Here is a 57,671-nt window from a genome sequence, read left to right as displayed (position 1 = left end):
CTTCAACATAGAGTAAGGTCTTTTGCAGTAGCACCAATTGTGGTTGCACCTCCATATTAAAGCGACGTGCGGTGTTAAACAGGTTAAGCAGCACGTGACCAAAGGAAATCTCACACAAAGGCTTAGCAAAGATCGGCTCACACACGATCCTAATCGCGACCTCGAACTCATCCACATTCGTTTCACGTGGAACCCAGCCCGACTCAACATGCAACTCAGCAACACGACGATAATCGCGATTAAAGAACGCCAAGAAGTTCTCAGCCAGATAGCGCTTATCATCACTATTGAGTGTACCAACAATGCCACAATCGAGCCCAATCCACTTCGGGTTCTCTGGATGCTGTTTGACGACAAACACATTACCTGGATGCATGTCGGCGTGAAAAAAACTGTCGCGGAAGACCTGGGTAAAGAAGACCGTCACCCCTCGCTCCGCCAGCAGCTTCATATTGGTGCCGTTAGCGCGCAGTCCCTCTATATCTGAGACCTGGTAGCCATATATTCGCTCAGAAACCATGACGGTTTGATTACTGAATTCGGTGATCACCTCGGGAACATACAGCTCTTCACTGCCCTCAAAGTTGCGACGCAGTTGGATAGCGTTCGCCGCTTCACGGCGCAGATCAAGCTCATCGAGCAAGGTCTTTTCGTACTCGCGTACGACCTCGACAGGCTTGAGCCTTCTTGCCTCCGGTAGCATCTTCGCCACCAGACGCGCCATACGGTACATCAGCTTGAGATCGGCCTCGATCACTGAGCGAATGTCAGGGCGGATCACCTTAAGCACTACCTCACGTCCGGTGTCCTTTAACTTAGCGGTATGCACTTGAGCAATTGAGGCAGAGGCAAGAGGCACCTCATCAAAGTCACTAAACCACTGCTCAAGCTCACCACCCAACACCGCCTCAATCTGCTTACGCGCCAGTTTGCCATCAAAGGCCGGCACGTTATCTTGCAGTTCAGCAAGCGGATCGGCAATGTGTGGTGGGAGAAGATCTCTTCGAGTAGAGAGCATCTGACCGAACTTGATCCAAACAGGACCGAGCTCCTGAAGCGCAAGACGCAAGCGCTCACCGAGTGATTTATCCGGGTGGCGATTTTTGATCCAAAACAGCGCTTTGCGGGCGTACAGCGAGCCTTCAAGGCTTGGGGTCAGTGTATCGGTGATGGTACTAGGCGGGCTCGCGAGCAACTCATCAAGTCCAAACTCGAGCTGGACCTGGATAATACGATACAGACGCTTTAACTCAGATGGCGTCATAGTGTCTCCTGAAGCGCTTTAAGGCGCGCCTCAAGACGTCGTGCTTGGCTTTGCACGTCGTCCACTTGATCGCAAAAATGCGCCACTTCTAGCGGCGCGGGGGCAATTCGCCACTCTTCCGTCAACACCTGTGCTAAATGGCTTTGGTGCCGTTTAAGCTGCGAGTTAACCAGCTGTCCGGCTTGCTTGATACCATAGACGGCGCTGTGAGCCACGGCGTCACCGGTGAGTTTCGCTAGCCACTCTTCTAGGTCGGGCTTGGCCTCATCGAGCAGCTTCGCCAGCGACTGAGCCAATTGAATATCCCCTTCGAGCTCCAGCTTGCCCTGCTTGATCAGGCGAGTGATGTTCGAGCGATCTTTCAGCTCAGGTAGCACCATGAGAGAGAGCTTTAAGTCACAATCTGGGATGCCTTCATACTCAGAAAGCACATCGATCTGTTGGGTGAAAATGAATGTCAGGGCATGATTGAGCTCTTGAAGCTTAACACGAATCACCTGCCCACGTAGGCGGCTGAGACGAGCCTTGGCCTCATCGCTTTCCCTAATACATAGGTTGAGCGCAGTCTCTATGCCTGCAGTCACCAACGGCATAAATGGCATAGTGCCTCCCTAAAACTTGTATCCTCGGTGCAGAGCAACAATGCCACCGGTCAGGTTGTAATAGCTGGTCTGCTCAAAACCCGCTTCATCCATCATGGCTTTGAGTGTGTTTTGATCGGGGTGCATGCGAATCGATTCCGCCAGGTAGCGATAACTTTCGGCATCGTTGGCCACTAGCTCACCCATTTTAGGCAGCAGATGGAATGAATAGGCATCGTAGACTTTAGACAGAGGTTCAACAATCGGCTTTGAGAACTCGAGTACCAACAGTCGACCACCGGGCTTGAGCACACGAAACATTGAGCGCAGAGCTTTGTCTTTGTCGGTCACATTGCGCAGACAGAAGCTAATGGTGATCACATCAAAGTAATCATCGGGGAACGGCAACTCCTCAGCGTTGGCCTGCACATAGTGGACATTACCAACCACCCCACTATCTCGCAGCTTGTCACGTCCCACATTAAGCATCGAGTTATTGATGTCCGCCAATACGACATGGCCCTTATCGCCAACGATGCGTGAGAATTTGGCGGTCAGATCGCCGGTGCCACCACCGAGATCGAGAATACGTTGCCCAGGTCTTGCGCCACTGCAATCAATAGTGAAACGCTTCCATAGGCGATGAACGCCACCCGACATTAAATCATTCATTAAGTCGTATTTTGCCGCAACAGAGTGAAAGACTTGTGCAACCTTCTGCACCTTCTCTTCTTTTGCTACCGTGGTGAAGCCAAAGTGCGTAGTGTCCTGATTTTCTTTTATTTGTTGCGTATCTACACTGGTGTCCATTTTCTCTCTTCCTCTTGATACAGCCCACTTCAGGGGGAGTAGTACGTCGTTCCCCCTTGCTGCTGCGAAAACCTAGTTTACTTTATCCTCTATCGCTTGTCTTTGCGCTTGTGTTAATTGTGCGTCTTGCTCATCAACCGCTTTATCACCGACACTCGGTGAGATGGGACGCTTGATCTCAACCCCAAGCTGCTTAAAGCTCTCAGCCTGTCGAATAGCATTGCCTCGGCCAGTGGCTAGCTTGTTCATTGCGCCTTGATATTGCTGATTGGCCTTGTCCAGTGCACCACCAAGACCTTCCATATCATCGACAAACAGACGCAGCTTGTCGTAAAGGCGAGCCGCTCGCTCAGCAATCTGTTTGGCGTTTTGATTCTGGCGATCGTTGCGCCATAGATTGTCGATGGTGCGTAGCGCCACCAGCAAGGTGGTTGGACTGACCAAGAGGATATTGTTATCAAACGCATCGCTAACCAAGCTAGGGTCTGCCTCAATCGCAACCTGGAAAGCCGGCTCAACCGGAATAAACATCAATACGTAATCTAAGCTCTCAACGCCTTGTAGCTGATGATAATCCTTCTGCCCTAACCCTTTAATGTGCCCTCGCACCGATAATAAGTGCTCACTCAGGGCTTGCTGGCGCTCGCTGTCATCACTGGCATTAAAGTAGCGCTCATAAGCCACTAGCGTCATCTTGGCATCGATAATCACCTGCTTACCTTGCGGCAGATTGACTATCACATCCGGCTGATAACGCTTACCTAATTCGTTTTTCAGGCTAGTTTGGGTGGTGTATTCGTGCCCCTCACGCAAGCCTGACTCAGCCAATACGCGCGCCAGAACCACCTCACCCCAGTTGCCTTGCTGCTTGTTATCGCCTTTAAGCGCATTGGTCAGATTGACCGCCTCAGTGGTCATACGCTCATTGAGTTGCTGTAATTTATGCAGCTCATGGACAAGAGTGTGACGCTCTTTAGCTTCAAGGTTAAAGCTGTCATTGACCTGCTTCTTAAAGCCTTCCAACTGCTCTTTTAATGGAGAAAGCAGCCCCTCAAGACTGATGCGGTTTTGCTGATCAACCTTGGCGGTTTTACTGTCAAACAGCTGATTCGCGAGCTGTTCAAACTGCTGCTTCAGCCGCTCTTCGGCTTGTTCGAGCAACTTGAGCTTGTCTGTATTGGCCTTGCTTTCTTGCTCATGACGCGCCTCTTGCTCTCGCAGGCTGGCGCTCAGCTCAGATTTCTCTTCACGCAGTTTATCCACCTCGTGAGCATAGCGCTCCCGCTCTTGGCGCAAGGTTTCGAAATGGCGCAGTTTCTCCATCATCGCCATCATCTTGCCATGGGTTTGCTTAAGCTCATGAGCGGCTTTGTCGCGCTCAAGGTCGAGCTGGTCGAGCTCGCGCTGGTTATCACTCACACGCTGTTGCAACTGGGCGCGCTCAAGCTCAAACCGCTGACTCGACAACTCAAGCTCTTGCTCAAGCTGCTGGTATTGGCGCTGCATGGCGCTTTTTACCCACCAGCCAACAATGCCAGCGCTGGCTACGCCGCCACCGATCAGGGCCAATAAGGTGGTGTGATGCTCGGTGAGCCACTGCATATCTGCGATCCTTCCTAACGCGTGTAATTAATTGATAATGGTATTTTTATACTGGATAAATGTCCAGTTTTTGCCCTTGATTGTCCCCGATACACTTAGCGGCAAACTGTTTTTCTAATCAATGGACTCGATCATGAATGAGCGCCGCGCGCTATTATTTGGCCTTAGTGCCGTTTTGCTTTGGTCAACGGTGGCTACCGCATTTAAACTGACCTTAGCGGAGTTTTCCCCAATTCAAATGCTTACCTTTGCCAGCATGGTCTCTGCGCTTGCGCTGCTGCTTATCTGCGCCGTAAAAGGCACGCTCAAGCTGATTGTGCCTACCTTTGTTGCCAACCCCGGTTACTACTTACTACTCGGCCTGATCAATCCACTGGCCTACTACTTAATCTTATTCAAGGCGTATGATTTGCTGCCCGCTTCGCAAGCGCAGGCGATCAACTACAGCTGGGCAATCACCTTGACCCTAATGGCCGCCCTATTTCTTGGCCAACAGATCCGCAAGCAGGATTGGGTCGCCTGTAGCCTGAGTTACCTTGGGGTTATTGTGATTGCTACGCAAGGTAACGTTTTGAGCCTTAGCTTTGAGAGCCCACTCGGGGTGGGCCTTGCCCTGCTCTCTACTTTGCTTTGGGCAGGCTACTGGATCCTCAATACCAAAAACCAAGCCGACCCGATCGTTGGCGTGCTGCTCGGCTTTTTGGTCGCGATCCCATTTGCGGTAGGGTTGATGCTCTATGAAGGCGGTAATTTAAGTGTGATCAGCCGCAGCGGTTGGCTAGCGGTAAGCTATGTGGGGCTGTTTGAAATGGGGGTTACCTTTGTTTTGTGGTTGTCGGCGTTAAAACTCACCAACAATACCGCCCGGATCAGCAACCTTATCTTTGCCTCCCCCTTCATATCATTGTTCTTACTCGCCACCATCATCGGCGAGCAAATCCACCCAAGCACACTAATGGGATTAGTACTGATCATCTCAGGCTTAGTCATCCAACAGCTTAAACTAGGGAAGAAGGCCAAAGCCTCAGCAGAACAAGGATAACCAACGCGATTTATCGAAGACCAAACCAAAAACAGCAGGCCAAGCCTGCTGTTTTCTCATGTACTGTCGGTCCTAAGGTATATATTGCAAAGCACCCTATATAAGGGCACGAGTGACTAAACTCACGCACAAAACCCCTCGCTCCCCGAAGGGCAACGCCCGTCCCCGCGCCTCGAACCTTTCTTTTAGGCCCATTGCCCAGCAACAAACCCCGAACTCCAACACCACTGAAAGTTGTAGCCCCCCAGCCAACCGGTCACATCTAGAACCTCACCGATAAAGTACAAGCCCTTGACCGATTTACACTCCATCGTTTTTGACGAGAACTGATCGGTATCGACCCCACCAAGGGTCACTTCTGCGGTGCGATAACCCTCGGTGCCATTGGGCAGTATTTGCCAATTTTCCAGTTGCTCTACGACCTGGTCAAACTGCTTGGCATTGAACTGCTTCAGTGGACGGTCATCAAGCTCACGGCGCGCGATCAGCACCTCAACCAAGCGCTTCGGTAGCACTTTGGCGAGCGTGGTTTTCAAAGTCTGGTTGGGGTGTTTCTCTCTGGAAACTTCCAGCAGTTGAGCAACATCTTCGTTTGGCACCAGGTTAATACTCACTGACTGTCCCGCTTTCCAGAATGAGGAAATCTGCAACACAGAGGGCCCTGAAAGTCCACGATGAGTAAACAACAAAGCCTCTTTAAACATAGTGCCATCTTGAGCCGTCACCTCACAAGGGACAGCAATCCCCGACAAATCATCGAGGGTTTGCTTGTCCTCTTTATGCAGAGTAAACGGCACCAAGCCCGCGCAGGTCGGCACAACCGATAGGCCAAATTGCTCCGCCAGCTTATAACCAAATGGGGTTGCACCAAGTTTTGGCATCGACAAGCCACCTGTGGCCACAACCAAGGAGTCACATGTTACTGTCTCAGTGTTGATAGACAGGCGAAAACCCTGCTCTTGCTGCTCAACTGAGTGGACATCAGCTTGGTATTGGAAAGCAACATTGGGCAGTTCACACTCCGCGAGAAGCATTGAGACAATCTGCTTGGCTGAATCGAGGCAAAACAGCTGACCATGATCGCGCTCTTCAAACTCGATGCCATACTTACTCACTAAAGAGATAAAATCCCAGTTGGTGTACTGTGACAAGGCCGATTTAACAAAGTGAGGGTTGTTACACAAATAGTTTTGCGCGCTCACATCATAGTTAGTGAAATTGCATCGGCCTCCACCAGAGATCAGGATTTTGCGTCCCGGTTTCTTTGCATGATCCACCACCAGCACGCTTCGACCTCGTTTCCCCGCCTCAGCGGCACACATTAGTCCGGCTGCACCTGCGCCAATAACAACCACGTCAACGTGCTTACTCATGCCCATCTACTCTCTTACTCGCGGAAATAAAAAAAGGATGCGCAAAGCACATCCTCCATGATTGGTGGGTATTTTAGCCGCAAAGTCAGCGCGGGGCAAACTAGCGCAAGGTATCCTTAACGCCCAGCCAACCTTACACTTGGCTCACAGCATAAATGCAGCGAAAACGGTCACGGCGAGTAGCCCCATACTGAGCACGAACAACTCCCTAACGTGCTGACACTTGTTAATAAACGCAGTGTCATGATGATGAAGATACTCTTTGCTCTTCAGGTAGTGAAAAAGCCGCACCTGTTTCGTCATATTCCCATGGGTGGTAAAGAACCCCCCGCCATCGACTTGCTGATACAACAACGGATGCGCCTCGCGCATGATGTATATCAGTGAACGCAACGCGGTTAAGTAGCGCGCCAGATTGACGGCACACACCACCATTAAACAAAACAGTATTGTATCGCTGCTGATCATCTCTCCTCCCTACACCTTGGCTTGGGCTGCGGAGAAATGAACTACACGACCTAGACTAGTGAACTAGCTTTAGGGGTCGATCTTATTCCGCAGGCATGTCCATAACCGAAGATGAACCTTCTTTTGCCATCGCTGCTAAATCCTTATCGATAAAGAACAGCGCCTTGCCGTCTTCACCGACCAGATCCAACTTGTCTAAAATCCCCTTAAATAGCTTCTCTTCCTCGTGTTGCTCTGCCACGTACCACTGCAAGAAGTTAAAGGTTGAGTAGTCTTGAGTAGAGAAAGCAACGTGAGCCAATTTGTTGATTTTCTGAGTAATCATCTGCTCATGCTCATACGTTTCTCTAAAAACGTCGCCAAGACTGTCAAACTGGTGTTTAGGGGCATCTATCGCGCCTAAGATAGGCATTGAGCCTGTCTCACTTACATAAGTAAATAGACGCTGCATGTGCTCCATCTCTTCTACGGCGTGGGCGCGTAAAAATTCAGCTGCGCCTTCAAACCCTTTGTCTTCACACCAAGCACTCATTTGTAAGTATAGATTGGATGAGAAAAATTCCAGATTAATTTGCTCGTTGAGCTGTTCGACCATTTGTTGGGCTAACATGGGGACTCCTAGTGCCGAATGAATTTATTCCTTTTAATCAGTGTGTTGATTGGGGCAAAACGCCCTCGCTTACACACCGATTTGCCACAAGTTGTGGCCACATGAGATTAAGATAACATTTTGCTTTCAAGAAGTGGATATGCGATCACGGCGACAGTCACTCATAGGCACAGGTGCTAATATTTAATTAGGATCTAGCCGTTTCGGAGGTGTTTGTATGAGTTATCAACATATTCTGGTTGCTGTCGACCTGACCCCCGACAGCCAACTACTCATCGACAAGGCCGTGTCACTTGCTAAGCCGCTTGGCGCTAAGGTGTCACTTGCCCACGTTGATGTTAATTACGCCGAGCTCTACACCGGGCTGGTCGATATCAGTATGGCGCAATCGCAAGATCAATCGATGGCCGCCTCACAGAGACAGTTGGGTGAGTTGTGCGAGCAGGCCGAATACCCGATCAGTAATACCCTTGTGGGCGCGGGCGATCTCGGCAGCGAGCTGTGTGATACCGTCGATAAGTTGGATATCGACTTGGTGGTGTGTGGTCATCACCAGGACTTTTGGAGCAAACTGCTCTCCTCGACCCGACAGCTTATTAACTGTACCCCTGTCGACGTCTTAGTCATCCCGATTAAAGAGTGACGTTTTAGTGCAGCGCCCCTGAAGGGGCATCAGCTTGAATCGTCTGAGTGATCGCAGCTCGAGCCAATTTGTGCTCGAGCTTTTGGTGTTTTCTTGCCAGTTTGCGCTGCTTTTTCAGCAGCTTTTTCATTGCTTTGAGGGACTTGCGCTGTTTCTTAAGCGCTTTCTTCGCCGCTTTAATCACCTTCTTGTCTTGCGCCGAATCAGGCTTGTTTGCATCAGTTGAACAAGACTGCGTATTTACCTGAGAATCTAGTCGAGTTGTGGGCAAGTCACCACTTGTTAGCAACTCTGCAGCACAATGACGGCTGGGCAGCGCCACCGGTTTGCACAGATGCACTTTATCCGCAGCTGAGCGGGCACAAGAGCGGCAGACGTATTTGGGCTCTGCCACTAACTGATAGATATCACCGATCTGCTCGACAATGGCGTGCCGATTGAGTTTACACAGTCGCTTAGTCATACCGCTCACCTAACTAATAACAAGAATGATTATCAGTCAGGTATAACCTGATTCCATTGATTGTGCAAGGATATTGATCACACGCCGAGTCAGCGTCTATCGACGTCTTAGTCGTTCATTGAGGCTTTAACATAAACATCGAAACGATTTTTCTTGGTTTCAATCTTCATGCTTGGGGTTTGCCCCGCTAGATAAGGCGCATAATCTGGACGCTTGACCACAACGCGTTTACTCGCCAGTCCCATAGCAGGTTGCCAAAGTGCATCGGCATCGGTATCCGCCCCTACAAGAGATTGGAACACTCGCATCTCTTTTTTGACTAAGGCAGACTTTTTCTTATTCTCTGGATGCGGATACATAGGGTCGAGATAAACCACATCAGGCTGAGCAAAGTCTTCACTTTGCGCAAGCGTAGTCAGCGCTTGATGGCTAGAGTCATGCAACAACGACATGCGCTCAGAGACCCACGCGCCAATTTCACTATCCTGTTTCGCGCGGCTAAGGCCATCATCAAGCAGCGCAGCCACAACCGGGTGACGCTCAACCATCTGCACCTTACAACCCAGTGAAGCAAACACAAAAGAATCACGCCCAAGACCAGCAGTGGCATCTAAGATGGTTGGCGTGACCCCTTTATTTAGCCCAACCGCCTTAGCGATAGATTGGCCTTTGCCGCCACCGAACTTTCGTCGATGGGCAACCGCCCCAGAGATAAAATCGACAAAAATTGCGCCAAGCTTTGGCTCATCAAGCTTGCGCAGCTCTAGACGCTGCTCTGAGAGCACTAAGGCAAATGGGCTTTGCTCATCGTGCTCTAAGTTCCAGCGTGAAACCAGCTGTTGAAAATGTTGAATTTGGGATGAATCTTCGCAGATCAGCTGTAGACGCAAGGTGGGCTCCATATAACAATAACTCGTCTCACACAGTGTACCCAATTATCCTGATATCCTCTAAGATATCTTCAACTTTCAGGTCATATGGCAAGGAGCCCAAGACGATGCATACCAATAAGCTCGATGAACTCGACCGCGCAATCCTCAAAACCCTAATGGAGGATGCACGTACTCCCTATGCAGAAATGGCCAAAGAGTTCGATGTTAGTCCGGCAACGATCCACGTGCGGATTGAGAAGATGAAATCTGCCGAAATCATTCAAGGTACCGAGGTGATCGTCAATACCAAGAAGCTTGGCTATGATGTGTGTTGTTTTATTGGCATCAACCTAAATGCTGCCCGCGATTATCACTCGGCGTTAGAGAAGTTGAATGCACTGGATGAAGTGGTCGAAGCCTATTACACCACTGGGGCATACAATATCTTCGTTAAGTTGATGTGTCGCTCGATTGAGGAGTTGCAGTTTGTCTTGATTGACAAGCTACAAGCAATTGATGAAGTTCAGTCAACAGAGACCTTAATCTCGCTGCAGAACCCCATCAATCGCAACGTAAATCCCTAGCATTAAGGACTACTTCTTGGTTAAGAATTCACGCAATTCATCTGGGCTGATACCCTGCTCTGCCAGTTGCTTAGCCAAGATATCAACCTGCTCCGATTTACGTGATTCAATCACTTCTTGAAAATGGAACACCATATCACGCAGCATCTCGATCGGAACCTGTTTCGCCGCACTGCGGATACGCTCAGCGCTTTGATTACCAAGCTCGTTGAGTAGCTTACCAAACATTACTTTCTCTGGGCTGGTGTCTAGCTGCTCGAGAACTTTTGCCATTTCATAAGTCGTTAGCGACATAGTGAGGATTCCACTGTTTAAGCCCGTTTCCCTTCGCGTAGTCAGAGACCTGACCTCAAGCCTAGATTGGCTGTGGAAACAGGGGAAATAAATAAAGACGTGTTCAAGCGTATAAATATACCCACAAAGTGAGCAAAAACAAAGCATTCACCACTAAAGTTTATTTCTCTACTACCAAAGTGGGATACCAGGCCCGAGCCCGTTGAGTGATGAGAATGATCAGGCCAGGTGCGCACAGCGACATCAATAACACCATGTGCATGACCGACGATTCAAACCAACCCTGTGTTAGGGTGACAAGCATGCCCGCCCCCGTCATCTGAAACAAGCCTAATACTGCTGATGCAGTCCCAGCTTTGTCGCCAAAAGACGCTAGTGCTTGGCCCGCAGCAGCGCCCAAGATAAGCGCAAAACCCACTGATGCAATAAAGATTGGCAGCATAAACGACAGCGCTGATGGACCAAAGACGACACTCACCATCACCAAAGCCGCAAAACAAAGTAGAGCGATCCCAACAATCAACGTCAAGTACGGCCCTTTTGCTTGCAGCAATTTGGGACCAATAAAACACGCCAGAATATTAATCGCAGCGTTAATCGAAAACCACACGGTGAACTGCGACATACTCAGCCCGAGTTCTCCGATCAAATAGTTTGGCGCGGCAGTAACATAACCAAGAATAACCCCCATCGCTAACATGCACATCAGGGCATGAAACATAAAGCTTGGGTTGCTCAATACATCCCGATAGTGTCGCAAGTCGATAGCTTGTTGGTTTTTTGGGCTGGTCTGTGATGGCATGCTCACCACTACGATGACGCCTACAACAAAGGCAAAGACTGCCATTACTGTAAAATTCGCTCGCCAACCAAACCATTGGGTAAGCCATGCACCGAGGATCGGAGCCAAGGCCGGGATGAAGCAGATAATGCCGTTGAGATAGCTGATCATCTTGCCGCTATTTTTGGCTCCATAGAGATCGCGCACACTGGCAAAAGCCGCTACAGACGTTGCACAAGCACCAATGCCCTGCAGCACTCGCGCACCTAACAGCCATTCAATATTCGAGCTGTAATACGCCAAGATAGAAGACAAAAGGTATAGCATCACCCCAGTCAGAGCAATCGGCTTGCGACCAAAACGGTCAGCAAGGGGGCCAGCAAATAACTGACCTATCCCAATCGCAATCATAAACCAGGTGATAGTGTCTTTTACTCGCGAAGGTTCCACGTGAAACGTTTGGCTCATCTCTGGTAAGGCAGGCAGATAGATATCGATCGCCAAAGGACTGAACAACACCAATAATGACAAAACAAAGAAAGCAGAACGGGAAGATGATTGGGTGCTCATGGTGCCTCTAGACCAGCAAAGATGAATAATTCGCTGCATGCTATACAATCACTACTATGACTAGAAGTGGTATTTGGTCATATCTTTTATTCCTACACGTGATGACTACGAGAGATGACTATGTCAGCTGACCAACGCACCCGACCGGACCTCAACTTACTGTGGCAACTGAATGTACTACTCGAAGAACTCAGCGTCACACGCGCCGCACAGCGTCTGTGCCTCTCACAGTCTGCCGTGAGCAAAAACCTGGCGCGGCTACGCGATCACTTTGGTGACCCACTGTTTACTCGTACCCCTCAAGGTCTAAGCCCGACTCCTCGCGCGCTGCAACTCAAACCTAAAATCCATCAACTGATCCGGCAGCTAAAGGCGCTCGATGAGCCATTAGAATTTGACCCGTCCACTAGTCAGCACCGCTTTGAAATCGCTGCCGTTGAGAGCATCTATTCTTTGGTGCTTCCCCACTTTATGCCCGATGTGTTTCATCACGCTCCTAGCATCAACTTCTCCACCCATGTATGGGACAAGGATACCTTCAAGCGTATCTTGGATGGCGAATTGGATATGGGGATCACGGGTAAGGATATCGATATCCGTGATGCGCGTTTGACCATGCTCGCGCCGGAGGGGATCGCCGAGCAAGAAATCTATCGCGATTTGCAAATGTGCGTAGTAAGAAACGACCATCCGGTTCTCAACCAGACTTGGGATTTGGACACCTACCTAGGGTTGCGTCATGTCCAAGTACGATGTGATGGTAATGATCGCTGGCTGCTGGACTATCGACTCGCCGATCGCGGTTTGGCTCGGGACATTGCCATCACCGTGCCGGATTTTAATAGTGCCGCGAGCCTGTGCACATACTCCGATTTGGTTTTCACCGCACCGGCCCACTTTACCAAGATGGTGAGTAAGCAACTGGGGCTGACCCTATTGCCCTTACCTCTAGAGTTTCCACCGATGGCCTACACACTTTTTTGGCATAAAGACCGAAGCTCTGAACCCGCCATCCGTTGGCTTAAGCAGATTATCGTAGAAAAGACCGCTCATCTGAGATAAAAATAGAACAGATGCAAAAGAACACCGTCAGCCCTGCTGATTCAAACCAGCAAGTGACTCATGTATAAAGGAACACACGTCATGGAACAACAAACCCAACAAAAAGTCGCTCAGCTCCGCCATTGGCTAGAAAGCCAAGATTATGATGCCTTCATCCTTCCCCATGAAGATGAGTATCTCGGTGAGTACATCCCCGCTCACAACGAACGGCTACACTGGCTAACTGGCTTCACCGGTTCAGCCGGTGTTGCCATAGTGACCAAGCAAAATGCGGCCATCTTTGTCGACGGCCGCTACACCGTACAAGTGACTAAGCAAGTCCCAAGCAGCGAGTTTGAATACCGCCATCTGATCGACGAGCCTGCACTGGATTGGTTGCTGACACAACTACAGCCAGGGGCCAAGGTCGCGGTAGACCCACGTATGCACAACGCCAACTGGTTAGAGGCAGCACAAACCAAGCTAGCAGCAAAGCATCAAGTCTGCCTGCTGAGCACCAACCCAATTGACGAGCTGTGGCAAGACCGCCCAACACCAAGCCTGTCTCAAGTCATGCTGATGGCAACAGAGCAAGTCGGCCAATCGAGCCAAGATAGGCGCTCGGCCATCGCAGGTAAGGTAACTCAAGCAGGTGCTGATGCTGCCGTGATCACCGCGCTCGATTCTATTGCTTGGCTGCTTAACATTCGTGGGCTAGACGTCTCTCGCCTACCTGTCTTGCTCTCTCATGCCATCCTATATAAAGATGGTGCGCTGGACTTCTTCATTGATCCAACCCGATTGCCGCAAAGCTTCGAGCAACACACCGGTCCGAACGTGACGGTTCTACCAAGTGAACAGTTGCAAGCACAATTAGAGGCATTTACAGAAAAGAGCGTCATTGTTGATCCAGCGACATCGAACGCGTGGATAAAATTGGTGCTGCAAAATGCCGGGGCAAATGTCATCGCCCAACCCGACCCAACACTACTGAGCAAGGCGTGCAAAAACCCAGTAGAGATCGGTGGTATGCGCGATTGTCATGTCCGTGATGGTGTCGCGATGGTTAAATTCCTCACCTGGCTCGATGCTCAAGTCGAGCTTGGTAACCTATTGGATGAGGCGCAGTTATCCGACCGATTAGAACAGTACCGTCGCGAAGATCCAACCCTGGTTGATTTGAGTTTTGATACCATTTCTGCCGCTGGCAGTAATGCCGCGATGTGTCACTACAATCACATCAATCAGGCAGTACCCGGTCGTTTAGCGATGAACTCATTGTACTTGGTCGACTCTGGCGGTCAGTACTTAGATGGCACCACCGATATCACTCGTACCATCGCGATCGGCAACCCAAGCGATGAGATGAAGCGTCAGTTTACCCTCGCGCTGAAAGGCCATATTGGCATCGCTCGCGCTCGCTTCCCTAAGGGCACACGAGGTTACCAACTTGATACCCTAGCAAGACAACACCTATGGGCTGAAGGATTTGATTATGACCACGGAACGGGTCACGGTGTTGGCCATTTCCTTAGTGTCCATGAGGGCCCACAAAGCATCTCTAAACGCCAGATTGATGTCGCTCTTGAGGCAGGTATGGTGCTGTCTAACGAGCCAGGTTATTACCGAGCGGATGCATTTGGTATCCGAATTGAAAACTTGGAGTTAGTGGTTGAGCAAGCAACACAAGGTGATTTCTCGGTACTGACTTTCGAATCACTAACACGCTGCCCAATCGATTACCGCAACATCGATGTCAATCTACTAACCAAACCAGAGTTAGCATGGCTGAATGACTACCACCGCAAAGTATGGCTAGACCTTAGCCCGTTAGTGGAAGGTGAAGTGAAGGCTTGGCTCGAGTCGGCCACACGCCCCCTTTTACACGCTTAAGAGGCGAGAATCGAGAGACGAGATGCGGGAAGATTAAAGCACGCGCCGTAATACTCGCACCCCGGAACGAAGTGTAACCCGCACCTCGAACCTACTACCTCTCACCTTAAAGAAAAGCGCCTAGTTTTATTCACACTAGGCACTTTTTAGTGTTCCATCGATACGAAACTAGAGTGTTTCACGTGAAACCTATCGAGAGTAATTAGCCTGAATAGACTGAGTGCCAGTCGCGCCAGACAGGGTCAAAGCCCTTTTGACGAATCGCATCTGCCACCTGCACAGCGCTGCGTTCGTCGCTGATCTCGAACTGCTCAAGCTCTACATCTTCCATCGCGTAGCCACCGGGTTGGGTCTTTGAGGCGGCTGACATGGTGGTAATTCCAAGTGGTAATACGGCATCGCGAAACGCCTGTGATTCACGCGTGGATAGCGATAGCTCAACCTCAGGGTTAAGCAGCCGATAGGCGCAGATCAGTTGAACAAGCTGCTTGTCACTCATTATTGACTTGGGTTGTAACCCCCCTTCACAAGGACGCAAGCGCGGGAACGAAATTGAGTAGCGTGTCTGCCAGTAGGTACGCTCGAGATAATCAAGGTGCGCGGCAACGAAGAAGCAGTCAGTGCGCCAATCTTCGAGGCCAATCAAGGCACCAATCCCTATCTTATCAATGCCGGCTTTGGCTAATCTATCTGGCGTTTCTAAGCGGTATTCAAAGTCCTTTTTCTTGCCTCGCAAATGGTGTTGAGCATACGTTGATGGGTGGTAGGTTTCTTGATAAACCATCACGGCGTCGAGCCCAAATTGCTTCAGCTCTGCATACTGGTCTTGCTCCAGCGGCTGCACTTCCATTGCCAAGTAATTAAACTGTTGCTTAATCACCGGCACCATTTGCCGAAAGTAATTCATCCCTACTTTGGTCTCGTGCTCCCCTGTGACCAACAAAACACTATCAAACTTCATCTGTTTGATAGCGTCGAGTTCCGCCTCGATCTCCTCTTGATTGAGAGTACGACGCTTAATGCGATTCTCCATCGAGAAGCCGCAATAGGTGCAGGCATTCGCACAAAGATTCGAGAGATACAAAGGAATGTATAGAGACACCGTGTTGCCAAATCGCTTGCGCGTTAAAGCAAAAGACTGCTGAGCCATCTGCTCTAGGTAGCCCTCAGCAGCAGGAGAGATCAGTGCCTTGAAATCCTCAAGATCGCGCTTGGTTTTTCCTAGCGCCCTTTCGACATCGGCAGCTGTCTTGCTCATGACAGACAGCGAGATATCATCCCAATCTAACTGACTAAATTGATTTACAAAGCTCATCGATTCCCCCTAATTACAGGTCATCAAGGAAGGCTGTCAGTGGGCTTGATGCCACTGCATGCGAAACCTGACCAGCAAGCCCTGCTTCAAACGCCGTACGCCCTGCCTCGACCGCTTGTTTAAAGGCGATCGCCATTGCGACCGGATTTGATGAAGCAGCAATTGCCGTATTCACCAGCACCGCATCCGCGCCCATTTCCATTGCTCGAGCGGCATGAGACGGTGCACCAATCCCAGCATCAACCACCACAGGTACATTGGCTTGGTCGATAATAATCTCTAGAAAATCGTGCGAAGCGATCCCCTTGTTCGAACCAATTGGTGCACCAAGTGGCATGACGGCTGAACAACCGACCTCTTCAAGTCGCTTACACAAAACTGGGTCAGCATGACAATACGGCAGCACAATAAAGCCATCTCGAACCAATTGCTCAGCCGCCGCTAGAGTTTCAATTGGGTCAGGCATTAAGTACTTAGGGTCTGGGTGGATCTCCAATTTGAGCCAGTTAGTACCCAGCGCCTCACGCGCTAGGTGCGCGGCAAAAATCGCATCTTTTGCGTTCTTTGCACCCGAGGTGTTGGGCAGTAAACTCACCCCACAGTCAACCAAAGGCTTCAAGATATCATCTTGACTGTCATTGACGTCAACGCGCTTCAGCGCCATAGTTGCTAGTTGACTGCCAGAGGCTTGGATTGCTTGTGCCATTACCTGGCTGCTTGAGAACTTGCCCGTACCCGTAAACAGGCGTGAATCAAATTGTTTATCTGCAATAGTTAACATGCTTAACCTCCGGCAATTGCTTGAAATAGTGAGATTGCATCACCGTCATTGAGATGCGTTGATGACCATTGATCACGCGGAACAACCGCATTATTGATCGCAAATACACAGCCCAGTTGTGGGAGTGAAAACTGACTGATAATGTCCTCTAAGCTGGTATTCGAAGCCACCCGTTGCTCTTGATCATTAATAATTATGCTTATGGAATTCATGATGTATCCTGGATTAATTGCCATCGCTCGAGCAGACACTGCACGACATATCGCGATGAGTTGAGAGGGTTTGCCATGTCATGGCAAGACCATCGAATAAGTGGAGTTGATTGGCTTTTATCGCGGGTTGCTCAAGGGCAAGACACTGGATAGCAGCAAGTGCTTGGTAGTTCCCCATCGTCCCAACAACCGGCCCAACTATTCCTGACTCGCTGCACTTGGTTGCCTGGGGAAGTTCATCAAATGGATAGATACAACGATAGCAACCACGGCTAGTGTCTTGTTGGAAATCAAACCAACAATACTGCCCCTGCCAACCGATGGCAGCAGCAAACACCAAACGTGTTTGCTGCTGATAACACAGGCGATTAATCATCTGTCGAGAGGCGATATTATCCGTGCAATCGAGCACCACATCCGCCAGCATGATCTCTAAGGCCAATTGTTTCTCATCCAACCGCTTGGCGATAACACGCACATTAAGCTCAGCATTAAGCGCCGTTAACTGCTCAGCCATGGCTGAGACTTTGGCTTGCCCAACCTGCGATTCGCGGTAGACAACTTGACGCTGTAGGTTGCTCGAATCAACCTCATCATCATCAACCAACACCAGACGACCGACACCCGCCGCAGCCAAGTACAAACTTGCCGCCGAGCCGAGCCCGCCACAACCAATAATCAGCACGTGCCCGCTACCCAATTTTGCTTGCCCCTGCTCACCAATATTCGGTAGCGAGACTTGTCTTTGGTAACGAATAAAATCACGGTCAGATAGCGTTGGCTTAGATAGCATTCGCTTCCTCCATCACCGGCTGCATGATTTGCTCAAACTGCTCAATCACCTGCTGTGGGCTATCAGCCAAGGTGATGGCACGAACCACCGCTAAACTGGACACACCACACTGCCAAACTTGGTCGGCATTGGTAAGGTCAATACCACCGATCGCCACAGTTGGATAACCAAAGCCTGCCCCATAAGGAATCGAATTGATCAGGTCTTGGTAGTGACCAAGGCGCACTAGACCTTGTGGCTTAGATGGCATTTCTTTGGTCGTGGTTGGGAAAATATGCCCCAAGGCAATATAGCTTGGGTTGATTTGCACGATGCGCAATAATTCATAGTAGCCATGAGTCGAAAGGCCCAGACAGATACCCGCCTGCGCAAGCTGACTTAAATTGGACTCTTCAATGTCCTCTTGCCCAAGATGTACCCCATAAGCGCCATGCTTGATGGCTAGCTGCCAATAGTCATTAATGAATACCTGAGCCTGATGCTCTTGCCCTAACTCGATGGCTCGCTTAACTTGCGCTTCCAGATCCGGTGTTTTTGAGTCCTTGATGCGCAGCTGGACCGTATTAATACCGAGTTTAAGCAGGCGCTCAATCCAGGTGACATTATCCACCACGGGATACAAGCCAACCTGATGTTTGTCCATATTGGGGAACGTGACGGTTTCAGCATTCGCAGCCCAACCAACTCTAACGCCAAGGCGCGGATCCTCAAGGACAGGGGTTGGGAACTTGGTAAAGTCGTTTGCCCAGGTTTCACGTGAAACATTGAGCTGAGCATGACTAAAGGTCAGTGCATCCTCAATTGGGAAATCGAGTGCCAGCAAACTAATCACCCAAGCTAGGTGTTGTTCAGTTGAAAAGACACTTCCTGCAAGGTAGCTCAGCGCCCTTGCCTCACCGTGATGCTGCCAAGCATCGACATAACCTTGCTCATCCCGCAGGCCAATAAAAATCGTATTGGCTGCCCAATCTTGGCGACGAACATCATCAACCGTTAATGGCTCGGCAGCGCTGAACTGATAGCAAAAATGCCAATCAACGCTCTCTGCCTTTGTCACAGCACCGATGGTATCACTGCTTATCCTAATGACTACCTCTTGGTCATTATGCAGCTCAAACTGATCACTTGAGCTCACGCCCAGGCAGATCTCTTCTGTCGCAAAACCATGTTGCTTTGCGACCAACAAGCACTGCTGAATGCTGTAGGTGATTTCTATCTGCTGTTGCGGAACGAGCAGGCGCATAGTTTAGTCCTCTGTATTGGTCACTGGGTGATAGAGTTCAGAGCCAGTATCTAGAAATTGTTGGGATTTCTGACGCATCCCTTCAAGTGGATTGTCCAACATTTGAATTTCAATGGCTTGGTCTGCCGCGACCTGTTGGCTGTCTTTGGCGTACTCACGCACCTCTTGGGATATTTTCATCGAGCAGAACTTGGGGCCACACATAGAGCAAAAGTGTGCCACCTTGCCAGACTCTTGAGGCAAGGTTTCATCGTGATAGCACTGCGCGGTTTCTGGGTCGAGAGATAGGTTAAATTGATCCTGCCAGCGGAACTCGAAGCGCGCCTTAGACAAAGCGTTATCACGCACTTGTGCTCCAGGGTGGCCCTTGGCCAGATCCGCTGCATGAGCCGCGAGTTTATAGGTGATAAGCCCAGTCTTCACATCTTGCTTGTTTGGCAGGCCTAGGTGCTCTTTGGGGGTGACATAACACAGCATCGCACAGCCATACCAACCTATCATCGCCGCGCCAATACCTGAGGTAATGTGGTCATAACCTGGGGCAATGTCGGTGGTTAGTGGGCCTAAGGTGTAAAATGGCGCCTCATGACAGTGCTTGAGCTGCTCATCCATATTCTCTTTGATCATGTGCATCGGCACGTGCCCTGGCCCCTCAATGATCACCTGGACATCATGCTGCCACGCAATCTTGGTCAGTTCACCAAGGGTACGCAATTCTGAAAACTGCGCCTCATCGTTGGCATCGGCAATCGAGCCCGGACGTAGCCCATCACCCAAAGACAGCGCGACATCGTACTTGGCACAGATCTCACAGATCTCTTTAAAGTGGGTATAAAGAAAGCTTTCTTGATGGTGAGCAAGACACCATTTAGCAATGATCGAGCCGCCACGCGAGACAATGCCGGTCACGCGTTTCGCCGTCATTGGGATGTAGCGTAGCAATAGTCCCGCATGAATAGTGAAGTAATCAACACCCTGCTCGGCTTGCTCGATCAAGGTATCGCGCATCACCTCCCAGTTAAGGTTCTCTGCAATGCCGTTGACCTTTTCTAGCGCCTGATACATAGGCACGGTACCAATTGGCACTGGACTGTTACGCAGTATCCACTCACGTGTTTCATGAATATTGCGTCCCGTCGACAAGTCCATCACAGTATCGCCACCCCAGCGGGTTGACCACACCAGCTTTTCAACCTCTTCCTCTATCGAAGAGCTGACCGACGAGTTACCAATATTGGCGTTGACCTTAACCAAGAAGTTACGACCGATAATCATCGGCTCCGATTCTGGGTGGTTGATGTTAGAGGGAATGATAGCGCGCCCTTGAGCGACTTCTTGGCGGACAAATTCAGGGGTAATATCTTGCGGTAAGTTAGCACCGAAATGCTGCCCAGGATGCTGTTGAGTCAGGACCTCGTCACGGTACTTAGCCCGCCCCATGTTCTCACGAATGGCGATGAACTCCATCTCTGGGGTGATGATTCCCTGTCGTGCATAGTGAAGCTGAGTGACGCACTGCCCGGCCTTTGCACGGCGAATAGGTGGCAAATGACCATAGCGCAGCTCGTCTAAACTCTCATCCTCTAGACGCTGCTTGCTGTATACCGAGCTCACCTCATCGAGTAATTCGGTATCACCCCGCTCCTCTATCCATGCCTGACGCAGCTTAGGTAGGCCTCGGTAAAGGTCGATTTGGTGCTCAGGATCGGTATAAACACCGGAGGTATCGTAGACTCGAATCGCCTCATTGGACTCATAGATAGGAGCCTCTTTGGTTCCGCCAACTAAGGTGTCAGCCAAGGCGATCTCGCGCATAGGTACACGAATATCAGGCCTTGAGCCTTGAATATAAACTTTCGAGGAATTTGGGTAGGGCTCTACAGAGAGCGTATCAATAAACTGTTTTGCTTCCAGTCTTGCTTGTTTACGATTCGACATAGCATTCTTCCTTTGCTTAAAATGGAATGAAAATGCTTGGCGGATAGATGCGACAAGAGGGTCGAAAAGACGGTCGATGTCCTATCGAACGCTAGCGTGAGCGATGTAGATTGCAGCACGCTTGCTCTTGTTCCCTTCGCAGGTGTTAGCCTGATCAGGTTCAACGGATCCCGAATTAACGGTCTCAGCCAATGTGGCACTCCGACAAGTTTCAGCTCACTAAATCTGTGAGAACTCCGATTATAGAAAAATTGTGGCGACAAACCAATCGGATCAGCCCAGATAGTTAACTCTTGATCAACAATTGGAAGCCTAGCCAGGCTGCAGAGATACTGAGCACAACATTAAGCAACACATTGAGCCCCATCTTGAAAAAAGCCCCCTGCTGCATCAACAGGACATTGTCCATTGAGAAGGTCGAAAAGGTCGTCAGAGCGCCAAGAAAGCCTAAGCCAATAATTTGTCGCCACGGGTCAGTGGCTAGCATCTCGTTCTCAAAAGCGGCGATCAAGCAGCCCATCGCAAACGAACCGACCACATTAACGGTCAATGTGCCATAAGGAAATCCACGACCGAAAAGCTGTACACACAACTCTGAAACTAAATATCTAGAACAAGCACCAAAAGCACCACCAAGTGCAATGAAGCCCAAAATGGAAAACTGACCCATGGTTTAACCCCAAAATCCGACCAAAATTAGTGCTGATAAGTATACGGAACTGCCCACAAACAACAACAAAATGAAAAAGTTACACCAGTCACTTTTTCCAGGTGCGAGGAGCGAGTACGGGCTTTGCCCTACGGGGAGCGAGGGGATCTGCGTTGGTTGTTAGGTATGGGGAAAGTAAGAAACGATCTATGTAAAAAAAGGGGGGTGTAGTAACTGTATTCAAGATTGAGTGACTTTATCTCACTACCAGCAAAACAACTCGCTACTCGAAGCGAAGCGTCCCCGCACCTCGCCCCTCTTTTTTTGGCCAAAAAAAGAGCGCCTTTCGGCGCTCTCAATCTCTGATTGAAAAAACTTAGCCTTCAAGCAAGTTGTTGCCGTTGATGGCAATTTTGCGAGGCTTCATTGCTTCTGGGATCTCACGTTCTAAGTCTACGTGCAGTAGGCCGTTTTCCATGGTTGCGCCGACGACCTTAACGTAATCTGCGAGTTGGAACTTACGCTCGAAGTCGCGCTCGGCGATACCTTGGTAGACGTAGTTCTTACCCTCTTCGGCTTGACGCTCACCCTTAACCAGTAGCATGTTTTCTTTTTGGGTGATCTCGAGTTGTGACTCGGCAAAGCCGGCTACTGCCATGGTGATGCGGTAGTGGTTTTCGTCTTTTTGCTCGATATTGTATGGAGGGTAACCGCCAGAAGTGTTTTTAGCTGAATTCGCTTCCATCATGTTAAACAGACGGTCAAAGCCAATTGCATTGCGGTATAGGGGTGTAAAGTCTACAGTTCTCATCATGCTATCCTCTTAGTAAGCAATAGTCTTAGCCTCAAGCGCGATTGATCGTCACTGTGAGTGATCAAGTCGCTAGCTAAGAGATCCAATATCATTCCACAGGCCGCTTATCAGAGGCGCAGGGACATGAGTAGGGATCAAGGTTAAATTGTCTGCCAGCAGAGCTATCCTCATCAGAGCGATGCGCCGTTGGCGGGTTTGAGGCGGTCTATCTTCTATTCTCTAGCAAGATACCCCTTCCTCATAACAAGATATGTGGACGCCAAAGCCCTCTTTCAAGTAATTTTCTTTAATTATTTTTATTACCCGAATTTTCATAGCCTTAAACCCAACACACTGATGATTAAAAGGCTCTACCACTAAACTAACCTCAAGTGACAACCTACTCGCTCCCCGAAGTGAAACGTCCCCGATCCTCGCCCCTATTTCCGTTAGCCCCAAAAAAAAACAGCCACCGATTGTCGGTAGCTGTTTCCAATATTGATAAAAGCTAATACAAATTAAACGTCAAGGTTAGCCACTTTCAGCGCGTTCTCTTCGATAAAGTTACGACGAGGCTCAACCTGATCGCCCATTAGCGTAGTAAACAGCTGATCGGCACCAACCGCATCCTCGATCGTCACCTGCATCATACGGCGAGTATCAGGGTCCATAGTGGTTTCCCACAGCTGATCTGGGTTCATCTCACCCAGACCTTTGTAGCGCTGTAGGCTCAGGCCACGGCGTGACTCTTTGATTAGCCAGTTAAGCGCATCAACAAAGCTGCTGATAGCAAGAGTACGCTCGCCACGCTTGATGTAAGCACCCTCTTCAATCAAGCCATCAAGTGCCTCTGAAAGGTCTGCAAGCTTGCTGTACTCTTTCGAGTTGATGAAGTCGACAGACAGTACGTACTCGTGCACCACACCGTGCGTACGCACAATTACCTTCGGCAGGTTTAGGCCTAGCTCAGCGTGCTGTTCAACCTCAACGCTGTACTGGCTCGCACCAACTTCTTTCGCGTTTAGCTGATCCACCAACTGCTTGGTCCAAGCCTCAACCGCGCCAGCATCGTGACACTGCTCTGCGGTTAGACGTGGTGTGTAGATAAGCTCGTGTACCAATGCTTGTGGGTAGCGGCGGCTCATGCGATCCACCAGCTTCATACCTTTATTGTACTGCTGAACCAGTTTCTCTAGCGCCTCACCTGCAAGCGCTGGTGCTTCTGGGTTCACATGCAGCGCTGCATTATCAAGAGCCAGTGCAATCTGATACTGGTTCATTGCATCTTCATCTTTGATGTACTGCTCTTGCTTACCCTTCTTCACCTTGTAAAGCGGTGGCTGAGCGATGTACACATAGCCGCGCTCAATAAGCTCTGGCATTTGACGGTAGAAGAAGGTCAATAGTAGCGTACGAATGTGCGAACCATCGACATCCGCATCGGTCATGATGATGATGTTGTGGTAGCGCAGCTTGTCTGGGTTGTACTCATCGCGGCCGATACCACAGCCTAGCGCGGTGATCAGTGTCGCGACTTCTTGTGAAGACAACATCTTATCGAAGCGCGCCTTCTCAACGTTCAAGATCTTACCCTTAAGCGGTAGGATTGCCTGATTCTTACGGTTACGGCCTTGTTTTGCGGAGCCGCCTGCCGAGTCACCCTCCACTATGTACAGTTCAGACAATGCTGGGTCTTTTTCCTGACAGTCGGCCAGCTTACCTGGTAGGCCTGCAAGATCGAGTGCGCCTTTACGACGGGTCATCTCACGCGCTTTACGCGCTGCTTCACGCGCACGTGCTGCGTCGATGATCTTACTACAAACCGTTTTTGCTTCGGTTGGGTTCTCTGCGAGGAAGTCGTTTAGCTTTTCACCCATCACCGACTCAACCGCCGATTTCACCTCAGATGAAACTAGCTTGTCTTTGGTTTGGCTTGAGAACTTAGGATCCGGTACCTTAACCGAGATAACCGCCGTTAGACCTTCACGTGCATCATCACCCGAGGTCGAGGTCTTGGCTTTTTTCGAGAAGCCCTCTTTATCCATAAACGAGTTCAGTGTACGAGTCAGCGCAGCACGGAAGCCCGCCAGGTGAGTACCACCATCGCGCTGAGGAATGTTGTTAGTAAAACAGTAGATGTTCTCTTGGAAGCCATCGTTCCACTGCATCGCCACTTCTACTGCAATGCCATCTTCACGCTCAGCGTCAAAGTGGAATACCTTCTCGATAATTGGGGTTTTATTGGTGTTGAGGTGCTCAACAAACGCCTGGATACCACCTTCATACATGAAGTGATCAGCCTTATCCTCTTCACGCTCGTCTTTAAGCTTGATCGAAACGCCAGAGTTTAGGAACGATAGCTCGCGCAGACGCTTAGCTAGGATGTCGTAGTGGAATTCTGTGTTCGAGAAGGTCTCTTCGCTTGGCCAGAAACGGATTTCTGTACCGGTCTTATCGGTCTCACCTACGACGCTTAGTGGCGCTTGTGGCTCACCGTGATGGTAGGTTTGGGTGTGGATCTCACCGCCACGGTGAATGGTCAGCGTGACCTGCTTAGAAAGGGCGTTTACTACCGAAACACCTACCCCGTGCAGACCACCTGATACCTTGTACGAGTTGTCATCGAACTTACCACCGGCGTGCAGTACCGTCATGATAACCTCAGCCGCAGAGACGTTCTCTTCCGGGTGCATCTCGGTTGGGATACCACGGCCATCATCGCGTACTGAGACAGAGTTATCCTCATGAATAGTCACAATGATGTCTTTACAGTGACCCGCCAACGCTTCATCAATTGAGTTATCCACCACCTCAAAAACCATGTGGTGCAGACCAGTACCATCGTCTGTATCGCCGATGTACATACCCGGACGCTTACGAACCGCATCCAGACCCTTCAGTACTTTAATACTCGATGAATCGTAATTTTCAGACATGAGTTACTCTCTATTTATCCTTGCTCAATCTGTCCCTGTTCCACATGGAACAGCTTACCGCTCTCGTCGCGCATATCGGCGATCTGCTCGGCGGTAATTGAGCTTACAAAAACTTGTGCCCCCGTCGCCTTCAAGCAGTCAGCGAGACGCTTGCGACGTTGGCTATCTAATTCTGATGCAAAGTCATCTATCAAGTAGATACATGGCTTTTCAGTCACCTGGGTCAAGTGTTGACCTTGGGCGACCCTTAGCGCACACACCATTAACTTGAGTTGACCACGCGACAGCACGTCCTCAACTGGCGTGCCGTTCACTTTGATGCGCAGATCCGCTTTGTTCGGTCCACTAAAAGTGTAGCCGAGCGACTGATCGCGCTCGAAATTTCGTTCCAGTAATTGATGGTAGGGGGTGTCTTTTTCCCAGCCCCTATAATACTTCAATTGGATATCAAATTCTGGCAAAAATGTCTGACACATCTGCTGAGCCACCTCAGTCATCTGTGCCACATAAGCCTCGCGCCACTGGCTAATCTGCTCAGCGATCTCCGCCATCTGCTTATCCCAGTAGCTCAGCTCGCGATAGCTTTGCGCATTTTTCAGCAGGGCATTACGTTGCTTGTTAAGGCGCTTAAAGCGCCCCCACGCTTCATGAAAACCGGGTTCGGTATGAAACACGCCCCAGTCGATAAAAGCACGGCGGAACTTAGGTCCGTCAGTCAACAGCTCAAACCCCTCAGGGTGGATAAGTTGCAGTGGCAGAATCTTGGCTAACTGCGCAAGTTTTTGCCCAGACTGACCGCCTATTTTAACCTCACTTGAGCCATCACGCTGCTTATTTATCCCAACGGGTAGCTCAAATTGATCTTGGTTCAAAGAATGCTCAATCACGCGGCCGTGAACAAACAGCTCAGACTGGTCATTTTGGATCACGCGCCCAGTCAGGCTGCTCTTAAACGAGCGACCATGGCCAAGCAAATAGATGGCTTCAAGCACGCTGGTTTTGCCACTACCATTGGCACCAACAAGAAAATTAAAGCCTGGTGATGGTTGAATATCACAGGCTTTAATATTGCGAAATTGCTGAACAATCAGACGGGAAAGCGGCATTCTAGAGACGAATTGGCATCACAACGTACATCGCGCTGTCATCACCGGCATTCTCAAGCAGGGCACTGGCGTTGGCGCTCGACATCGATAGGCGCACCGTCTCGCAGCGCAGGGTGTTTAGTACGTCCAACACGTAGTTGACGTTGAAACCAATCTCGATCGCCTCACCCTCATACTGTACGTCGAGTAGCTCCTCAGCTTCCTCTTGCTCTGGGTTGTTGGCAGTAATGCGCATCTCCGTGCCATCAAGATTCACTCGTACGCCACGAAACTTCTCGTTCGACAGGATCGCAGCGCGTGAGAACGCTTGGCGCAGCTCATCACAACTCGATTCCATCGTCTTAGTAGTACTTTGCGGCAGCACGCGGCGATAGTCAGGGAATCGACCATCCACCAGCTTAGAGGTGAAGACAAAGTTGTTCACTTCAGCGCGCAGATTTGAGCTACCGATTTGCAGCTCGACCTGCTGCTCTGGCGCATCAAGTAGCTTAACCAGCTCAAGCACGCCCTTACGCGGCAAGATGATCTGTTGATTGTCACCGGCCTTAGCAAGTTCAGTCTGTGCCACGGCCATTCGGTGACCATCGGTTGCGACGCTGCGCAGCGTGGTACCGTCAATCTCAAACAGCATACCGTTGAGGTAGTAACGCACGTCTTGGTTGGCCATCGAGAACTGAGTTTTATCAATCAAGCCCTTGAGCTCAGCCTGAGTCAGGCTGATCGAGGCTTCATTCTGCCAGTCTTCGATATTCGGAAAGTCATTCGCCGGCAAGGTGGCTAGCGAGAAACGGCTGCGGCCAGAGCGCACCTGCACGCGCTCCCCTTCCAAAACAAAGGTGATCTGAGCTGAATCAGGCAGGCTACGGCAAATATCAAGGAACTTACGCGATGGAACGGTGATCGCCCCAGCTTCACTGTCCGCCTCTAGAGCCACCTTACTCACTAGCTCCACCTCAAGGTCGGTAGCCGTCATCGACAACATACCGTTATCTACTTTGATCAGTAGGTTACCTAGAATAGGTAGGGTTGGACGACCGCCAAGCGCGCCAGAAACTTGCTGGAGGGGCTTCAGGAGGTGTTCACGTGCAATGGTAAATTTCATTATCAGCTCTAATTGGATTATCTGAACAAGCGTAGCTCTACTCTAACCCTATCGCCGTTAAGACGATAGCGTACGAATCAAATTCGAGTAGTCTTCTTTAATATCGTGGCTCTCTTCACGCAGCTGCTCTATCTTACGACAAGCGTGCAGCACCGTGGTGTGGTCACGACCACCAAAGGCATCGCCGATCTCTGGCAGGCTGTGGTTGGTCAGCTCTTTGGCCAATGCCATCGCCAGCTGGCGAGGTCTTGCGACCGAGCGTGAGCGGCGCTTAGACAGCAGATCCGCTACCTTTATCTTATAGTACTCAGCCACGGTTTTTTGAATATTGTCGATGGTGACCAGTTTCTCTTGCAGGGCAAGCAGGTCACGCAGGGCTTCACGAACAAAATCGATGGTAATAGGGCGTCCGGTGAAGTTGGCGTTGGCGATCACTCGGTTGAGTGCACCTTCAAGCTCACGCACGTTGGAGCGCAGGCGTTTAGCGATAAAGAACGCGACCTCATCCGCTAGGTGGATCTGGTGATCTTCCGCTTTTTTCATCAAGATCGCTACGCGCGTCTCAAGCTCAGGCGGCTCGATCGCAACCGTCAGTCCCCAACCAAAACGAGACTTGAGACGATCTTCAACCCCGGAGATCTCTTTTGGATAGCGATCTGAGGTGAGGATGATCTGCTGGTTACCCTCAAGCAAGGCATTGAAGGTATGAAAGAATTCTTCTTGCGATCGCTCTTTATTGGCAAAGAACTGGATGTCATCGATTAGGAGCGCATCTACGCTGCGGTAGTAGCGTTTGAACTCTTCGATGGCGTTGTTCTGCAGCGCCTTAACCATGTCCTGAACAAAGCGCTCCGAATGCATGTACACCACTTTGGCGTTGGGTTTGTTATCCACAATCGCATTGCCCACGGCGTGGAGCAGGTGAGTCTTACCAAGACCTGTACCACCGTAAAGGAACAGTGGGTTATAGGCAGCGCCAGGGTTGTCAGACACTTGACGTGCCGCAGCCAAACCTAGCTGGTTCGACTTACCCTCGACGAAGTTCTTAAAGCGGTGCTTTGGGTTTACGTTTGAGCGGTGGTTAATATCGGCGATCGCCTGTGCATCATCATCCCAAGTTTTATGCACGGGTTTACGCGCTTGCAGCTGCGCAGGTGCTGACGACTCTGCCGCTACATCTGCGGGCGTGCGCGTCGGCGCAGGCTTAGGCGCCGCAACTGGGCGACTACCCACTTCAAAGCGTAGGCTCGGTACATCGTTGCCGCAGAACTCTTGCAGCAAACGATTAATATTGTTGAGGTACTTATCGCGCACCCAATCAAGCACAAAGCGGTTGGGCGCAAATAGCGTCAAGGTGTTATCGTTTAATTCGGCCTGTAACGGACGAACCCACATACTGAACTCAGTAGCAGGCAGCTCCTCTTGAAGCTGTTGCATAACTTGCAACCAAAGCGAAGATGACACGGTGACCCCACTCAATAAACAGAAAACTTGGAAAGACCCACAATTTTACCTGTTGATAACTAAGATCGCCAGTAAATGATCGACGGATCAGTGAATAAGATCGGAGTTATTCACAGATATTCACGGCAAAAACCGCGGATCAGCACATCGATCCCCCAGATTACTCACAATAAGATCCACATTTAGGCTGTTTTACCCAGATCCAAGGTTTGGGTATAAGTCTGTGAATAGCCAGATCAAAGTCAGGCGATCCCGCCATTATTGAGTTATTACTAACTAGTCTGAGTTATGCCAGAAGGTTATTTATTACTGATTAAAAACAACCAGTAGTATCCCGTGTTACATAATTTAGGAGCTGTATTATGAATAACTGGATGAAGGCAGCACTCGCTGCTGTTGCGCTATCTGCGGTCACTGTAAACGCCGCGACTGAAGTCAAAGTGGGTATGTCAGGACGCTATTTCCCCTTTACCTTTGTTAAGCAAGACCAACTGCAGGGCTTTGAAGTCGACCTGTGGGATGAGATCGGTCGTCGCAACGATTATCAGGTCAACTATGTGACCGCAAACTTCTCCGGTTTATTTGGCATGTTAGAGTCGGGTCGTATCGACACCATCTCTAACCAGATCACCATGACCCCAGCCCGTACTGAAAAATACCTGTTTGCTGACCCTTATGTGGTTGATGGTGCGCAGATCACGGTGCGCAAAGGCAACGATTCTATTCAGGGCATACAGGATCTAGCGGGCAAAACCGTAGCGGTCAACCTAGGATCGAACTTCGAGCAACTGCTGCGTGATTACGATAAAGACAACAAGATCAGCATCAAGACTTATGACACGGGCATCGAACATGACGTGGCACTCGGCCGCGCTGATGCGTTCGTCATGGATCGCCTATCGGCGTTAGAGCTGATCAAGCAAACAGGCCTGCCATTGCAGCTTGCCGGTGAACCGTTTGAAACCATCGAGAACGGCTGGCCGTTTGTCGACAACGCGCGTGGCAAGCAATTGCGTGACGAGGTCAACGCGGCGGTAGCTGAGATGCGTGCTGATGGCACCATGGCCAAGATCTCTGAAAAATGGTTTGGCGCTGATATCACTCACTAGCCACAACTTTGGCTTACGTAACTGAGCCAAACAATCTGTGTATTAATCTAGGTGGGATTCTAGGATCCCACCTTTTGTTGTATTAAAAGGAAAGTAAAAGTCATGGGTTTTGATTTTGCTTATATGCTCGATCTGCTGCCAATTTTGCTCAAATACCTTGGCACCACGATGGAGATGGCGATGTGGGGACTGGTGTTCTCACTGATTTTAGCGGTGGTTATCGCTAACATTCGTGTGTTTAAGATCCCAGTCCTCAATCAGCTCAGTCAGCTGTACATTAGCTTCTTTCGTGGCACCCCACTTCTGGTCCAGCTGTTTCTGCTCTACTATGGGTTGCCACAGGTATTCCCATTCCTGGTCGGGCTCGACGCCTTTAGCGCGGCGGTCATCGGCCTAACCTTACACTTTGCCGCTTATAAAGCAGAGAGTATTCGCGCTGCGATTATTGGCATCGACCGCAGTCAGATGGAAGCCAGCCTGTCGGTCGGCATGACCACCGCGCAAGCGATGCGTCGAATTATCCTGCCGCAAGCCACCCGCGTTGCGCTGCCATCACTAATGAACTACTTCATCGATATGATTAAGTCGACCTCGCTGGCCTTTACCCTTGGGGTGGTCGAGATCATGGCCACCGCGCAGATGGAGGCCGCTTCAAGCTTCCGCTTTTTCGAGGCGTTCCTGGCTGTGGCCCTGATCTACTGGGTGGTGGTGATTATCCTGACCCGCGTGCAAGTATGGGCAGAAGAGAAATTGAATAAGGCGTACGTACGATGATCAAACTTGAGAATATTCACAAATCGTTTGGCAGCACTGAGGTGCTCAAGGGCGTTGATATCGAGATCCAACAAGGTGAGATCATCGTGATTATCGGCTCCAGTGGCACGGGTAAATCCACCTTACTGCGCTGCGTTAACTTTCTTGAGCAAGCCGACCAAGGCACGATCACCATCGATGATGTCTCGGTTGATGCCGAGCAACACAGCAAGGCAGAGGTATTGGCCCTGAGGCGTAAAACCGGATTTGTATTTCAAAACTATGCCCTGTTTGCTCACATGACCGCACGGCAAAACATCGCCGAGGGCTTGGTCACGGTGCGCGGCTGGAAGAAAGAGGACGCCAACGCTTATGCCCAGCAACTGCTCGAGGAGATCGGCTTGGGCGACAAGGGCGACAGCTACCCAGCCGCCCTCTCTGGCGGTCAACAACAGCGTGTGGGCATTGGCCGAGCGATGGCGCTCAAGCCAGAACTGCTGCTGTTTGATGAGCCCACGTCCGCGCTGGACCCTGAATGGGTTGGCGAGGTACTGGCACTAATGAAAACCCTCGCGGCTCAGCATCAAACCATGCTGGTGGTGACCCACGAGATGCAATTTGCCAGAGAGGTCGCTGATCGAGTGATCTTTATGGCCGAAGGGAATATTGTCGAGCAAGGTTCTCCACAGGATATCTTCGAGCGCCCACAGGATCCTCGCTTGCAAAAGTTCCTTAACCAAGTTGGGGCTTGATCAAGGATCAACTCGGATCGAAAGATCCTTGAGATTTTTGTTTGGCTCCGTATAATCGCCCGACCGGAATTATCACCACAGTGAAACTTGGCTTTTTACTAAGATTCATGTTACTGACACTCAATCTATGATTGACAGTAAATGTGACAGTGATTACAATTCCGCCTCTTTGTTGAGAGGCGTCGGTACTTAAGGCTACCTTCCTCTTATATATAGAGAAAGCAATAGCTGCCCACGCCGGGTTAACATTGACCTAAAACTGATCAGTAAAGGTATTTATCATGAAACGCACTTTTCAACCTTCAGTTCTAAAGCGCAAGCGTACTCACGGCTTCCGTGCACGCATGGCGACTAAGAACGGTCGTAAAGTAATTAATGCACGTCGTGCAAAAGGCCGTGCGCGCCTATCAAAATAATTCGCGATTATTTTGAATAAGTACGCATTCCATCGGGAGTTACGCTTGTTAACTCCCGAGCATTACCAAAATGTCTTCAAGCAAGCTCATCGAGCTGGCTCACCCCATTTCACTATCATCGCTCGAGAAAATACTCTTTCTCACCCCCGACTTGGTCTCGCTGTTCCTAAAAAGCAAATCAAAACTGCGCCTGCTCGCAACCGCTTTAAACGTATTGCGCGAGAAAGCTTCCGTCTACGTCAACACAAACTTCCTAACAAAGATTTTGTTGTCATTGCCAAGAAAAGCGCCCAAGATCTGAGCAATGAAGAATTGTTCAAGTTATTTGAAAAGTTATGGCGCCGTCTCTCTCGCCCCTCGCGTGGCTAGCAATTGGTTTGGTCTATCTGTATAGATGGGTCATCAGTCCTATGATAGGACCGCGTTGTCGCTTCACTCCTACTTGCTCAATGTATGCCATTGAAGCATTGAAAGCTCACGGTTTTTTAAAAGGATGTTGGTTATCTGGCCAACGTCTATTAAAATGCCACCCATTAAATGATGGCGGTTATGACCCCGTCCCACCAGTCCAAAACAAAGACAGAGATTAAATAACGATGGATTCTCAACGTAATATTCTGTTAATCGCTTTGGCTTTGGTCTCTTTCCTACTCTTCCAACAATGGAATGTAGAGAAGAATCCAGCGCCTCAGACGGCTTTACAGACGCAATCTAACGGCAGTTTGCCTGCTTCGGGGTTTGCAGATGACCTAGACCCAATGCCAGCTCAGGCAGCTTCAGCACACACCATTACCGTGACAACTGACGTGTTGACTCTGTCAATTGACACTATGGGTGGTGATATTGTTGCAGCTAACCTGAACCAATACTCCGCAGAGCTTGAATCAGAAGAGACTTTCTCTCTGCTGAAAAACGAAGCTGGTTACCAGTTTATCGCTCAAAGCGGTCTGGTTGGCCCTCAAGGCATTGACCGCAGCAGCGCCGATCGTCCGACTTACTCGGTAAGCGCAGACAGCTTCACCCTGGCGGATGGCCAAGACGAATTGCGTATTCCAATGACGTTCAGCGAGAATGGCATCGACTACATCAAGACGTTCGTACTTACGCGTAACAGCTACGCTATCGACGTAATCTACGATGTAGTGAACAACTCTGGCAGCACAGCCACGCTAGGCATGTACGCGCACTTGCGTCAAAACCTTACCGACTCTGGTGGCAGCCTAACCATGCCAACCTACGCGGGCGGTGCTTACTCAACGCAAGACACGCGCTACAAAAAATACAGCTTTGATGATATGCAAAGCCGTAACCTGTCGCTAAACCTACCAAACGGTGAAGGTTGGGCGGCAATGATCCAGCACTACTTTGCGACAGCTTGGATCCCACGCAACGAGCCAGGCACAAGCCTATACACTCGCGTGATCGGTAACCTAGGCGATATCGGCCTACGTATGCCAAACAAAGCGATTGCTGATGGCGGCGAAGCGCAGCTAGTCGCAACGCTTTGGGCCGGTCCTAAACTACAAGACCAGATGGCAGCAACGGCGCCAAACCTTGACCTAGTAGTGGATTACGGCTGGCTATGGTTCATCGCGAAACCACTGCACTGGTTGCTGTCATTTATCCAGGGCTTTGTGAGCAACTGGGGTCTAGCGATCATCGGTCTAACCTTCATCGTACGTGGTGCGATGTACCCACTGACCAAAGCGCAATACACCTCTATGGCGAAAATGCGTATGCTTCAGCCTAAGCTGCAAGCGATGCGTGAGCGTCTAGGCGACGACCGTCAGCGCATGAGCCAAGAGATGATGGAGCTGTATAAGAAAGAGAAAGTAAACCCGCTAGGCGGCTGTCTACCTCTTATCCTACAGATGCCTATCTTCATTGCACTGTACTGGGCATTGATGGAATCGGTTGAGCTACGTCACGAGCAGTTCTTGTGGCTACAAGATTTGGCGGCAATGGACCCATACTTCATCCTACCGCTACTGATGGGTGCAAGTATGTTCATCATCCAGAAGATGAGCCCAACCACAGTCACTGACCCTATGCAGCAGAAGATCATGACCTTTATGCCGGTGATGTTTACCTTCTTCTTCCTATGGTTCCCATCAGGTCTGGTTCTTTACTGGCTAACGTCAAACATCGTGACGCTGATCCAGCAGACACTGATCTACAAGTCTCTTGAGAAGAAAGGTCTACACTCTAAGTAACCTTTAAGCTTAAAGAAACACCAAGAAAGGCGGCCAAAAGGTCGCCTTTTTGTTTGAGGCTGATTACAATTCTCTCCAATACATCCAAATGGCTCCATACGGCGCCACAGCGTTTTTAAGGTCATCTTATGACAACAGATACTATTGTTGCTCAGGCTACTGCGACAGGTCGTGGTGGCGTCGGTATCATCCGCGTTTCAGGCCCAAAGGCCAACGAGGTCGCCCTTGCTGTAACCGGCAAGACCCTCAAGCCGCGCTACGCAGAATACCTGCCGTTTAAAACCGCACAAGGCACCGAGCTCGACCAAGGTATTGCCCTTTACTTCCCTAACCCGCACTCGTTTACTGGTGAGGACGTTCTTGAGCTGCAAGGCCACGGCGGCCCAGTGGTCATGGATATGCTGATCAAGCGTATCCTTGAGGTCGATAACGTGCGTCCGGCGCGCCCTGGTGAGTTCTCTGAGCGTGCCTTCCTTAACGATAAAATGGACCTGACTCAGGCCGAGGCGATCGCCGATTTGATTGATGCCAGCTCAGAAGAAGCGGCCAAATCAGCGCTGCAATCGCTGCAAGGCCAGTTCTCTAAACGCATCAATACGCTGGTGGAATCACTTATCCACCTGCGCATTTATGTCGAGGCGGCTATCGACTTCCCAGAAGAAGAGATCGATTTTCTTGCCGACGGCAAGGTCGCGACCGACCTGCAAGCGATCATCGACAACCTTGATGCGGTAAGAAATGAGGCCAACCAGGGTGCCATCATGCGTGAGGGGATGAAGGTGGTGATTGCCGGTCGTCCGAATGCAGGCAAATCGAGCCTGCTTAACGCCCTGTCAGGTAAAGAGTCGGCGATTGTGACCGATATCGCCGGCACCACACGCGATGTCTTGCGCGAGCACATCCATATTGACGGTATGCCGCTGCACATCATCGATACCGCAGGTCTGCGTGACGCCTCGGATGAGGTGGAAAAGATTGGTATTGAGCGCGCATGGGACGAGATTGAGCAGGCTGATCGCGTGCTGTTTATGGTGGATGGCACCACCACCGATGCCACTGATCCGAAAGAGATCTGGCCGGACTTTGTCGATCGCCTGTCGGATAACATCGGCATCACAGTGATCCGCAATAAAGCCGACCAAACCGGGGAAGATCTCGGGATCTGTCATGTCAACTCACCGACGTTGATCCGCCTTTCGGCGAAAACCGGTCAAGGTGTTGATGCGCTGCGTAACCACCTGAAAGAGTGCATGGGCTTTGCCGGTAATAGCGAAGGTGGCTTTATGGCGCGTCGTCGTCACCTCGATGCGCTCGAAAAAGCGGCCCAGCACCTCGATATCGGCCAGACACAGCTTGAGGGCTACATGGCGGGAGAAATCCTCGCAGAAGAGCTGCGCATTGCCCAGCAGCATCTCAACGAGATCACCGGCGAGTTTAGCTCCGATGACCTGCTTGGACGCATCTTCTCATCGTTCTGTATCGGTAAGTAATCACTTTCAAAGGAAGCCTATTGCGCTTCCTTTTTTTCTGTCTCAACCTGTTGGACAAGAACAAAGTATAAGGAAATCTATATGATTCATATAATAACAGGCAGCACTCTAGGTGGTGCCGAGTACGTTGGCGATCACCTCAGCGAGCTGCTGGAGCAAAGCGGCTTAGAGACCCAAATCCACAACCAACCCTCGCTTGACGAGATCGGCAACGAGGGGATCTGGCTGCTGGTCACCTCGACTCATGGCGCGGGTGAGTACCCAGATAACATCCAGCCCTTTATCGCCGCCCTGCAAGATACCCCACCTAGGATGAGCAACGTCAAGTTTGCGGTCGTTGCGATTGGTGACTCCAGCTACGATACCTTCTGCGCGGCTGGCAACCATGCCTATGACCTGCTTGAGGATATTGGTGGCACCCCACTTACAGACTGCCTTGAGATCGATATCCTCGAACAATCAGTACCAGAAGACGCCGCAGAGGCCTGGCTTAAGCAGCATATCGAGCGCTTTCAGAGCGCATAAACCGCCAACAGCATGTTGATCAAACGCGGCCGATGTAGCCGCGTTTTTTGTATCTGTGAATAACTTTGACCCATTCACAACAATCTTTCGTACAAAAAACCAACAAACGCTCTGTGGATAAGTATAGTAATTTCCTATGATCAACCTATAGTTATCCAAAGAACAACTTTGATCATGATTTACCCCTGTGAATAAGTACTGTTTTTGATCCCAGTTAATCCTCGATCTGATCAACGCCTGATCACAGCAAATGATCCAAAAAAGATCCATGATCTTGTTGATCATTTTTTACTTATCCACAGAAAACAGGATCACTAATAATAGATCCAATAAAAGATCTATATATAGATCTTATATATATTTAATTTCGATCCATTTTGACAAAAGTTCGAAAAGCGATTTTCTCAGTTCAGGAAAAGAGGTAAAATACCGCTCTTTTATTTTCCATGCTTTGAATACCTGAGGTCGGTTCATGCTTTATCAAGAAAACTTTGACGTCATCATCGTAGGTGGTGGTCATGCAGGGACGGAAGCCGCATTAGCGTCAGCACGCACAGGACAGAAAACACTTCTTTTGACTCACAACATTGATACTTTGGGTCAAATGTCATGTAACCCAGCGATCGGTGGTATCGGTAAGGGTCACCTGGTCAAAGAGGTGGATGCAATGGGTGGTCTAATGGCGCAAGCGATTGATCATGCAGGTATTCAATTCAGAACACTTAACGCCTCAAAGGGCCCAGCCGTTCGCGCAACTCGTGCACAGGCAGATCGAGCCTTGTACAAAGCCTACGTGCGAAGCGTGCTAGAGAACACACCTAACCTGACCCTGTTTCAACAGTCGGTCGATGATCTGATCATCGAGAATGATCAAGTGGTTGGTGCTGTGACTCAAATGGGGCTTAAATTCCGCGCCAAAGCGGTTGTATTGACCGTGGGCACCTTCCTTGGGGGTAAGCTTCACATCGGTCTAGAAAACTTCTCTGGTGGCCGTGCAGGCGATCCTCCGTCGATCGCGCTGGCCGATCGTTTGCGCGAGATGCCATTCCGCGTTGATCGTTTGAAAACCGGTACACCACCGCGTATCGATGCGCGTAGCGTTGATTTTAGTCAGATGGAAGCCCAACACGGTGATAACCCGACTCCGGTGTTCTCGTTTATGGGTAATCGCAACCAACACCCGCGTCAGATCCCGTGTTTTATTACGCACACCAATGAGCGTACCCACGATGTGATCCGCAATAACCTTGATCGCAGCCCGATGTACGCTGGCGTGATCGAAGGCATTGGTCCGCGTTACTGTCCATCGATTGAAGACAAGGTGATGCGCTTTGCCGACAAGAACAGTCACCAAATCTTTGTTGAACCAGAGGGACTGGATACGCACGAGCTCTACCCTAACGGTATCTCAACCAGTCTGCCATTTGATGTGCAAATCGAGATTGTTCGCTCAATGAAGGGCTTTGAGAATGCGCATATCGTCCGCCCAGGTTATGCGATTGAGTACGATTTCTTTGACCCGCGCGATTTGAAGCACACTTACGAAACCAAATTTATCAAAGGCTTGTTCTTTGCTGGCCAGATCAACGGTACCACCGGTTACGAAGAAGCGGCAGCACAAGGCCTGATGGCGGGTCTTAACGCAAGCTTGTTCAGTCAAGACAAAGAGGGCTGGAGCCCACGTCGCGATCAAGCCTACATGGGCGTGCTGATCGACGACCTGTCGACCATGGGCACCAAAGAGCCGTACCGTATGTTTACCTCACGCGCCGAGTACCGCTTGCTGCTGCGTGAAGACAACGCCGACCTGCGTTTGACAGAACAAGCCCACGAGCTTGGCCTGATTGATGAGGCGCGTTGGGCTCGATTCAACCAAAAAGTCGACAATATCGCTAAAGAGCGCCAGCGCCTAAGCGATACTTGGATGAATCCAAAATCTGAGGGTGTCGATACCCTTAACAACCTGCTCAAGACACCAATGGTGCGTGAAGCAAGTGGTGAGGATCTGCTGCGTCGTCCAGAAATGACCTATGCCCAGCTCACCGAGCTAGATCAATTTGCGCCTGCGCTTGAGGATCAACAGGCGGCTGAGCAGGTCGAGATCCAGGTTAAGTACGAGGGCTACATCAAGCGTCAGCAAGATGAGATTGAGAAATCACTGCGCCACGAAAACACCCAGATCCCATTTGATGTCGATTACGGCGAAGTTAAGGGTTTGTCGAATGAGGTCGTTGTTAAGTTGAATGATGCGCGCCCAGAATCGATTGGCGTGGCGTCACGTATCTCTGGTGTGACACCTGCAGCGATCTCTATCCTGTTGGTACATCTGAAAAAACAAGGTTTATTGAAAAAAGGTGAGGCTTCCTAATGACGGCACTACGCGAGCGACTAGACCAGCTTCTGGCTAAGACCGATCTTGAGGTTTCACCACAACAGCGTGATCAACTGGTGGGTTATGTCATGTTGTTGGATAAATGGAACAAGGCGTACAATTTGACTTCGGTTCGCGATCCGATGGACATGTTAGTGAAACATATCCTTGATAGCGTCATCGTGAGTACGTATCTTGAAGGCGAGCGCTACATCGATGTGGGTACTGGCCCTGGTCTGCCTGGCATACCGTTGGCCATCATGCACCCGAATAAGTCGTTTGTGCTGCTCGATAGTTTGGGGAAACGGATTCGATTTATTAAGCAGGTCATTCATGAGCTGAAGATTTCGAATGTGACTCCTGTTCAAAGCCGTGTAGAAGAGTTTGATCCAGGTGAGGGATTTGACGGCGTATTGAGCCGCGCCTTTGCCTCAATGAGAGATATGGTTGAATGGTGTCACCACCTACCAAAACCTGAAACTGGCCTGTTTTTAGCTCTTAAAGGGCAGTACTCAGAAGATGAGTCGGCTGAAATTCCAGCCTGGTGTTCTGTGACCGACATCAAATCTTTACAAGTTCCTGAATTGGAAGGTGAGCGACATCTTGTAATCTTATCTCGCACTGCATAAAAGCGAGATGGACCGTGGGTAAGATTGTAGCAATAGCGAATCAGAAGGGTGGCGTTGGTAAAACGACCACCTGTGTCAACTTGGCAGCCTCAATGGCGGCCACAAAACGTAATGTATTGGTTATCGATTTGGATCCGCAAGGAAACGCGACGATGGCCAGTGGTGTCGATAAATATCAAGTCGATGCGACCGCCTATGACCTGTTGGTGGAAGACGTGCCATTTGACCAAGTGGTGTGTGGCAAAACAGCGGGTCACTATGACTTGGTGGCAGCGAACGGTGATGTGACTGCAGCAGAGATAAAGCTGATGGAAGTCTTTGCGCGTGAGGTTCGATTAAAAAACGCGCTAGCATCGATTCGTGATAACTATGATTTCATATTTATCGATTGCCCTCCCTCTCTAAACCTACTTACTATCAATGCGATGGCAGCGGCAGACTCGGTTCTGGTGCCAATGCAGTGTGAGTATTTTGCCCTTGAAGGGCTAACTGCTCTGATGGATACCATCAGTAAGTTGGCAGCCGTAGTGAACGAAAACCTTAAGATTGAAGGGTTGCTGCGAACGATGTACGACCCACGTAATCGTCTCTCCAGTGAAGTTTCCGATCAGCTCAAAAAGCATTTTGGCAATAAGGTTTATCGCACCGTGATCCCGCGTAATGTACGTTTGGCCGAAGCGCCAAGTCACGGTAAACCCGCAATGTACTACGATAAATACTCCGCAGGCGCTAAGGCATATCTCGCGCTGGCGGGAGAAATGTTGCGTCGCGACGAAGTCCCTGCTTAATCAGATTTCTATAGGATAATTTCATGTCTAAACGTGGTCTAGGTAAAGGGCTCGATGCCCTGCTTGCAACCAGTTCTATTGCTCGTGAGAAGCAGCAGGTGGCAACCCAGAGTCAGGCACTATCAAACGATGGTGAACTGACGGATTTGTCGATCCACCAGCTGCAACCGGGTGTCTACCAACCGCGTAAAGACATGTCAGACGAAGCGCTCGCTGAACTCTCTGCTTCGATTCAATCGCAAGGGATCATCCAGCCGATTGTGGTCAGACAGGTGGGCAACGAGCGTTTTGAGATCATTGCTGGTGAGCGCCGTTGGCGTGCAGCCAAGCTCGCGGGTCTTAAGCAGGTGCCTTGTCTGGTTAAGAACGTGCAAGATCGCGCCGCCGTTGCGATGGCGCTGATCGAGAACATTCAGCGTGAAGATCTTAACGCGATCGAAGAGGCGCAAGCGCTTGAGCGTCTGCAAGATGAGTTTTCATTAACTCATCAACAAATCGCTGAGGTGATCGGCAAGTCTCGTGTTACGGTAAGCAACCTGTTGCGCTTAAATCAGCTTAATGACGATGTAAAATCGCTGGTTGAGCAAAAAGTCCTTGAGATGGGACACGCTCGCGCGCTGTTAGCGCTACCTATTGAACAGCAGCCTGAGATCGCGCTGCAGGTGGCGAAAAAGAAACTGACCGTACGTCAAACCGAGGCCTTGGTGAAGAAATCGTTACAAGGTGATAACAAGCCTAAGACGGAAAAGGTCCAGCTCGCTCAGGAAACCAACCTGATGCTAGAGCAACTGCAGTCACAGCTGAACACCTCTGTGAACGTCCAAATCTCAGCCAAGGGCGTTGGCAAGGTACTCATCGATTTTAAAGATGAAAGTCAATTGATAACAGTGTTGAAACAATTGGATTTAATTGTTAAGTAATCATAGGTCACATTCTTAATGGAATGTTACGCCCACGGGCGGGCTAACAATTGTCTTTTAATTGATTGCAGATATAATTCTGCATGATTTTTCACCTATTTAGAGTGGATTTCTCCTAACTTGACTCTTACTCTAGGTGATTAGAAAGGAAACAGGTGCTCTCGATGTTAATTTCAAATAGAAGTGCACAGGGTCGAGCCGCATTTCGTGTGGTTCATCTTCAGCTGATATTTGTCATGCTCATCGCGAGTATTGCGTATTGGAAGTTTGGTCAAGATTCGGCTCGCTTTGTTCTCAAAGGCGGGCTTATTGCGGTCTTTGCAAACTACATTTACGCTCTGTTTGCGTTCTTACCAAGACCGGGCTCTGATGGCGTTGTGCTGTTGGGGTTCATACTCATTGGTTGGACGCTAAAGCTGGTGTTCACCATAGTGATGTTTGTGTTGGTGTTCTCAGTATCGGAGCTTCTTCAACCCGGAGCCTTCTTTACTGGGTACAAACTGACCATCCTGATCTTCTGGTTATCACCAATATTATTTTTTCAAAAAAATGGGATTAACCATGGCTGATACTCCGCAGGAATATATCCAGCACCACCTGACCAACGCCAAAGTGTGTTTGGTTGATGGTGGCATTGCAACCAACAAGGGTTGTTATGATGCTGGGTTCTGGACGTTGCACTGGGACTCTCTGTTGGTCTCCGTAACGCTCGGTGCACTATTTTTGTGGTTGTTTTATCGGGTCGGAAAAAATGCAACCACGGGCGTTCCTGGAAAGCTACAGTGTTTCGTTGAAATCATGGTCGAGCAGGTCGATGAGATCTGTAAGAACGCTTTTCATGGACGTGATAAGTTAGTCGCACCTCTGGCGTTAACTTTGTTTGTCTGGATCTTCCTAATGAACCTGATGGACTTAGTGCCAGTAGACTTTATCCCGCATCTAATGGGATACGCTGGGGCTGATTACTTCAAGCTCGTACCTACGGTCGACTTGAATGTCACACTAGCACTTGCATTGGGTGTCCTAGTACTGACGGTGGTTTACCACATTAAGTACAAAGGATTTAAGGGATTTGTAAAGGAATTTACGCTTCATCCGATCAACAACAAGGCGTTGATACCTTTCAACTTAGTTCTGGAAACCGTTTCATTGCTGGCTAAACCCGTCTCCCTATCACTACGTCTGTACGGTAACATGTACTCAGGTGAACTTATCTTCATCCTGATCGCGGTTACTTACACTGCAGGTGTGGTTCTAGGTGGTCTAGGTGTTATAGCTCACATCATTTGGGCAGTTTTCCATATTCTGGTTATTACTCTGCAAGCCTTTATTTTTACAATGCTGACGATCGTTTATCTAAGCATGGCGAGTAATGACTCTCACTAATTACTAACTATTAATTTTATTTATAACTATTTCGGAGATTATTATGGATATCTATTTGGTTGTTGCTCTACTTCTAGGTACGTGTGCTATCGCAACTGGTTTTGGTTTCGCTATTCTTGGCGGTAAATTCCTTGAGTCAGTAGCTCGTCAACCAGAAATGGCACCAGTTCTACAAACCAACATGTTCATCCTAGCAGGTCTACTTGATGCGGTACCAATGATCGGTGTTGGTATCTCAATGTACATGCTGTTCGCACTGTAATCCCCTTTCTCTTATTGAGTTATAGCGTCTCGACCTTGTGCTCGAGACATACCATGGATAAAGGAGGGTCATTGTGAATATCAATGCAACTCTGCTGGGACAAGCAATCGCGTTTATCCTCTTCGTTTGGTTCTGTATGAAGAACGTATGGCCGCCAATCTTGGCTGCCATTGAAGAGCGACAAAAGAAAATCTCTGAAGGCCTTGAGTCAGCACAACGTGCTGACAAGGCGCTGGATTTGGCGAAACACAACGCAGCAGATCAGTTAAAAGATGCTAAGAAGCAAGCGCTAGAGATCATTGAGCAAGCGAATAAACGCAAAGCTCAGATCCTAGATGAAGCTCGTCAAGAAGCGCAGCAAGAGCGTGAGCAGATCCTTGAACAAGGTCGCTCTGAGCTTGAAGCTGAGACATTGCGTACGCGCAATGAGCTGAAGAAAGACGTAGCTGAGCTGGCTATTTTAGGCGCTGAGAAAATCATCGAGCGTTCGATCGACCCAGCTGCTCATCAAGATATTCTTGATGGGATTTCAGCGAAACTGTAACGGGAGGGCATCAGCATGTCGGATTTGACAACTATTGCTCGACCATACGCGAAGGCAGCCTATGGCTACGCCAGTGACAATGGGGCGATTGAAAAATGGTCTCAGATGCTGGAGTTTGCCACTGAGATGTCATCAGTCAAAGAGCTGAAGACCGCAGCGCTAAGCTGGCAGCCAGAGCAATTGGTGCAATTGTATGTTGATGTTGCCGGTGACCAGTTCGATCACGCCTTTCAAAACTTTTTGAAAGTGGTTATTGAAAATCACCGTACCTCAGCGCTAGGTGACATTTATCATCAATACACGCGCCTCACTGTTGAAGCCTCTAACTCAAAAGAAGTGTCGGTAACGACGCCTTTTGCCATGACCGAAGCTCAGCTAGCGGAACTGACAGCAAGCCTAGAAAAGCGTCTTGACTGCACGGTTCAGCTTAACTGCCAGGTCGATGAAGAGCTCATTGGTGGTGCTGTCATCCGTATCGGTGACACAGTATTGGATAACTCACTGGTTAGCCGCCTCACACGTCTTAAAGACACGATTCAGTCTTAATTAGGGGAATTGGAGCAATGCAACTTAATTCCACGGAAATTAGCGAACTAATCAGAGCACGAATTGAAAAATTCGAAGTAGTCTCTGAAGCTCGCAACGAGGGTACTATCGTTTCTGTAAGCGACGGTATCATTCGCATTCACGGCCTTGAGGACGTGATGCAAGGTGAAATGATTGAGCTTCCGGGCAATCGTTTTGCACTAGCACTTAACCTAGAGCGTGACTCTGTAGGTGCTGTAGTTATGGGTCCTTATGCCGACCTTAAAGAAGGCATGAAGGTTACTGGTACAGGTCGTATCCTTGAGGTGCCTGTTGGCCCTGAGCTACTTGGCCGTGTGGTAAACACCCTAGGTCAGCCTATCGATGGTAAAGGCCCAATCAACTCTTCACTGACATCGCCAGTAGAAGTGATTGCACCGGGTGTAATCGACCGTAAGTCGGTAGACCAACCAGTACAAACAGGCTACAAGTCTGTTGACTCAATGATCCCAATCGGCCGTGGTCAGCGTGAGCTTATCATCGGTGACCGTCAGACCGGTAAAACCGCAATGGCGATTGATGCGATCATTAACCAGAAAGATTCAGGCATCTTCTCAATCTACGTAGCGATTGGCCAAAAAGCGTCAACGATTGCTAACGTAGTACGTAAGCTAGAAGAGCACGGTGCACTGCAAAACACTATCGTGGTTGTGGCATCAGCCTCTGAGTCAGCGGCACTGCAATACCTTGCGCCATACGCAGGTTGTGCAATGGGTGAGTACTTCCGCGACCGCGGTGAAGACGCACTGATTGTTTACGATGACCTGTCTAAGCAAGCGGTTGCTTACCGTCAAATCTCGCTACTGCTTAAGCGTCCACCAGGTCGTGAAGCATTCCCAGGTGACGTATTCTACCTCCACTCACGCCTACTAGAGCGTGCCGCTCGCGTAAACGAAGATTACGTAGAGCGCTTCACTAACGGTGAAGTGAAAGGTAAGACTGGCTCGCTGACGGCACTGCCGATCATCGAAACCCAAGCGGGTGACGTATCTGCCTTCGTACCGACCAACGTAATCTCGATTACCGATGGTCAGATCTTCCTACAGACTGAGCTATTCAACGCGGGTGTTCGCCCAGCGGTTGACCCAGGTATCTCAGTATCTCGTGTAGGTGGTGCAGCGCAAACCAAGATCATCAAGAAGCTATCTGGCGGTATCCGTACTGCACTAGCGGCTTACCGTGAACTGGCGGCTTTCGCTCAGTTCTCATCAGATCTTGATGAAGCGACGAAGAAGCAGCTAGACCACGGTCAAAAAGTAACTGAACTGATGAAGCAGAAACAGTACGCGCCAATGTCGGTATTCGACCAAGCGCTTGTTATCTACGCAGCAGAACGTGGTTACTTGGAAGACGTGGAGCTGAGCAAGCTTCTAGACTTCGAAGCGGCACTACTATCGTACGCTCGTGCTCAGTACGCAGATCTTGCGGCTGACATTGACCAGTCAGGTGCTTACAACGATGAAATCGAAGCCAAGCTGAAAGAGCTAGTGGATGATTTCAAAGCGACTCAGACTTGGTAATTGCCACCAGGTTTGATACTGACGGAGTGTAACGATGGCCAATACAAAAGAAATTCGTAGCAAGATTGGGAGTGTCAAAAGCACTCAGAAGATCACCAAAGCGATGGAAATGGTAGCGGCTTCTAAAATGCGTCGTACGCAAGACGCAATGGAAGGCCCTCGTCCATACGCCGAGAATATACGTAAAGTCATTGGTCATTTAGCAAACGGTACACTGGATTACAAACATCCGTTTCTAGTGGAACGTGAGGCCAAGCGTGTGGGATACATTGTTATCTCCACCGATCGTGGTCTGTGTGGCGGCTTGAACATCAACATGTTCAAGCAGTCAACGGCACAGATGAACGAGTGGGCAGAGAAAGGGGTTGAGGTTGATATCGCTGTGATCGGCGCAAAAGCGACCTCTTTCTTCAATAGCCTTGGCGCCAACGTGGTTGCTCAGACTGCTGGTCTGGGTGACTCCCCTACTCTTGATGACCTTATCGGTCCAATCAAGGTCATGCTGAAGAAGTATGAAGAAGGGGATATTGACCGTTTGTACTTGGTGTTCAACGAGTTTGTTAACTCAATGACGCAAGAACCAAAAATTGACCAATTGATACCTTTGCCTAAACAGCTAAGCGATAACGATGCAGAGTTCAAACATGCGTGGAGCTATATGTTTGAATCGAATGAGAAAGCACTACTGAACACCCTGATGGACCGATTCATTGAATCACAGGTTTACCAAGGCGTAGTGGAAAATCTTGCATGTGAAATGGCTGCACGAATGATTGCGATGAAAGCCGCAACAGACAACGCAGGCAACCTGATTGAAGAGCTTGAACTTGTGTACAACAAGGCTCGTCAAGCAGCGATCACGCAAGAGCTTTCTGAGATTGTTTCGGGCGCGGCAGCGGTTTAATTTAGGTATAAGAAACTAATTTAGAGGATTAACGATGGCTACAGGTAAGATCGTACAGATCATCGGTGCGGTAGTCGACGTAGAGTTTGCACAGAGCGATGTACCAAGTGTATACGACGCTCTAAACGTAACGGGTACTAAAGAGCGTCTAGTTCTTGAAGTACAACAACAGCTTGGCGGTGGCGTCGTGCGTTGTATCGTTATGGGTAGCTCAGATGGTTTACGTCGTGGTGTTGAAGTTGAAAACACTGGCGCTCCAATTTCGGTACCAGTAGGTACTAAGACCCTAGGTCGTATCATGAACGTTCTAGGTGATGCAATCGACGAGCGTGGTGAAGTCGGTGCGGAAGAGACTTACTCTATCCACCGTGAAGCACCAAGCTATGAAGAGCAGTCTAACGTTACTGAGCTGCTAGAGACCGGCGTTAAGGTAATCGACCTAATCTGTCCATTCGCTAAGGGTGGTAAGATCGGTCTATTCGGTGGTGCGGGTGTTGGTAAGACCGTTAACATGATGGAGCTTATCAACAACATCGCTATCCAACACTCAGGTCTATCAGTATTTGCCGGTGTTGGTGAGCGTACTCGTGAGGGTAACGACTTCTACTTTGAGATGCAGGAAGCGGGCGTTGTAAACGTTGAGAAGCCTGAAGAGTCAAAAGTAGCGATGGTTTACGGTCAGATGAACGAGCCACCAGGCAACCGTCTGCGCGTCGCACTAACCGGTCTAACCATGGCGGAGCGTTTCCGTGATGAAGGTCGTGACGTACTGCTGTTCATTGATAACATCTACCGTTACACGCTTGCCGGTACTGAGGTATCAGCACTGCTAGGTCGTATGCCTTCTGCGGTAGGTTACCAGCCAACTCTTGCAGAAGAGATGGGTGTACTTCAGGAGCGTATCACGTCAACTAAGCAAGGCTCTATCACGTCGGTTCAGGCGGTATACGTACCTGCGGATGACTTGACTGACCCGTCTCCAGCAACGACGTTCGCGCACTTGGATGCAACGGTTGTACTTAACCGTAACATCGCAGCCATGGGTCTATACCCTGCGATCGACCCATTGGACTCAAGCTCTCGTCAGCTTGACCCATTGGTTGTTGGTCAAGAGCACTACGACGTAGCTCGTAACGTTCAGCAAACGCTGCAACGCTATAAAGAGCTTAAAGATATCATCGCGATCCTAGGTATGGACGAGCTTTCTGAAGAAGATAAGCAAGTCGTATCTCGTGCACGTAAGATTGAGCGTTTCCTAACTCAGCCTTACCACGTTGCTGAGGTATTTACTGGTTCTCCAGGCATCTACGTATCACTGAAAGACACGATCCGTGGCTTTAAAGGCCTACTGGCTGGTGAGTACGATGATATCCCTGAGCAGGCGTTCATGTACTGCGGTACGATCGATGACGCACTAGAGAACGCGAAGAAGCTGTAACTCGAGACTGATAAGGAGGCTTTATGAGCACCTTCCATTTGGACGTAGTGAGTGCTGAGAAACGTATTTTCTCCGGCTCTGCTGCAAGCATCCAGGTTTCGGGTGAACAGGGTGATTTGGGTGTGTTGGCTAACCACACACCTCTGCTAACGCGCATTCGCCCTGGCATGGTTCGCATTGTAACCAAGGACAAGAAAGAGCAAATTGTCTACCTTTCGGGTGGCATTCTGGAAGTTCAGGCTTACGATGTGACTATTCTGGCTGATACGGCAATCCGTGCGGAAGACCTTGACCAGGCCAAAGCAGAAGAAGCAAAGCGTCGCGCTGAGCAACTGATGACTGGCAACCATGGTGATGTCGACTTTGCACGTGCCTCAGCTGAACTGGCGAAAGCGATCGCCCAGCTGAAAGTAATCGAGCTAGTGAAAAAACGTCGCTAGAAGATGAAACTTTGCTTTCATTGTGTAAAAAGGCAGCCTATTGGCTGCCTTTTTTGTAGGTTTTGTCTAGAATAAGCACACACTTACATACAATTATAAGCAGGCAATACAATGAAGTTTAGCGCGGTGATTCTGGCGGCGGGTAAGGGAACCCGTATGTACTCAACCAAACCTAAAGTGCTCCATACTCTAGCAGGTAAGCCGATGGTTAAGCACGTGATTGACACGTGTAAAGGCCTTGGGGCACAGAATGTCCACTTGGTTTATGGCCATGGTGGCGATCAAATGAAAGCCGTTTTGGCGGATGAGCCAGTTAACTGGGTGCTACAAGGCGAGCAGCTAGGTACGGGCCATGCGGTTGACCAAGCTTCACCGAGCTTCGCTGATGATGAAAAAGTCCTGGTTCTCTATGGCGACGTACCACTAATCTCTGAGCAGACTATCGACGCCTTGCTTGAGGCGCAGCCTAACGGCGGTATCGCACTGCTGACCGTGGTATTGGATAACCCAACGGGTTACGGTCGTATCGTGCGCAAGAATGGCCCTGTTGTGGCGATCGTTGAGCAAAAAGATGCGACCGATGAGCAGAAGCTGATCAATGAGATTAATACTGGCGTGCTAGTCGCAACAGGCGGTGATCTGAAGCGCTGGCTCGCGGGTCTAAATAATGATAACGCACAGGGTGAATACTACCTTACTGATGTGATTGCGGCAGCCCACAACGAAGGCCGCGCAGTGGAAGCGGTTCATCCACAAAGCACAATTGAGGTTGAAGGTGTTAATGATCGCGCCCAGCTTGCGCGTCTAGAGCGTGCCTTCCAGCAAGACCAAGCGCAGAAACTGCTTAAGCAGGGCGTGATGCTACGTGACCCAGCGCGCTTCGACCTGCGTGGCCAACTGCAGTGCGGCATGGACTGTGAAATCGATGCTAACGTGATCATCGAGGGCACGGTTTCACTTGGCGATAACGTCAAGGTTGGTGCGGGCTCTGTGCTGATCGACTGTGAGATTGATGACAACACCGTGATCCGTCCATACAGTGTGATTGAGGGAGCAACCGTCGGTGAAGAGTGTACCGTAGGTCCATTCACTCGCTTGCGCCCAGGCGCTGAGCTGCGTAACGATGCGCACGTTGGTAACTTTGTTGAGGTGAAAAACGCCACACTTGGTGAGGGCTCAAAAGCCAACCACCTGACCTACCTAGGTGACGCTCAAATCGGTCAACGCACCAATATTGGCGCAGGCACGATCACTTGTAACTACGATGGCGCGAACAAACACAAAACCATCATTGGTGACGATGTATTCGTTGGCTCTGACTCCCAGCTGGTGGCGCCAGTGACCATCGCTGATGGCGCAACTATCGGCGCGGGCACCACGCTGACCAAGTCGGTCGAGCAAGGCCAGTTAGTCATCACTCGCGCCAAAGAGCGCCGCGTGGCGGACTGGCAGCGACCGGTTAAAAAATAAGGGGCGAGGCTCGGGGACGGGCTTTGCCCTTCGGGGAGCGAGGAGTTTTCAGTACGCTGAGAGCCCTTGCTCCCACGTCCTCATGTTTAAGACCGGTTAAGCCTGTAGCTATCGTTCATCCAAACCCAGTCAAAATATTTGAGCTTCGAGCGTTACCCTTACTCTGTAGGGAGAAGGAACCATCCACCTGTGAGGACACTCGCTCCCCGCACCTCGAAGTGAAACGTCCCTGCCCCTGTCATTAAGGTCGTTCAAACACAGTAGCAATCCCCTGCCCCAACCCAATACACATCGTCGCTAACCCGTACTTCGCATCCCTGTCTTCCATTAGGTTGATCAGTGTCGTCGTGATGCGTGCGCCTGAGCAGCCTAGTGGGTGGCCGAGTGCGATGGCGCCGCCGTTGAGGTTAACCTTCTCTTCCATGACCTCCAAAAGACCGAGGTCTTTGGCACAAGGGAGAGACTGAGCCGCAAAGGCCTCATTGAGCTCGACGATATCGATATCCTCGATGGATAGGCCTGCACGTTTGAGCGCTTTTTGGCTGGCGGGTACTGGGCCATAGCCCATAATGGAAGGGTCGCAGCCAGCAATGGCCATGGCTTTAATTCGAGCGCGGATGGTCACGCCAAGTGCATGCGCCTTTTCTTCACTCATGATCAGCATCGCTGAGGCGCCATCTGAAAGTGCAGAAGATGAGCCCGCAGTGACGGTGCCGTTCGCAGGGTCAAAGACTGGGCGCAGCTGTGACAGACCCTCCACTGTTGTTTCAGGGCGGATCACCTCGTCATACTCAAGGGTAAACAGAGAGCCATTGGCGTCATGGCCTTCAGTCGCTAGGATCTCCCGGCTAAAGCGCCCTTCTATGCTTGCCGCATGTGCTCTGGCGTGAGAGCGAGCGGCAAACTGGTCTTGCTGCTCGCGACTGATGCCGTGCAGTTTGCCGAGCATCTCTGCGGTCAGCCCCATCATTCCAGCGGCTTTAGCCACATGCTTGGCAAGGCCTGGGTGAAAGTCGACCCCATGGGTCATCGGCACATGCCCCATATGCTCGACTCCTCCGATCAGGCAGATATCCGCATCACCCGTCATGATTGAGCGCGCCGCATCATGCAAAGCCTGCATTGATGAGCCGCATAGGCGGTTAATGGTGACGGCTCCAATCTCAATCGGCAGGCCGGCGAGCAGCGCAGCATTGCGCGCGACATTAAAACCCTGCTCTAGAGTCTGCTGCACACAGCCCCAGTAGATATCTTCTATTTCGTTAGGATTAACCTCAGGGTTGCGCGCCAAGAGCCCTTTCATCAGGTGGGCAGACAGATCTTCCGCGCGGGTATGACGAAAGGCACCACCCTTGGAGCGTCCCATCGGGGTCCGTAGACAGTCCACCACGACAACATTTTTGATTTGCGAGTCCATTTGATGTCTCCTCCTTAGATTGAGCCTTGTTGCTGGTTGCGATAAAAGGACTCGCCCTTGGCGGCCATATCCGTGAGCATCTTCGGTATTTGATACATAGCGCCGAGATGAGAGTACTGTTTCGCCATCGCGATAAACTGATCTAAGCCAAGGTTATCAAGGAAGCGCAGCGCACCGCCTTTGGATGGTGGAAAGCCAAGGCCATAAATCAGCGCCATATCAGCCTCTTCTGCACTGGCAATGATGCCTTCTTCGAGACACAGCACGACCTCGTTAATCATTGGAATCATCATTCGCTCTATGATGGTGTGTTGATCAAACGTTTGTGGTTCACTGCATACATCGGCCAGTACCGGCAATATAGTGTCAGAGAGGGTTTTCTTCGGCTTGCCTTTTTTATCCGTGGTGTAGTGATAAAAACCATCACCATTCTTTTGACCAAAATTGTTGGCATCAAACAAGGCATCAATCGCATCGCGTCCTTGTTTGCCCATGCGCTTGGGATAACCTTTAGCCATGACTTGCTGGGCGTGGTGCGCTGTATCGATACCGACTACATCCAGTAGATAGGCCGGTCCCATAGGCCAGCCAAACTGCTTTTCCATCACCTGGTCAATCTGAGTAAAGTCCGCGCCATCACGTAATAGTAGATTGAAGCCGCCAAAATAGGGAAACAGCACCCGATTGACAAAGAAGCCCGGGCAGTCGTTGACCACAATGGGAGATTTGCCCATTTTGGCCGCATAAGCCACAACTCGATTGATGGTCTCATCTGATGTGTGCTCACCGCGGATCACCTCGACTAAAGGCATGCGATGTACGGGGTTAAAAAAGTGCATCCCACAGAAGTTTTCTGGGCGCTGCAAGGATCGTGCGAGCAAGTTGATAGGAATCGTTGAAGTGTTGGAGGTCAGCACCGTATCGGCAGTGACTTGATTTTCAACCTCGCTCAGCACGGCTCTTTTGACTTTAGGGTTTTCGACCACCGCCTCAACCACGACATCAACGTCGTTAAAGCCTACATAGTGAAGACTCGGTGTAATGGCGGAAAGAATCTCAGCCATGGCGTAGCCATCAATACGTCCTCGCTCAAGGCGCTGATTGAGTAACTTGCTGGCCTCACTCATTCCAAGGTCGAGTGACGATTGAGCGATGTCCTTCATAACCACAGGTACGCCCTTGAGCGCCGATTGATAGGCGATCCCACCACCCATGATCCCTGCACCAAGCACCGCAGCGCGATTGGTAGAACGATGTACCGATTTGCTCGCTCGCTTGGCAATCGCCTTGATGTACTGATCGTTGAGAAAGAGCCCGACCAAGGCTTTTGCCTCTGGGGTTTTGGTCAGGCGGATAAAGTAATCACGCTCGATATCCAGTGCAGCATCACGGCCCAAGGTTGCGGCTTCCTCTATCGCTTTCACTGCACTCATTGGCGCTGGGTAGTGCTTACCTACCTTTTGTACCACGAGTCCTTTGGCGGTGGTGAAACTCATTATGGCTTCGAGTTTACTCAGTCTCAGTGCTGCCAACTTTTGTTGTCGCCTAGCTTGCCAGTCAATTTTTTCGTTGATGGCTAACTCAAGCGTGCTCAGTGCAGACTGGGTAAGGTTGTCTTGATCGACAATGGCATCGATCAGTCCAAGCTTTAAGGCCTCGCCGGCGCGGCATGCCTTACCTTGGGTGATGATCTCCATCGCATTGTCCGCACCAATCACGCGAGGTAGACGCACACAACCACCAAACCCCGGCATAATACCCAACTTGGTTTCAGGTAGGCCGATGCTGGTGGTTGAGTCACCAATGCGAATGTCGGTGGCAAGTACACACTCACATCCGCCACCTAATGTGTGACCTTTTACTGCTGAGAGAGTCGGCATCGGTAAATCTTCGAGTTTGGTGAAGATACTATTAGCGTACTGAAGCCATTGATCTAGCTGCTCATGAGGCTTAGCAAATAGGCCAAGGAACTCAGTGATATCAGCACCAACAATGAAGGCATCTTTATTGGACGTCAGTATCAACCCCTTGAGGGCTGAATGGGCACTTACGGCATCAATGGCCTTATCCAATGATTCCAGTGTTGCGAGGTCGAGCTTATTAACCGAGCCGGGGGAGTCGAAGCAAAGTTCGGCCACGCCCGGTTGTACTTCCTTTACTACAATAGCGTCTGATTGGTAAATCATTGTCTATCTCCATGACTTACGATGAGGTTGTAGGGGTTCTTGTTATAATTATCTGGTTAGACCAGTAGTTTTAGTTTGCGACGGCTTTTGGTGAATTTCAATACAAAATTTAAACAAGTGTTTAACATTGTGGTGCCTGTTGACTATTCTGTCTACGCCAGAGTTCGTGATAAACTCCCTCGACCACAGCCTGCAACGTAGCAATATGAACAATCAGCCCTATCTAATTCCTCAGCAAGCCGCTATTTTTGAAGAAGAAATCAAAAAGAGTGTGTTTATCACTCATCTCGCCCATACTCCCAGCGTTGAGGCGGCGAAAGCCTTTGTTGAGCAGATCAAGCAGCAGCACTCGGCCGCCAGACATAATTGCTGGGGGTTTGTCGCTGGCCGACCAGAGAATTCAATGTTGTGGGGCTTTAGCGACGACGGTGAGCCATCGGGGACGGCAGGCAAGCCGATTCTGGCGCAACTGTCAGGCTCTGGCGTGGGAGAGATCACGGCGGTAGTGACGCGTTACTCTGGTGGCATCAAGCTGGGTACCGGAGGCTTAGTGAAAGCCTACGGTGGAGGGGTACAACAAGCCCTTAAGGTACTGCAAACAATAGAGAAAAAAATCACCACAAACCTAGTGATAGCGTTAGACTACAGTTTTGTGCCGATCTTACAGTCGATGCTTGGCCAATTTGGTGCGCTAGAGATTGCTGCCAACTATGCTGAAAACGTCGAGCTAACGGTTGAGATTGAGGTTAATCAAGTCTCCTCGTTTACCGAAGCTGTCGTTAATAAAAGCGGCGCGAAAGCGATAGTGACGTCGCAAGACAAATAACCACAAGGAAAAGTGAAGCTCGCTTCGATAACTACTCATGCAATTTCGATCCATAATTCGCATCGTTGGGCTATTGCTTGCCCTATTTAGTGTCACTATGCTTGCGCCTGCGTTGGTGGCGTTGATCTACCGTGACGGTGCGGGTGTGCCTTTTGTCACCACCTTTTTTGTGCTGCTGTTTGCCGGCTTCTTATTCTGGTTTCCCAATCGACGTCATCGTCACGAGCTCAAGGCGCGCGATGGCTTTTTGATTGTGGTGTTATTTTGGACGGTATTGGGTAGTGCAGGTTCGCTGCCTTTCCTGATCTCCGATGACCCAGCCATCTCGGTCACAGATGCTTTTTTTGAGTCTTTCTCTGCTTTAACCACCACAGGTGCGACGGTTATTGTTGGCCTTGATGACTTGCCTAAGGCTATCTTGTTCTATCGCCAGCTCCTGCAATGGTTTGGTGGCATGGGTATCATCGTGCTGGCAGTCGCTATTCTTCCCGTTTTGGGGATCGGTGGCATGCAGCTCTACCGCGCCGAAATTCCAGGACCAGTTAAAGACACTAAGATGACGCCAAGGATTGCAGAGACGGCCAAAGCACTGTGGTACATCTATCTTAGTCTGACGATTGGCTGTGCCCTCTCCTTCTGGATGGCGGGAATGACGCCGTTTGATGCGATTAGTCACAGCTTCTCAACCATTGCGATTGGGGGGTTTTCTACCCACGATGCCAGTATGGGCTACTTTGACAGCTATGCAATTAACCTTATTACGGTGGTGTTCTTGCTGATCTCAGCATGTAACTACTCTTTGCACTTTGCTGCATTTGCCTCTGGTGGTGTGCACCCCAAGTATTATTGGCGAGATCCCGAGTTTCGAGCTTTTCTGTTTATTCAGGCGCTGCTGTTTGTGGTTTGTTTTGCCATCCTGCTTAATCACCACTCTTATGACTCGACCTACGATGCATTCGATCAAGCTCTGTTCCAGACGGTATCGATCTCAACCACGGCTGGTTTCACGACGACTGGTTTTTCTGAATGGCCGCTGTTCTTGCCGGTATTGCTATTGTTCTCTTCTTTTATTGGTGGCTGTGCAGGCTCAACCGGTGGCGGTATGAAGGTGATCAGAATTTTATTGCTTACTTTGCAAGGTGCGCGTGAACTGAAACGCTTGGTTCACCCAAGAGCGGTCTACACGATCAAAGTGGGCGGTTCTGCCCTGTCCCAGCGTGTGGTGGATGCGGTATGGGGATTCTTCTCGGCTTATGCATTGGTGTTTGTGGTTTGCATGCTGGGTTTGATTGCGACTGGGATGGATGAGCTCAGTGCGTTCTCTGCGGTCGCGGCGACTCTGAATAACCTGGGCCCTGGTTTGGGCGAGGTGGCACTGCATTTTGGCGAGATTAATGACAAAGCCAAATGGGTATTGATTGTTTCGATGCTATTTGGTCGCCTAGAGATCTTTACCCTTCTTATTCTATTGACCCCAGCATTTTGGAAAAGCTAAAGGAGCTCGATTTGGAAAAAGCATTGTTACTCTACTCTTCAAGAGAAGGACAAACCAAGAAAATCATCAACCACATCGCTTCTCGGCTAGAAGGTGTTGAGTGTGAGGTTGTCGATTTGCACCAGTCACTTGGATTAGACATCGAAAACTATGATCGAGTCCTTATAGGTGCTTCTATTCGCTATGGTCACCTGAATAAAAAGCTATATAGGTTTGTTTCAGCCAATAAAGAGTGTCTGACCCGCAAAAATGCGGCTTTCTTTTGTGTCAACCTGACCGCTCGTAAAGAAGACCAAGGTAAGGATACCCCTGAAGGAAGTGTGTATATAAAGACGTTCCTAAAGAAATCACCCTGGCAACCCAGCCTAATTGGCGTTTTTGCTGGTGCCCTCTATTACCCCCGTTATAACTGGATCGACAGAAACATGATTAAGTTAATAATGACATTAACCGGTGGTGAGACGGATACAAGCAAAGAGGTAGAGTACACCAATTGGCAAAAAGTCGATAAATTCGCAGAAACCTTTAATAAGATGTAATCAAAATAGGTGTTTTTACTGTGTTTTGCTCGCTTTGTGTTCGGTTGCGATAAAAATCGAAAAAACTTTGAAAAAAGCCTTGCCAAGCAAACGCGAATCTCTATAATGCCACCTCGCTGACACGGGATGGCTTCGAAAGAAACCCAAACGGTTAGCGGTGCAAAACGCTTCAAGCGAATCGCTTGAAAAAAGATTTAAAAAAGTGGTTGACACGAAAACTTAAATCGCTAAAATGCACATCCGCTCTGAAGGAAAGCTTCAAAGCAACGCTCTTTAAAAATATAAACCTATCAATCTGTGTGGGCACTCGTTGATGATAATCGAAAATGAAGCTTAGGCTTCAACTTAGATTTCAATGAAACGAAGTGACCATTACGAATCATTAGATTCGGCACAGTCAATTCAAACATTACTTATGTAATGTTCAGTATTCATTGAGTCACAAAATCTTAAATTGAAGAGTTTGATCATGGCTCAGATTGAACGCTGGCGGCAGGCCTAACACATGCAAGTCGAGCGGCAGCGACAGTTACAATCCTTCGGGTGCGTTTCTGGGCGGCGAGCGGCGGACGGGTGAGTAATGCCTGGGAATATGCCTTGATGTGGGGGATAACTATTGGAAACGATAGCTAATACCGCATAATGCCTTCGGGCCAAAGAGGGGGACCTTCGGGCCTCTCGCGTCAAGATTAGCCCAGGTGGGATTAGCTAGTTGGTGAGGTAATGGCTCACCAAGGCGACGATCCCTAGCTGGTCTGAGAGGATGATCAGCCACACTGGAACTGAGACACGGTCCAGACTCCTACGGGAGGCAGCAGTGGGGAATATTGCACAATGGGCGCAAGCCTGATGCAGCCATGCCGCGTGTGTGAAGAAGGCCTTCGGGTTGTAAAGCACTTTCAGTCGTGAGGAAGGTATCGTAGTTAATAGCTGCGGTATTTGACGTTAGCGACAGAAGAAGCACCGGCTAACTCCGTGCCAGCAGCCGCGGTAATACGGAGGGTGCGAGCGTTAATCGGAATTACTGGGCGTAAAGCGCATGCAGGTGGATGATTAAGTCAGATGTGAAAGCCCGGGGCTCAACCTCGGAACAGCATTTGAAACTGGTCATCTAGAGTACTGTAGAGGGGGGTAGAATTTCAGGTGTAGCGGTGAAATGCGTAGAGATCTGAAGGAATACCGGTGGCGAAGGCGGCCCCCTGGACAGATACTGACACTCAGATGCGAAAGCGTGGGGAGCAAACAGGATTAGATACCCTGGTAGTCCACGCCGTAAACGATGTCTACTTGGAGGTTGTGGCCTTGAGCCGTGGCTTTCGGAGCTAACGCGTTAAGTAGACCGCCTGGGGAGTACGGTCGCAAGATTAAAACTCAAATGAATTGACGGGGGCCCGCACAAGCGGTGGAGCATGTGGTTTAATTCGATGCAACGCGAAGAACCTTACCTACTCTTGACATCCAGAGAACTTT

The 57,671-nt window shown here is 49.9% G+C and carries 55 protein-coding genes, 1 rRNA gene, 1 pseudogene and 1 riboswitch (1 of these 58 running past the window's edge); of the genes and pseudogenes, 32 read left to right on the top strand and 25 right to left on the bottom strand.

The features are described from left to right. The 4 genes from ubiB to rmuC all read right to left on the bottom strand — a co-directional run. Positions 1-1,264 carry the 5' portion of a ubiquinone biosynthesis regulatory protein kinase UbiB gene (gene ubiB / locus ACSTTG_RS14695; RefSeq protein WP_438475363.1) on the bottom strand. 404 nt of this gene lie to the left of the window's left edge, so only the first 1,264 of its 1,668 coding nucleotides appear in the window; it begins with the start codon at positions 1,262-1,264; its stop codon lies off the left edge, out of view. Beyond that, positions 1,261-1,866, bottom strand: coding sequence for a ubiquinone biosynthesis accessory factor UbiJ (locus tag ACSTTG_RS14690; RefSeq protein WP_438459691.1), 606 nt, complete (start codon positions 1,864-1,866; stop codon positions 1,261-1,263). Before ACSTTG_RS14690 ends, ubiB begins: the two co-directional genes overlap by 4 nt. A 9-nt stretch (positions 1,867-1,875) precedes the next feature. Continuing rightward, entirely contained in the window at positions 1,876-2,655 is a 780-nt protein-coding gene (gene ubiE / locus ACSTTG_RS14685) for a bifunctional demethylmenaquinone methyltransferase/2-methoxy-6-polyprenyl-1,4-benzoquinol methylase UbiE (protein ID WP_438459690.1), read from the bottom strand. A gap of 72 nt (positions 2,656-2,727) precedes the next feature. Then, positions 2,728-4,257 (bottom strand): DNA recombination protein RmuC, encoded by a 1,530-nt coding sequence (gene rmuC / locus ACSTTG_RS14680; protein WP_438475362.1) that lies wholly within the window; start codon positions 4,255-4,257, stop codon positions 2,728-2,730. Positions 4,258-4,390: 133 nt separating this feature from the next. Here rmuC and ACSTTG_RS14675 point away from each other — a divergent pair, with 133 nt between their 5' ends. Beyond that, the gene (locus tag ACSTTG_RS14675) at positions 4,391-5,299 is read left to right on the top strand and encodes a DMT family transporter (RefSeq protein WP_438475361.1); all 909 of its coding nucleotides are present in this window, start codon (positions 4,391-4,393) and stop codon (positions 5,297-5,299) included. 185 nt (positions 5,300-5,484) lie between these two features. On the opposite strand, the gene ACSTTG_RS14670 is transcribed toward ACSTTG_RS14675, so the two are convergent. The 3 genes from ACSTTG_RS14670 to ftnA form a co-directional block, all read right to left on the bottom strand. Further along, on the bottom strand, positions 5,485-6,672 hold the full coding sequence (locus ACSTTG_RS14670) for a BaiN/RdsA family NAD(P)/FAD-dependent oxidoreductase (protein ID WP_438459687.1): 1,188 nt from the start codon (positions 6,670-6,672) through the stop codon (positions 5,485-5,487). Positions 6,673-6,816: 144 nt separating this feature from the next. Continuing rightward, the gene (gene uspB, locus ACSTTG_RS14665; RefSeq protein ID WP_438459686.1) at positions 6,817-7,140 is read right to left on the bottom strand and encodes a universal stress protein UspB; all 324 of its coding nucleotides are present in this window, start codon (positions 7,138-7,140) and stop codon (positions 6,817-6,819) included. Between the two features lie 82 nt (positions 7,141-7,222). Further along, positions 7,223-7,750, bottom strand: coding sequence for a non-heme ferritin (gene ftnA, locus ACSTTG_RS14660; protein WP_438459685.1), 528 nt, complete (start codon positions 7,748-7,750; stop codon positions 7,223-7,225). 217 nt (positions 7,751-7,967) lie between these two features. Here ftnA and ACSTTG_RS14655 point away from each other — a divergent pair, with 217 nt between their 5' ends. Next, positions 7,968-8,393, top strand: a complete 426-nt coding sequence (locus ACSTTG_RS14655; RefSeq protein WP_438459684.1) for a universal stress protein — start codon at positions 7,968-7,970, stop codon at positions 8,391-8,393. A gap of 4 nt (positions 8,394-8,397) precedes the next feature. Here the strand turns inward: ACSTTG_RS14655 and ACSTTG_RS14650 are convergent, their stop codons facing one another. After that, positions 8,398-8,856 carry a hypothetical protein gene (locus ACSTTG_RS14650; RefSeq protein ID WP_438475360.1) on the bottom strand — a complete coding sequence of 153 codons (459 nt, stop codon included), beginning with the start codon at positions 8,854-8,856 and terminating at the stop codon, positions 8,398-8,400. A gap of 107 nt (positions 8,857-8,963) precedes the next feature. Next, positions 8,964-9,746, bottom strand: a complete 783-nt coding sequence (locus ACSTTG_RS14645; protein WP_438475359.1) for a class I SAM-dependent methyltransferase — start codon at positions 9,744-9,746, stop codon at positions 8,964-8,966. Between the two features lie 107 nt (positions 9,747-9,853). Between ACSTTG_RS14645 and asnC the strand changes: the two genes are divergently transcribed. Further along, positions 9,854-10,312 (top strand): transcriptional regulator AsnC, encoded by a 459-nt coding sequence (asnC, locus tag ACSTTG_RS14640; protein WP_438459681.1) that lies wholly within the window; start codon positions 9,854-9,856, stop codon positions 10,310-10,312. A 9-nt stretch (positions 10,313-10,321) separates the two neighbouring features. Here asnC and tsrA read toward each other — a convergent pair whose 3' ends face one another. Further along, entirely contained in the window at positions 10,322-10,606 is a 285-nt protein-coding gene (gene tsrA / locus ACSTTG_RS14635) for an H-NS-like global regulator TsrA (protein ID WP_438459680.1), read from the bottom strand. A 160-nt stretch (positions 10,607-10,766) separates the two neighbouring features. Further along, positions 10,767-11,957, bottom strand: coding sequence for a multidrug effflux MFS transporter (locus ACSTTG_RS14630; RefSeq protein WP_438475358.1), 1,191 nt, complete (start codon positions 11,955-11,957; stop codon positions 10,767-10,769). 120 nt (positions 11,958-12,077) lie between these two features. Here ACSTTG_RS14630 and ACSTTG_RS14625 point away from each other — a divergent pair, with 120 nt between their 5' ends. Beyond that, a complete protein-coding gene (locus tag ACSTTG_RS14625) occupies positions 12,078-13,019 on the top strand; it encodes a LysR substrate-binding domain-containing protein (protein WP_438459678.1) in 942 nt (313 codons plus the stop codon). Positions 13,020-13,100: 81 nt separating this feature from the next. Beyond that, on the top strand, positions 13,101-14,891 hold the full coding sequence (locus ACSTTG_RS14620; protein ID WP_438475357.1) for an aminopeptidase P family protein: 1,791 nt from the start codon (positions 13,101-13,103) through the stop codon (positions 14,889-14,891). 202 nt (positions 14,892-15,093) lie between these two features. On the opposite strand, the gene thiH is transcribed toward ACSTTG_RS14620, so the two are convergent. From thiH to dnaA, 12 genes are all read right to left on the bottom strand, one after another. After that, complete coding sequence (gene thiH, locus ACSTTG_RS14615) at positions 15,094-16,206, bottom strand: 2-iminoacetate synthase ThiH (protein ID WP_438475356.1); 1,113 nt, start codon at positions 16,204-16,206, stop codon at positions 15,094-15,096. Positions 16,207-16,219: 13 nt separating this feature from the next. Then, the gene (locus ACSTTG_RS14610) at positions 16,220-16,987 is read right to left on the bottom strand and encodes a thiazole synthase (protein WP_438475355.1); all 768 of its coding nucleotides are present in this window, start codon (positions 16,985-16,987) and stop codon (positions 16,220-16,222) included. Between the two features lie 2 nt (positions 16,988-16,989). Next, positions 16,990-17,199: a sulfur carrier protein ThiS gene (thiS, locus tag ACSTTG_RS14605; RefSeq protein WP_438475354.1), complete on the bottom strand. Its 210-nt coding sequence runs from the start codon at positions 17,197-17,199 to the stop codon at positions 16,990-16,992. Between the two features lie 13 nt (positions 17,200-17,212). Beyond that, positions 17,213-17,992: a HesA/MoeB/ThiF family protein gene (locus ACSTTG_RS14600; protein WP_438475353.1), complete on the bottom strand. Its 780-nt coding sequence runs from the start codon at positions 17,990-17,992 to the stop codon at positions 17,213-17,215. After that, a complete protein-coding gene (locus ACSTTG_RS14595; RefSeq protein ID WP_438475352.1) occupies positions 17,982-19,235 on the bottom strand; it encodes a thiamine phosphate synthase in 1,254 nt (417 codons plus the stop codon). The genes ACSTTG_RS14600 and ACSTTG_RS14595 overlap by 11 nt, the downstream gene beginning before the upstream one ends. Before the next feature lie 3 nt (positions 19,236-19,238). Further along, positions 19,239-21,173 (bottom strand): phosphomethylpyrimidine synthase ThiC, encoded by a 1,935-nt coding sequence (gene thiC, locus ACSTTG_RS14590; protein WP_438475351.1) that lies wholly within the window; start codon positions 21,171-21,173, stop codon positions 19,239-19,241. A gap of 114 nt (positions 21,174-21,287) precedes the next feature. After that, positions 21,288-21,387: riboswitch (TPP riboswitch) on the bottom strand. A 72-nt stretch (positions 21,388-21,459) separates the two neighbouring features. Then, entirely contained in the window at positions 21,460-21,843 is a 384-nt protein-coding gene (gene crcB / locus ACSTTG_RS14585) for a fluoride efflux transporter CrcB (protein ID WP_438475350.1), read from the bottom strand. Between the two features lie 355 nt (positions 21,844-22,198). Continuing rightward, positions 22,199-22,633 carry an Hsp20 family protein gene (locus tag ACSTTG_RS14580; RefSeq protein ID WP_438459915.1) on the bottom strand — a complete coding sequence of 145 codons (435 nt, stop codon included), beginning with the start codon at positions 22,631-22,633 and terminating at the stop codon, positions 22,199-22,201. Between the two features lie 500 nt (positions 22,634-23,133). Continuing rightward, on the bottom strand, positions 23,134-25,551 hold the full coding sequence (gene gyrB, locus ACSTTG_RS14575; protein ID WP_438475349.1) for a DNA topoisomerase (ATP-hydrolyzing) subunit B: 2,418 nt from the start codon (positions 25,549-25,551) through the stop codon (positions 23,134-23,136). A gap of 14 nt (positions 25,552-25,565) precedes the next feature. Further along, complete coding sequence (gene recF / locus ACSTTG_RS14570) at positions 25,566-26,657, bottom strand: DNA replication/repair protein RecF (protein WP_438475348.1); 1,092 nt, start codon at positions 26,655-26,657, stop codon at positions 25,566-25,568. Between the two features lies 1 nt (position 26,658). Then, positions 26,659-27,759: a DNA polymerase III subunit beta gene (dnaN, locus tag ACSTTG_RS14565; RefSeq protein ID WP_438475347.1), complete on the bottom strand. Its 1,101-nt coding sequence runs from the start codon at positions 27,757-27,759 to the stop codon at positions 26,659-26,661. Positions 27,760-27,816: 57 nt separating this feature from the next. Then, entirely contained in the window at positions 27,817-29,223 is a 1,407-nt protein-coding gene (gene dnaA, locus ACSTTG_RS14560; protein WP_438475346.1) for a chromosomal replication initiator protein DnaA, read from the bottom strand. Positions 29,224-29,585: 362 nt separating this feature from the next. Between dnaA and ACSTTG_RS14555 the strand changes: the two genes are divergently transcribed. The 23 genes and pseudogenes from ACSTTG_RS14555 to glmU all read left to right on the top strand — a co-directional run bounded on the left by ACSTTG_RS14555 (position 29,586) and on the right by glmU (position 49,738). Then, positions 29,586-30,332 carry an amino acid ABC transporter substrate-binding protein gene (locus ACSTTG_RS14555; protein WP_438475345.1) on the top strand — a complete coding sequence of 249 codons (747 nt, stop codon included), beginning with the start codon at positions 29,586-29,588 and terminating at the stop codon, positions 30,330-30,332. A gap of 102 nt (positions 30,333-30,434) precedes the next feature. Continuing rightward, positions 30,435-31,106, top strand: a complete 672-nt coding sequence (locus ACSTTG_RS14550) for an amino acid ABC transporter permease (protein WP_438459664.1) — start codon at positions 30,435-30,437, stop codon at positions 31,104-31,106. Beyond that, positions 31,103-31,837, top strand: a complete 735-nt coding sequence (locus ACSTTG_RS14545; protein ID WP_438475344.1) for an amino acid ABC transporter ATP-binding protein — start codon at positions 31,103-31,105, stop codon at positions 31,835-31,837. Before ACSTTG_RS14550 ends, ACSTTG_RS14545 begins: the two co-directional genes overlap by 4 nt. Before the next feature lie 281 nt (positions 31,838-32,118). After that, positions 32,119-32,253, top strand: coding sequence for a 50S ribosomal protein L34 (rpmH, locus tag ACSTTG_RS14540; protein ID WP_006880025.1), 135 nt, complete (start codon positions 32,119-32,121; stop codon positions 32,251-32,253). A gap of 12 nt (positions 32,254-32,265) precedes the next feature. Beyond that, on the top strand, positions 32,266-32,622 hold the full coding sequence (rnpA, locus tag ACSTTG_RS14535) for a ribonuclease P protein component (RefSeq protein WP_438459662.1): 357 nt from the start codon (positions 32,266-32,268) through the stop codon (positions 32,620-32,622). Continuing rightward, positions 32,589-32,843: a membrane protein insertion efficiency factor YidD gene (gene yidD / locus ACSTTG_RS14530; protein ID WP_438475343.1), complete on the top strand. Its 255-nt coding sequence runs from the start codon at positions 32,589-32,591 to the stop codon at positions 32,841-32,843. The genes rnpA and yidD overlap by 34 nt, the downstream gene beginning before the upstream one ends. 6 nt (positions 32,844-32,849) lie before the next feature. Further along, positions 32,850-34,466, top strand: coding sequence for a membrane protein insertase YidC (gene yidC, locus ACSTTG_RS14525; RefSeq protein WP_438475341.1), 1,617 nt, complete (start codon positions 32,850-32,852; stop codon positions 34,464-34,466). A gap of 128 nt (positions 34,467-34,594) precedes the next feature. Continuing rightward, positions 34,595-35,956: a tRNA uridine-5-carboxymethylaminomethyl(34) synthesis GTPase MnmE gene (gene mnmE, locus ACSTTG_RS14520; RefSeq protein WP_438459659.1), complete on the top strand. Its 1,362-nt coding sequence runs from the start codon at positions 34,595-34,597 to the stop codon at positions 35,954-35,956. A gap of 81 nt (positions 35,957-36,037) precedes the next feature. Further along, positions 36,038-36,481, top strand: coding sequence for an FMN-binding protein MioC (gene mioC / locus ACSTTG_RS14515; protein WP_438475339.1), 444 nt, complete (start codon positions 36,038-36,040; stop codon positions 36,479-36,481). Between the two features lie 472 nt (positions 36,482-36,953). Further along, positions 36,954-38,849 carry a tRNA uridine-5-carboxymethylaminomethyl(34) synthesis enzyme MnmG gene (mnmG, locus tag ACSTTG_RS14510; protein ID WP_438459657.1) on the top strand — a complete coding sequence of 632 codons (1,896 nt, stop codon included), beginning with the start codon at positions 36,954-36,956 and terminating at the stop codon, positions 38,847-38,849. Continuing rightward, positions 38,849-39,481, top strand: coding sequence for a 16S rRNA (guanine(527)-N(7))-methyltransferase RsmG (gene rsmG / locus ACSTTG_RS14505; RefSeq protein WP_438475338.1), 633 nt, complete (start codon positions 38,849-38,851; stop codon positions 39,479-39,481). The genes mnmG and rsmG overlap by 1 nt, the downstream gene beginning before the upstream one ends. Before the next feature lie 14 nt (positions 39,482-39,495). After that, the gene (locus tag ACSTTG_RS14500) at positions 39,496-40,269 is read left to right on the top strand and encodes a ParA family protein (protein ID WP_438459655.1); all 774 of its coding nucleotides are present in this window, start codon (positions 39,496-39,498) and stop codon (positions 40,267-40,269) included. A 23-nt stretch (positions 40,270-40,292) separates the two neighbouring features. Beyond that, positions 40,293-40,988 (top strand): annotated as a pseudogene (locus ACSTTG_RS14495) (ParB/RepB/Spo0J family partition protein); the annotation flags it as partial. Positions 40,989-41,353: 365 nt separating this feature from the next. Further along, on the top strand, positions 41,354-41,758 hold the full coding sequence (locus ACSTTG_RS14490) for an ATP synthase subunit I (protein WP_438459654.1): 405 nt from the start codon (positions 41,354-41,356) through the stop codon (positions 41,756-41,758). Continuing rightward, positions 41,751-42,575, top strand: a complete 825-nt coding sequence (atpB, locus tag ACSTTG_RS14485) for a F0F1 ATP synthase subunit A (RefSeq protein ID WP_438459653.1) — start codon at positions 41,751-41,753, stop codon at positions 42,573-42,575. Before ACSTTG_RS14490 ends, atpB begins: the two co-directional genes overlap by 8 nt. 43 nt (positions 42,576-42,618) lie before the next feature. Beyond that, positions 42,619-42,837 (top strand): F0F1 ATP synthase subunit C, encoded by a 219-nt coding sequence (gene atpE, locus ACSTTG_RS14480; RefSeq protein WP_438459652.1) that lies wholly within the window; start codon positions 42,619-42,621, stop codon positions 42,835-42,837. A 73-nt stretch (positions 42,838-42,910) separates the two neighbouring features. Next, positions 42,911-43,381 carry a F0F1 ATP synthase subunit B gene (gene atpF, locus ACSTTG_RS14475; protein ID WP_438459651.1) on the top strand — a complete coding sequence of 157 codons (471 nt, stop codon included), beginning with the start codon at positions 42,911-42,913 and terminating at the stop codon, positions 43,379-43,381. Positions 43,382-43,396: 15 nt separating this feature from the next. Further along, a complete protein-coding gene (locus ACSTTG_RS14470; protein WP_438475336.1) occupies positions 43,397-43,927 on the top strand; it encodes a F0F1 ATP synthase subunit delta in 531 nt (176 codons plus the stop codon). Positions 43,928-43,944: 17 nt separating this feature from the next. After that, positions 43,945-45,486, top strand: coding sequence for a F0F1 ATP synthase subunit alpha (gene atpA / locus ACSTTG_RS14465; RefSeq protein WP_438459649.1), 1,542 nt, complete (start codon positions 43,945-43,947; stop codon positions 45,484-45,486). A gap of 34 nt (positions 45,487-45,520) precedes the next feature. Beyond that, positions 45,521-46,390 (top strand): F0F1 ATP synthase subunit gamma, encoded by an 870-nt coding sequence (atpG, locus tag ACSTTG_RS14460; RefSeq protein ID WP_438459648.1) that lies wholly within the window; start codon positions 45,521-45,523, stop codon positions 46,388-46,390. A 34-nt stretch (positions 46,391-46,424) separates the two neighbouring features. After that, entirely contained in the window at positions 46,425-47,828 is a 1,404-nt protein-coding gene (gene atpD / locus ACSTTG_RS14455) for a F0F1 ATP synthase subunit beta (protein ID WP_438475334.1), read from the top strand. A 23-nt stretch (positions 47,829-47,851) separates the two neighbouring features. Continuing rightward, positions 47,852-48,268 carry a F0F1 ATP synthase subunit epsilon gene (locus tag ACSTTG_RS14450; RefSeq protein WP_438459646.1) on the top strand — a complete coding sequence of 139 codons (417 nt, stop codon included), beginning with the start codon at positions 47,852-47,854 and terminating at the stop codon, positions 48,266-48,268. A 111-nt stretch (positions 48,269-48,379) separates the two neighbouring features. After that, positions 48,380-49,738 (top strand): bifunctional UDP-N-acetylglucosamine diphosphorylase/glucosamine-1-phosphate N-acetyltransferase GlmU, encoded by a 1,359-nt coding sequence (gene glmU, locus ACSTTG_RS14445; RefSeq protein ID WP_438475333.1) that lies wholly within the window; start codon positions 48,380-48,382, stop codon positions 49,736-49,738. Between the two features lie 241 nt (positions 49,739-49,979). Here glmU and fadA read toward each other — a convergent pair whose 3' ends face one another. Together fadA and fadB are read right to left on the bottom strand one after the other, a co-directional pair. Continuing rightward, on the bottom strand, positions 49,980-51,143 hold the full coding sequence (gene fadA, locus ACSTTG_RS14440) for an acetyl-CoA C-acyltransferase FadA (protein ID WP_438475519.1): 1,164 nt from the start codon (positions 51,141-51,143) through the stop codon (positions 49,980-49,982). A 26-nt stretch (positions 51,144-51,169) separates the two neighbouring features. Further along, positions 51,170-53,341, bottom strand: a complete 2,172-nt coding sequence (gene fadB, locus ACSTTG_RS14435) for a fatty acid oxidation complex subunit alpha FadB (protein WP_438475331.1) — start codon at positions 53,339-53,341, stop codon at positions 51,170-51,172. Between the two features lie 205 nt (positions 53,342-53,546). On the opposite strand from fadB, the gene ACSTTG_RS14430 reads away from it, so the two are divergent. From ACSTTG_RS14430 to ACSTTG_RS14415, 4 genes are all read left to right on the top strand, one after another. After that, positions 53,547-54,167, top strand: coding sequence for a YigZ family protein (locus ACSTTG_RS14430; protein ID WP_438475330.1), 621 nt, complete (start codon positions 53,547-53,549; stop codon positions 54,165-54,167). A gap of 37 nt (positions 54,168-54,204) precedes the next feature. Then, positions 54,205-55,662, top strand: a complete 1,458-nt coding sequence (locus ACSTTG_RS14425) for a TrkH family potassium uptake protein (RefSeq protein ID WP_438459642.1) — start codon at positions 54,205-54,207, stop codon at positions 55,660-55,662. A gap of 11 nt (positions 55,663-55,673) precedes the next feature. Further along, the gene (gene hemG / locus ACSTTG_RS14420; RefSeq protein ID WP_438475329.1) at positions 55,674-56,201 is read left to right on the top strand and encodes a menaquinone-dependent protoporphyrinogen IX dehydrogenase; all 528 of its coding nucleotides are present in this window, start codon (positions 55,674-55,676) and stop codon (positions 56,199-56,201) included. Positions 56,202-56,652: 451 nt separating this feature from the next. Continuing rightward, a 16S ribosomal RNA gene (locus ACSTTG_RS14415) occupies positions 56,653-57,671 on the top strand; the annotation flags it as partial.

This window comes from Vibrio glycogenivorans (assembly GCF_051660965.1).
GTDB lineage: Bacteria > Pseudomonadota > Gammaproteobacteria > Enterobacterales > Vibrionaceae > Vibrio.
The sequence above is the reverse complement of the archived record's forward strand: the minus strand, read 5'-3'. Positions and strand labels throughout refer to the sequence as shown.

Bases quoted from the DNA above. Each gene is read 5' to 3' on its own strand.
- ACSTTG_RS14690 (WP_438459691.1), bottom strand. From the start codon at position 1,866: ATGCCATTTATGCCGTTGGTGACTGCAGGCATAGAGACTGCGCTCAAC.
- ubiE (WP_438459690.1), bottom strand. From the start codon at position 2,655: ATGGACACCAGTGTAGATACGCAACAAATAAAAGAAAATCAGGACACT.
- rmuC (WP_438475362.1), bottom strand. From the start codon at position 4,257: ATGCAGTGGCTCACCGAGCATCACACCACCTTATTGGCCCTGATCGGT.
- ACSTTG_RS14675 (WP_438475361.1), top strand. From the start codon at position 4,391: ATGAATGAGCGCCGCGCGCTATTATTTGGCCTTAGTGCCGTTTTGCTT.
- ACSTTG_RS14670 (WP_438459687.1), bottom strand. From the start codon at position 6,672: ATGAGTAAGCACGTTGACGTGGTTGTTATTGGCGCAGGTGCAGCCGGA.
- uspB (WP_438459686.1), bottom strand. From the start codon at position 7,140: ATGATCAGCAGCGATACAATACTGTTTTGTTTAATGGTGGTGTGTGCC.
- ftnA (WP_438459685.1), bottom strand. From the start codon at position 7,750: ATGTTAGCCCAACAAATGGTCGAACAGCTCAACGAGCAAATTAATCTG.
- ACSTTG_RS14655 (WP_438459684.1), top strand. From the start codon at position 7,968: ATGAGTTATCAACATATTCTGGTTGCTGTCGACCTGACCCCCGACAGC.
- ACSTTG_RS14650 (WP_438475360.1), bottom strand. From the start codon at position 8,856: ATGACTAAGCGACTGTGTAAACTCAATCGGCACGCCATTGTCGAGCAG.
- asnC (WP_438459681.1), top strand. From the start codon at position 9,854: ATGCATACCAATAAGCTCGATGAACTCGACCGCGCAATCCTCAAAACC.
- tsrA (WP_438459680.1), bottom strand. From the start codon at position 10,606: ATGTCGCTAACGACTTATGAAATGGCAAAAGTTCTCGAGCAGCTAGAC.
- ACSTTG_RS14630 (WP_438475358.1), bottom strand. From the start codon at position 11,957: ATGAGCACCCAATCATCTTCCCGTTCTGCTTTCTTTGTTTTGTCATTA.
- ACSTTG_RS14625 (WP_438459678.1), top strand. From the start codon at position 12,078: ATGTCAGCTGACCAACGCACCCGACCGGACCTCAACTTACTGTGGCAA.
- ACSTTG_RS14620 (WP_438475357.1), top strand. From the start codon at position 13,101: ATGGAACAACAAACCCAACAAAAAGTCGCTCAGCTCCGCCATTGGCTA.
- thiH (WP_438475356.1), bottom strand. From the start codon at position 16,206: ATGAGCTTTGTAAATCAATTTAGTCAGTTAGATTGGGATGATATCTCG.
- ACSTTG_RS14610 (WP_438475355.1), bottom strand. From the start codon at position 16,987: ATGTTAACTATTGCAGATAAACAATTTGATTCACGCCTGTTTACGGGT.
- thiS (WP_438475354.1), bottom strand. From the start codon at position 17,199: ATGAATTCCATAAGCATAATTATTAATGATCAAGAGCAACGGGTGGCT.
- ACSTTG_RS14600 (WP_438475353.1), bottom strand. From the start codon at position 17,992: ATGCTATCTAAGCCAACGCTATCTGACCGTGATTTTATTCGTTACCAA.
- ACSTTG_RS14595 (WP_438475352.1), bottom strand. From the start codon at position 19,235: ATGCGCCTGCTCGTTCCGCAACAGCAGATAGAAATCACCTACAGCATT.
- thiC (WP_438475351.1), bottom strand. From the start codon at position 21,173: ATGTCGAATCGTAAACAAGCAAGACTGGAAGCAAAACAGTTTATTGAT.
- crcB (WP_438475350.1), bottom strand. From the start codon at position 21,843: ATGGGTCAGTTTTCCATTTTGGGCTTCATTGCACTTGGTGGTGCTTTT.
- ACSTTG_RS14580 (WP_438459915.1), bottom strand. From the start codon at position 22,633: ATGAGAACTGTAGACTTTACACCCCTATACCGCAATGCAATTGGCTTT.
- gyrB (WP_438475349.1), bottom strand. From the start codon at position 25,551: ATGTCTGAAAATTACGATTCATCGAGTATTAAAGTACTGAAGGGTCTG.
- recF (WP_438475348.1), bottom strand. From the start codon at position 26,657: ATGCCGCTTTCCCGTCTGATTGTTCAGCAATTTCGCAATATTAAAGCC.
- dnaN (WP_438475347.1), bottom strand. From the start codon at position 27,759: ATGAAATTTACCATTGCACGTGAACACCTCCTGAAGCCCCTCCAGCAA.
- ACSTTG_RS14555 (WP_438475345.1), top strand. From the start codon at position 29,586: ATGAATAACTGGATGAAGGCAGCACTCGCTGCTGTTGCGCTATCTGCG.
- ACSTTG_RS14550 (WP_438459664.1), top strand. From the start codon at position 30,435: ATGGGTTTTGATTTTGCTTATATGCTCGATCTGCTGCCAATTTTGCTC.
- ACSTTG_RS14545 (WP_438475344.1), top strand. From the start codon at position 31,103: ATGATCAAACTTGAGAATATTCACAAATCGTTTGGCAGCACTGAGGTG.
- rpmH (WP_006880025.1), top strand. From the start codon at position 32,119: ATGAAACGCACTTTTCAACCTTCAGTTCTAAAGCGCAAGCGTACTCAC.
- yidD (WP_438475343.1), top strand. From the start codon at position 32,589: ATGGCGCCGTCTCTCTCGCCCCTCGCGTGGCTAGCAATTGGTTTGGTC.
- yidC (WP_438475341.1), top strand. From the start codon at position 32,850: ATGGATTCTCAACGTAATATTCTGTTAATCGCTTTGGCTTTGGTCTCT.
- mnmE (WP_438459659.1), top strand. From the start codon at position 34,595: ATGACAACAGATACTATTGTTGCTCAGGCTACTGCGACAGGTCGTGGT.
- mioC (WP_438475339.1), top strand. From the start codon at position 36,038: ATGATTCATATAATAACAGGCAGCACTCTAGGTGGTGCCGAGTACGTT.
- mnmG (WP_438459657.1), top strand. From the start codon at position 36,954: ATGCTTTATCAAGAAAACTTTGACGTCATCATCGTAGGTGGTGGTCAT.
- rsmG (WP_438475338.1), top strand. From the start codon at position 38,849: ATGACGGCACTACGCGAGCGACTAGACCAGCTTCTGGCTAAGACCGAT.
- ACSTTG_RS14490 (WP_438459654.1), top strand. From the start codon at position 41,354: ATGTTAATTTCAAATAGAAGTGCACAGGGTCGAGCCGCATTTCGTGTG.
- atpB (WP_438459653.1), top strand. From the start codon at position 41,751: ATGGCTGATACTCCGCAGGAATATATCCAGCACCACCTGACCAACGCC.
- atpE (WP_438459652.1), top strand. From the start codon at position 42,619: ATGGATATCTATTTGGTTGTTGCTCTACTTCTAGGTACGTGTGCTATC.
- ACSTTG_RS14470 (WP_438475336.1), top strand. From the start codon at position 43,397: ATGTCGGATTTGACAACTATTGCTCGACCATACGCGAAGGCAGCCTAT.
- atpA (WP_438459649.1), top strand. From the start codon at position 43,945: ATGCAACTTAATTCCACGGAAATTAGCGAACTAATCAGAGCACGAATT.
- atpG (WP_438459648.1), top strand. From the start codon at position 45,521: ATGGCCAATACAAAAGAAATTCGTAGCAAGATTGGGAGTGTCAAAAGC.
- atpD (WP_438475334.1), top strand. From the start codon at position 46,425: ATGGCTACAGGTAAGATCGTACAGATCATCGGTGCGGTAGTCGACGTA.
- ACSTTG_RS14450 (WP_438459646.1), top strand. From the start codon at position 47,852: ATGAGCACCTTCCATTTGGACGTAGTGAGTGCTGAGAAACGTATTTTC.
- glmU (WP_438475333.1), top strand. From the start codon at position 48,380: ATGAAGTTTAGCGCGGTGATTCTGGCGGCGGGTAAGGGAACCCGTATG.
- fadB (WP_438475331.1), bottom strand. From the start codon at position 53,341: ATGATTTACCAATCAGACGCTATTGTAGTAAAGGAAGTACAACCGGGC.
- ACSTTG_RS14430 (WP_438475330.1), top strand. From the start codon at position 53,547: ATGAACAATCAGCCCTATCTAATTCCTCAGCAAGCCGCTATTTTTGAA.
- ACSTTG_RS14425 (WP_438459642.1), top strand. From the start codon at position 54,205: ATGCAATTTCGATCCATAATTCGCATCGTTGGGCTATTGCTTGCCCTA.